Genomic DNA, 57,671 nt, shown 5'->3' on the forward strand with positions numbered 1-57,671 from the left:
CCTGTCGCCCTCGGCCGGGTGGTGCTGCACGCCGGGGGGCGGGAGTGGACCCCGCCCCCGCGGGCGGCGCCGGGCCGGGCGCCGGCGGCCCGCACGGGCTCGGCGAACACGGCGAGCACCGCGCGGTCCGGCGGCAGGCGCGGCGCGGGCGATCAGGTCGCCGGGGCGGCGGCGCGCAGCACCTTCATGAACTCCCGCATCCACGCCGGGTGGTCGGGCCAGGCCCGCCCGGTCACGAGGTTCTGGTCGACGTGCGCCTCGCTGTCGACCCACGTGCCGCCGCCGTTCTCGACGTCGAGCGCGCAGGCGGGGTACGCGCTGCTCTCGCGGCCCTTCAGCACCCCGGCGGCGGCGAGCACCAGCGGCCCGTGGCAGAGCGCGGCGATCGGCTTGCCGGCGTCCGCGAAGTGGCGGACGATCTCCTGGACGTCCCGGTCGCCGCGGATGTACTCGGGGGCACGACCGCCGGGGATCACCAGCGCGGCGTACTCGTCCGGGTTCACGTCGGAGAAAGCGACGTCGGCCGCCCAGGTGTGGCCCGGCTTCTCGGTGTAGGTGTCGAAGCCCTCGACGAAGTCGTGCACCACGAACTGCAGCTTCTTGGCGGACGGCGCCGCGATGTGCGCCTCGTAGCCCTCCTCGAGAAGCCGCTGGTACGGGTACATCACCTCCAGGTCCTCGGCCGCGTCGCCGGTGATGATGAGCACCTTCGCCATCGCGTAACCCCCTCCTGCGTACCGTTGCCGCCTCATCCTGCGCGCGGCCTCCCCCGCAGGTCAACGTCTCGCCCCGCTTCGGTCACGTGCCGCGTGGGCGCCTGGGGATTGGAGGCAGTTGGCACCGGCACCCTCCGGGATCCGCTAGAGTTGTTCACACGTCGCCGGGAAAAACCCCGAGCGATGGCTGCGGAAGTGGCTCAGTGGTAGAGCATCACCTTGCCAAGGTGAGGGTCGCGGGTTCGAATCCCGTCTTCCGCTCGGAGCCCGGACGAGATCCGGGCACGGACGATTAGCTCAGCGGGAGAGCGCTTCCCTGACACGGAAGAGGTCACTGGTTCAATCCCAGTATCGTCCACCAGCCACCGAAACCCCGGCCGCGGCCGGGGTTTCGTCGTTTCCTCACCCGTCCGGCGTGGGGGCGGCACCCGCCGGATCGTCATTGCGCCGGTCGCCTTGCGATCGCTCGACTGGATCATCGCCCAGGACGGCCCGCTCTCCGTCCCACGCGCCGCGTCCACCACGCGGAAACTCGTACGACTCGGGCAGCGCCCAGTTCCGCCATTCGCAAGCCGATATGAAGGAGAACTCGGGCGGCCGCGTTCTCGGATCCCGCGGCCCACCCGCCTGACGTCCGCGGACGGACGCGCTCGGGCCTGCGCGGATCTCCAGCCGATCCGCGGCGGCGCCGGCCGCCGAATGCGGCCGACGCCACCGAGAAATCGCGGCACGGCGCTCGCCTTTTCCGGCGAGCCATTCCCGTCACCACCGGTACGCCCCCGCCGTGAGCACCGGTATCAGGATGGGCACGGCCGATCCCTGCCGGTCGCCGGCGCCGAGATAATCTTCTATCAATTATCCCCGCGCCGGCACAATCCATTTCACCGGAAATCATACGACGCTTGTCTAGATTTCCTCTTAATGACGGACTTTGTCGCCATTTTGTGAACCCACGAGGAACTACCAGGACGGGACGACGAGAACCTGCGGCGCGGCCTGGCGCATCCGGGTTCGCAGCCAGAGCAGCTGGATGGCCGTCTCCGGGGCGCAGCGGCGGGCGAGGCCGAGCAGGTCGTCGTCCCTGAGCCCGCGGGCGGCCTGCGCGACCACGCTCCACGACAGGTCGCACTCGGTGGCGAGGAGATACAGCCCGTGCAGGTCCCGCAGCAGCGCGAGGCCGCCGCCGTCCCCGCCGCCCCGCCCCGGCGTCACGCGGGGGCGCCGTGCGGCCCCGGCGTCCGCGCCCTCGGCGCCCGCCCGATCCCGTTCCACGGCCCCGCGAACCACCCGCTGGAGGTCCGCCGTCTCCAGGCCCGCCGCGTTGAAACCCCCGCCGTCGATACTCGCGGCGTCGAAACCACCGCCATCGAAACCACCGGTGTCGAAACCACCGGCAGCGTACCCCGCTGCGTCGATCCCCCCGGCGTCGAACCCTCCGTCGAAACTGGACGTCTCCAGGCGCGGCACCTCCAGGCCCGGCGGCTTGACTCGATCGCGGGCGCCCCCGGAGCGGTACCGCCGCAGGAAGGGCCCCAGCCGCTCGGCGTGGTCGCGGCACTGCGCCGCCAGGCGCTCGCAGACGCCGCACAGGTCGGACTCGCGGGGGTGGCCGCGCCGGAGCGCGCCGAACCCGGACGACAGCTCGTGCTGCGTGCGGGCCAGCGTCTCCAGATAACGCGCCAGATGCTCGCTCACGGATCGCCCCACCCGCGGGCGGCGTCCCCCCAAGCGGTGCGTGTGCCTGCAAGGACCATGTCTCGTCGCTTCCTTCCGGTAGGCCGACCCACCTCGTTCCCGGCGATCGCGGACGTCAGACCTCCTCGTACCGCTCCGGCGCCTCCCCTCCTCCGGTCGCGGCCGTCACCTCGGGCCGCGCGCTCATCCCACGGCCGAGGCGCGTGGCGGCGGACGAGTAGAAGCCCTCCTCCGCGGCGGCGTCCCCGCGCCGCCCGGCCTTCACCAGCCGGACCGCCGCGGCCGTGCGCAGCGGCCGGCGGGACACCGGATCCCACGCGGTGAGCGTCAGCTCCCCCGCCGCCCGCGTCACCGCCTCGCCCTGCCCGTCGAGCAGCAGGACCACGGCTCCCGGGCGTACGCCCGACAGGCGCGCGACGGCCTCCAGCACGCCGAGGGGCGACTCGACCCGCACGAGGTCGCCGTTCTCGACGCCGAGCGCCGCGGCGTCGCCGGGGTGGACCTCCAGGCAGGGCTCGGCCGGGAACGGCTCGGGCACGGCGTCGCCGGCACGGGCCGGCCGGGCCGGAAAGCGCCGCTGCGCCGGGCGGGTGGTGAGGACCAGGGGGTGTTCGTCGTCGGCGACCTCGGGAGACGGCTCGAAGTCGGCGGCGTGGAGGAAGGCCCGTCCCCCGGGGTCCTCGGCGCGGTACCGCTCCTCGCCGTATTCGGCCCCTGTGGCGAGGTCGGCCCCGAACGTCTGGCAGTGCCCAGGCCCGGTGGCGAAGCGCCCCCCGGCGTACAGACGCTCGGCCCCCTGCGAGCTGGACGGCGTGCAGGGCCACTGGACGCCGCCGGCGCGCAGCCGGTCGTAGGTGATCCCGGTGTGGTCGCACGGACGGCCCTTGGAGCACGCCTTCCACGCCTCGAACGCCGACTCCGCGTCGGTCCAGCGCACGAGCGGCCGGCCGTCCCGGTCGCGCAGGTCCATCCGCCGCGCGTAGTCGATCAGGATGTCGAGGTCCGCCCTGGCCTCCCCCGGCGGCTCGGCCGCCTTCTCGCACAGGTGCACGGTGCGGTCGGCGCCGGTGACGGTGCCGGCCTTCTCGCCCCAGGCCGCCGCCGGGAGCACCACGTCGGCCAGCCGCGCGGTCTCGGTCAGGTACGGATCCTGGACGACGACGAACAGCTCCTCCCTGGCGAGGATCCGGTCGAGGCCGGGCACCGTGGTCGCCGGATCGGAGGCCGTGACCCACAGCAGCCCCAGCGAGCCCTCCTCGGCGTACCTGAGGATCTGGGTGGCGTGCGTGGCGGGCCCCCAGTGCGGGATGACGGCGGGGTCGACGTTCCACAGGTCCGCCAGCTCGCGCACGTGCCCGCTGTCGGCCCAGTTGCGCAGCCCGGGCAGGTCTCCGGCCGAGCCCGCCTCCAGCGCGTCGCACCCGGGCCCGCCGAGCTGGAACAGCCCGGCCCCCGGACGGCCGAGCATGCCGCGCAGCAGGTGGACGTTGTTGACCTGGCAGGCGGCGGCGGTCGCCTGGTTGGAGCCCAGGAAGGCCGGGCCCACGGTCGACACCAGCCGTTCTGCCGCGCCCAGGATCTCGGCGGCCTGCTCGATCTGCCCGACCGGCACCGCGCAGATCTCCGCCGCCCGCTTGGCGGGGTACGCCTCGACGACCCGCCACAGCCGTTCGAACCCGACGGTGTGCGCGGCGACGTAGGCCGCGTCGTGCCAGCCGCCCGCGATCAGCTCGTGCAGCAGCCCGTTGAGCAGGGCCACGTTGGTGCCGGGACGCACGGCGAGGTGGACGTCGGCCTCCCTGGCCGCCGCCGTCTCCTCCGGGCCCACCGCGATCATGGCGGGCGGCCTGGAACCGAGCCGGCGGTCGAGCATGCGCTCCCACAGCACGGGATGGGTGGCGGCGCAGTCGTGTCCCCACAGCGCGAGCGCGTCGCAGTGGTCCACGTCGGTGTACGAGCCGGGCTGGCCGTCGGTGCCGAAGCTCGCCGCGAGCGCGGCCGCGGCCGCCGCCGCGCCCCAGCGCGTGTCGCCGTCCATGTGCGGGGTGCCGATGCCCGCCTTGCCGATGACGGCGAGGGTGTAGTGCTCCTCCAGGAACAGCCGCGTGCCCGTGTGGAAGGCGAGGCGGCCCCAGCCGCCGGGACGGGCCAGGAGTTCCCGTGACCTCGCCACGACGCGGTCCATCGCGACGTCCCACGTCGCCTCGACCAGCCGCCCGTTCTCGCGTACCAGTGGGCGGGTGAGCCGGGCCGCGCGCCGCTGCCAGGCGTGCCACTCCCGGGGGTCGAGCCTGCCGTGGTTGACGCGGTCCCCGGCCCGGCCGCGCACGCCCACGACCCGGCCGCCGCGCACCGCCAGGTCGAGGGCGTCGCCGCCGGAACCCGCGGCGGAGACGGCGGGAACCCAGCGCTCGACGTCCGGCTCGGCGACGCCGTCCTCCAGAAACACGTCCACACGCACCGGCCAGGGGCTGCCGAGGCGGATGACCGGGGGGAGCGCGTCGCGCATGTGACTCGGCAGGGCCGCGGCCAGCCGTTCCACCGCGTCGGGAGGTCCGTACGGCGTGCGCCGCCCCCGGGGATCGGCGATCCGTTCCAGCACCTGGCACCTCCGCGGTGACGATGTGTGAACGACGCGTCCCGTACCCGGTGCCATGCACCCCTGATCCCGGAATCGCCCGAACTGACCAGTTCCTTTTCGAATACTTTCCATAGGGTGTCAATGCCGGACCGGCCCCCTGCTGGGGTCTCGTGATCTGTAAAGTGCATTTACTGGGTGTTGTCGGCGCGGCCGGCGGGGGCGGCCCGCGCGTTCGCGTGTGGGGTGCGAATGGACGGACGCACGGCCGGTCCGGTCGTCACGGGCACTTCCGCGCCACTCGTCGGACGGCAGGACGCGCTGACCGCGCTGCGGGGCGCGATGGCCGCGAGCCGCCGCGACGGGTTCCAGTTCCTCGCGCTGGCCGGCGAGCCGGGCGCGGGCAAGACGCGGCTGCTCGGCGAGCTGGCGGCGATGGCCGGCCGGGACGGCTTCACTTCGCTGTGGGGACGCGCCGCCGAGTACGAGCAGATGCTCCCCTACAGCGCCCTGGTGGACGCGCTCGACGACCATCTCGACGCACGCAGGGAGGAGGTCGTCAGGACCGTGGGGTCCGGGCAGGCCGCCCTGCTGTCCGGCGTCTTCCCCGGGCTCGCCGCCGACGAACCCCCGGCCGGTGACGAGCCCGCGCTGGCCGACGACCGCAGCGGCCTGGCCCGGTATCGGCTCTACCGGGCCGTACGGCACCTGGTGGGCGCGCTGGCCGGGGACGCCGGCCTGCTGCTGGTCCTCGACGACGTCCACTGGGCCGACGACGGCACGATGGAGTTCCTCGACCACGTCGTGCGCCACCCGCCCGCCGGCCCGGTGCTGATGGCCGTGGCCTACCGCCCGGCCCAGGCCGCCCCGCGCGTTGCCAGGCTGGCGGCGACGGCCGGCCCGCGCGGGCACGAGGTCGTGGTCGGGCCGCTCAGCGCGGCGGAGGTCCGGCAGTTCCTCGGTCCCGACGTCAGCCGGGGACGCGGCATGGCGCTGTACGAGGCCAGCGGCGGAAACCCGTTCTACCTGGAGGCGCTGGCCCGGATGGGCGGCACCGACGTGGCCGAGCTGCCGCCGACCGTGCTCGCCGCGCTCCGGGTCGAGTTGGGCGACCTGTCCCCCGGCGCGCTGCTGGTGGCCCAGGCCGCCGCGGTCGCCGCCGACGAGTTCGAGCCGGCCGTCGCCGCCGTGGCCGCCGAGGTGCCGCCGGCGGCCACGCTGGCCGCCCTGGACGAGCTGGTCGAGCGCGACATCGTCCGCAGCGCGGGCGGACGGTTCCGCTTCCGTCACCCCCTCGTGCGCCGCGCGGTCTACGAGTCGGCGGCCGCGGGCTGGCGCCTGGGCGCGCACGCCAGGATCGCGGCCCACCTGGCGAAGCTGGGCGCCCCGGCGACCGTACAGGCCCACCACGTCGAGCATTCCGGGTCGTTCGGCGACCAGCGGGCCGTGGAGGTGCTGGTGGCCGCGGCCCGCGCGGTCACCGCGCACGCGCCTGCCACCTCGGCGCACTGGCTGCAGGCGGCGCTGCGGCTGATGCCGGACGACGCCGCCACCCGCGAGGACCGTCTCTCCCTGATGATGGAGCTGAGCTGGGCCCAGGGGATCAGCGGCAGGCTGGCCGAGGGGCGCGACACCGCCCGCGAGCTGCTGCGCATGCTGCCGGAGGACGACTACCCCCGCCGGGGCCGGGCGGCCCGCGTCTGCGCGCTGATGGAGCGCCAGCTCGACCGCCCCCAGGAGGCGAGGGCGCTGCTGCTCGACGAGCTGAGCCGCATGCCCAACCCGCGGGCGGCCGCCGCCGTGCCGATGCGGATGCGCCTGGTCGCCGAGAGCATGATGCGGGTGGACTTCCGGGCCGCCCAGGCCGTGCTCGACCTGATGCCCGACAACGCCGACGACTGGGAGCCGGGGCTCGCGGTCGCGGTGGCGGCGCTGCGCCCGATGCCCGCCCTGGCCGCCCGCCGTACGGACGACGCGCTGCGCTACGCGGAGATCGCCGGCAAGCTGCTCGCCGACGCGCCGGACGAGCACCTGTCCGAGTGGCTGGACGCCATCGCGTGGCTGTGCTGGGCCGAGTCCTACCTGGGCCGGTACGGCGAGGCGCTGCGGCACTTCGACCGGGCGGCGGCCGTCGCCCGCTCGACCGGGCAGACCTACATCCTGACCAACCTGCTCGCGGGCCGGGCCAAGACGCTGGTCGCGACGGGCCGCCTGGCGGAGGCCAGGGCCACCGCGGAGGAGTCCGTCGAGGGCGCCCGGCTGCTCGACTCCGGCCAGCAGCTCGTCTTCGCGCTCACCCAGCTCTGCCTGGCCGAGTCGTGGAGCGGCGACGACGAGGCGGCCGTCCGCGCCGGCGAGGAGGCCGTGCGGTGCGGCGTCGGCGCGGGCGAGACCTGGGAGGCCACGGCCCGCTACGCGCGGGGACAGGCCCTGGTCAACGCGGGCCGGTACGCCGACGGCGTCGAGGCGGTGCTGGACGCGTGCAACCGGTTCGAGTCGCCGCGTGTGGACCCGGGGACGCTGCTCCAGGCGTGCGAGACCCTCGCCTACGCGGACGCCGCCCAGGCGAGCGACACGGCGGCAGGCACAGCGGCAGGCACAGCGGCAGGTACGGCAGCCGACATGGAGACCGACACGGAGGCGGCCGCGCGGGCGGCGCAGTGGGCGGCGCTCGCCGTGCGGCTGGAGGAACCGCGCCTGCCGGCCTACTGCGGCTTCGCCGCGCTCGCCCGCGCGCACGCGCTGTGCCGCAGGGACCCGCGCGGGGCGGCCGAGGCCGCGGAGGAGGCGGCCCGCCTGCTGGCCGCGGGCGAGCGGCGGCTCGACGCGGGCCGTGCCCTGCTCACCGCCGGTCTCGCGCATCTCGGGACGCCTGACGGCCGGAGCCGCGCCCGGGAGCACCTGCGCGCCGCGGCCGAGATCTTCGACTCCTGCGGCGCCCGCGCGCTCAAGGCGCGCACCGAACGTGAGCTGCGCCGCCTCGGCGTACGGGTGGGCGGGGGCGCGAGCACGGCCACGGGCGGGGAGGCGGCCCGGTTCGGGCTATCGCCCCGCGAACTGGAGGTGGCGTTGCTGGTCGCCGAGGGGCTGACGAACCAGCAGGTCGCCGAGCGGCTCTTCCTCAGCGTCCGTACGGTGGAGACGCACCTGTCGCGGATCTTCGCCAAGCTGGAGGTCACCTCCCGGGTCGGCGTGGCGACCGCCCTCACGCGGTGAGCGCCGGTAAGTACGGGTTTTCCACGATGCCCCCGGCACGGGTGGTCCTGGGATCGTAAAGCCCGGCAGAAAGGCGATCGGATGGAACACCGCATACCCCGGTTCACGCTCGACGGCGTGCGGGACGCCGAGGTCACGGTTCATCCGTTCGCCACGGAGGACGAGCTGGGGTTACAGCTCACCCGGTTCCGCCGCGACGACACGCCGGCGCAGGGGGCGCCGGACGACGTCGTGCTGCTCGTGCACGGCCTGACCTCGTCGAGCGACATGTTCATCATGCCGGAGCAGACGAACCTGGTCCGGTTCCTGCACGACAGCGGGTTCGGCGACGTGTGGACGCTGGACTTCCGGATGAGCAACAGGTTTCCGTACACGATGGAGACCCGCAGGCACACGCTGGACGACATCGCCCAGTACGACCACCCGGCAGCACTGCGCGAGATCCGCCGCCACGTGGGGGCGCGGCGGATCCACGTGGTGGCCCACTGCCTGGGGTCGGTGACCTTCCACATGAGCCTGTTCTCCGGGGCCGTGAGCGGGATCGCCAGCCTGGTCGCCAACAGCGTCGCGCTGACGCCCCGGGTGCACCCCTGGGCCCGCCTCAAGCTCACCCTCGGCCCCGCGCTGCTGGAGTACGGCACGGGCCTGTCGTACCTGGACCCGCGGTTCAGGGACGCGCCACCGCTGACGCGGCGGTGGCTGCTGGCCCGCGCCGTCTCCTTCTTCCATCCGGAGTGCCGGGAGGCGGCCTGCCACATGCAGAGCTTCATGTGGGGCAGCGGCAGGCCCGCGATGTACCGCCACCGCAACCTGGCGCCGAGCACGCACCTCCACGAGCGGCTCGCCGACCTCAACGGCGCGAGCGACCTGCACTACTACCGGCACGTGCGGAAGATGGTGGCCGCCGGGCGGGCGGTGAAGTACGACACCGGCGACCCGAGGTATGCCGCGCTGCCGGACGACTACCTGGTCAACGCGGCCGACGTCGACACGCCGATCCTGTTCCTGACGGGCGACCACAACGACGTCTTCACCGACTCCAACATCGTCTGCCACCGCGTCCTGTCGAAGGCGGCGCCGGGGCGGCACGAGCTGCGGACCCTTCCCGGGTACGGGCACATCGACCCCCTGATCGGGGCGAACGCGCACCGGGACGTCTTCCCGCACATCCTCGACTTCCTGAAGCGACACAGCGGTCGCTGAGGCGACACCGAAAGATCATTCATGGAACACGTCGACGCGGTCGTGGTCGGTTCGGGCTTCGGGGGCGCGGTCGCCGCCTACCGCCTCGCCGAGGCGGGGCTGTCGGTGGTCGTCCTGGAGCGGGGCAGGGCGTACGCGCCGGGGGACTTCCCGCGCGGCCCGGCCCAGCTCGGCCGCGCCTTCTGGGACCCGGACGAGGGCCTGTACGGGATGTTCGACATCTGGAGCTTCTCCGACTGCGACTCGGTGGTCGCCAGCGGCCTCGGCGGCGGCTCGCTCATCTACGCCAACGTCATGCTGCGCAAGGACGAGGACTGGTTCGTCCACGAGCAGGCGCTGCCCGACGGCGGCTACGAGTCGTGGCCGGTGACCAGGGCCGACCTCGATCCGCACTACGACGCGGTCGAGCGCATGATCGGCGTCTCGCCCTACCCGCTGAGCCATCCCGGCTTCGACGACACGCTGAAGACGCTCGCCATGCGGGACGCGGCGGCCGAGCTGGGGCTCGACTGGCGGCTTCCGCCGCTGGCCGTCAGCTTCGCGCCGTCGCCCGGCGCGGAGCCCTGCCAGGGCACGCCGCTCGCCGCCCCCGCGTACGGCAACCTGCACGGCGTGCCGCGCCGTACGTGCCGGTTGTGCGGCGAGTGCGACCTCGGCTGCAACGACGGTGCGAAGAACAGCCTCGACCACACCTACCTGTCGGCCGCCCGGCACCACGGCGCGGACCTGCGCACGCTGCACGAGGTGCGGCGCGTCAGGCCGCGCGTGGGCGGCGGCTACGACGTGGAGTACGTCGAGCACATGCCGCGCCCCGGAGAGGCGGGCGAGGACGACGACGGGCTGCCCCGGTGGACCGGGCCGCACACGATCAGCTGCGACCGGCTCGTCCTGGCCGCCGGCACGTACGGCACGTCATACCTGCTGCTGAAGAGCCGGGCGGCCTTCCCCGGCCTCAGCGGGACGCTCGGCACCCGCTTCTGCGGCAACGGGGACATGCTGGCGTTCCTGCTGCGGGCCACCGACCGGAGCAGGACCCGGCCCATCCGGGCGAGCCGCGGACCGGTCATCACCAGCGCGATCCGGCTCGACGACGGCGCGGACGGGCGCGGCGCCTACATCGAGGACGGCGGCTATCCCGAGTTCGTCGACTACCTGGTCGAGGGCGCGGACCTGGGGCCGGGCCGGATCGCCCGGTTCCTGCTGCGGCGGCTGCGCAACATCCTCACCCACGACACCAACCTGTCGGCGGAGTTCGCCGACCTGATCGGCCGGGGTGAGCTGTCGGGCACCTCGCTGCCGCTGCTCGGCATGGGCCGCGACGTCCCGGACGGGAGGCTGCGCCTGCGCGACGGCCGCCTCGACGTGGACTGGACGGCCGAGACCAGCGACGACTACTACGAGCGGCTGCGTGCGATCATGCGCAGGATCGGCGACGTGCTCGGCGCGGAGTACGCCGACAGCCCGCCGTGGTGGCGCAGGCGGGTCATGACCGTGCATCCGCTGGGCGGCGCGCCGATGGGCCGCCATCCTGGCGAGGGGGTCTGCGACGCGTACGGGGAGGTCTTCGGCTTCCCCGGGCTGTACGTCGCGGACGGCGCGGCCCTGCCGGGGCCGGTCGGCGCCAACCCGTCGCTGACGATCGCCGCGCTCGCCGACCGCATGAGCACCCGGATCCTGGAGACCCGCGCGTCCGTCGCCGCGTCCCCGGTGGAAATGAAGGCCGTGGAAATCAACGCCGTTGAAATCAACGCCGTGGAAACCAAGGCCATGGAGGTCGAGGCCATGGAGGTCGAAGCCGCGGAGTCGTCCGCCGCGCCGTCGATCGAGGTGGGGGCGGAGGCCGTACCGGTGGGGACGGCGGCGCGGCCGACGGCACAGACGGGTGCGGTACAGGCCGGCACGGCGCACGCCGGCACAGCGCAGACCGGCACAGCGCAGACCGGCACAGCGCAGACCGGCACAGCGCAGACCGGCACAGCGCAGACCGGCACCGCGCACGCCGGCGCGGTACAGGCCGCGGCACCGGAGACCCTGGAGACGGTGGGCACGCCGGAAACGCGGGCCGGTTCCGAGCCGACGGCCGCCGTCTCCGGCGGCCGTCCCTTCGCGGCCGGGCCCGCGGACGTGCCGAGCGTGTTCGAGGACCGGACCTCGCTGTGGTTCGTGGAGGAGATGCGAGGGCTCCTGATGCCCGGCGGATCCGTGCGCCGCGGGTCCATGCGCGGCGGGTCCGTCCCCGGCCGCCCGGACGCCGGGGACGGGGCCGGAGGGTTCCCGTTCGCCTTCCGCCTCACGATCACGATCGACGACGTCGACCGTTTCCTCGCCGAGCCCGGGCACGAGGCCAGGGCGGAGGGCTGGATCGAGGCCGACCTGTGCGGGGGCAGGCGGCCGATCGCCGGGGGTTCGTTCAACCTGTTCGTCCCCGGAGAGGCGGCCGGGCAGCGGCGCATGTGCTACCGCCTGCGCTTCTGGGACGCCGACGGCCGCCCCCGCACGCTGGCCGGGCACAAGGAGATCCAGCCGGGCGCGCCGACCCGCCTGTGGCTGGACACCTCCACCCTGCACGCCCGCCTGCTGGAGGGGCACGTCGAGGAGGACGGGGACGAGGACGCCGCCGTGGTCGCCGCGGGGACGCTGCGCATCCTGCCGTCCGACCTCGTGCGGATGCTCACGACCTTCCGTACGGCCGGGCCGGACGGCGCGGCGGCCGTGGCCCGCTTCTGCCGGTTCTTCCTCGGGGAGCTGTGGGAGGTCTACGGCCCGGGCTGATCTCTAGACCCAGGGATCGTAGTCGACCTCCAGCGGCTCCTGGCCGGGCCGGTCGGGCTCCGGGACGTGCCGGAGGTTGACCCTGATCCTGGTCCAGGTCGAGCTGCGCCCGCGCATCGAGTCGACCAGGACGTCGGCCGGCCGCAGGAGGCGGGCCACCTCGGGGTGGCGGGCCCGCCACCGCTCGAACCCGGCCATCGCCTCGTCCCGCGTGGCGGCCCTGGCGATCTCGACCAGCGGCATGACGGACTGCCGCCGCCCCTGCCTGGGCGCCGCCGTCGGCTTTTCCGGCCGGGGACCCTGCGCCTCGGCCAGCTCCAGCAGTGCCTCCAGGGAGCCCGCCCGCCCGTCCATCCCGGCCCACGGGTCGCCCACCTCGGCGTACCGGTCGGGCATCGACGCGAGCGTGAAGTCCTCCGGCCGGCACCCGGGCACCTCGTCCCAGCCCAGCGGGGCCGAGACCAGGCCGGTCGGCCGTACCGAGTAGGCGGAGGCGACGGTGTGGTCGCGGGCGTTCTGGTTGTAGTCCACGAAGACGCCCTGCCGCTCCTCCTTCCACCACCGGCTGGTCGCGACGTCCGGCTCCCGGCGCTCGACCTCCCTGGCCACGGCCTCGGCGGCCCGCCGTACCTCGCGGAAGGTCCAGCGCGGCTCGATGCGGGCGTAGACGTGGAAGCCGCGCGAGCCCGACGTCTTGGGCCAGGCGGTCAGGCCGTGCTCCTCCAGCACGTCCCTGGCGACCAGGGCGACCCGGACGATCTGCTCCCATCCGACGCCGGGCACGGGGTCGAGGTCGATCCGCAGCTCGTCCGGATGGTCGAGGTCATGGGCCCGTACGGGATGGGGGTTGAGGTCGACGCAGCCCAGGTTCACGGTCCACAGCAGGCAGGCGAGGTCGCGGATCACCACCTCCTCCGCCGTGCGGCCGGAGGGGTAGCTCAGCTCGACGACCTCCACCCATTCCGGGCGCTTGGCGGGCGCGCGCTTCTGGAAGAACGCCTCCCGGTCGACGCCGTGCACGAAGCGCTTGAGTATCACCGGCCGGTCGGCCACGCCGCGCACCGCCCCCTCGGCGACCAGGCGGTAGTAGGAGATCAGGTCGAGCTTCGTGTGCCCGGTCCGCGGGAAGACCACGCGGTCCGGATTCGTGATCTTCACGATCCTGCCGTCGAGTTCCAGCGTCATGCCGCCACACTACATCGCAGCTCCGCGCCCATCCGGCGGCACGCGTGGAGCCGGGACGCTGACATTCGCGGGCGGACGCTCTAAGATCGCCGCCCATACCCGACATGCGGCAGGAAAGGCAGGCGCACGCCCTTGATTTCCGACAGATGGTCCGCGTCGGCCGTGGAACAGCTCATCTCGTTGCCACTGGAATCCCTGCTCACCGGGGACTACGAAGCCGATCCCGCGCTCGTCCACGAGCGTCTGCGCGCCAGGTATGGCCCGGTGGCCCCGGTCGACCTCCTCGGCGTGCCGGTCTGGTTCGTGCTCGGCTACGACGAGGTGCTGCACGTCATGCAGAACGCGCGCGGCATCTGGAGCAAGCGCGTGGACCACTGGCGGGCGTACGCGGAAGGGCGCGTTCCCGCCGACTGGCCGCTGCTCGCCCTCCTGCGGGCCGACAACTCGGGTTTCCACGACGGGGAGAGGCACCGGGATCTGCGCGGCGCCTGGATCGCGGGGCTCCGGCCGTTCCAGGATCCCGGAAGCGAGCAGGCGCAGCGGCTGGAACGCGCCATGGTGCGCTACTGCGACGACCTCGTCGGCGTGATGACGGAAAGCGGGCCCACCGGGCAAGCCGACCTCGCCGCCCAGTACGGGCGGCCGTTCCCGTTGCTCGTCGCCAACCACCTGCTCGGCGTCACCATCGAGCGGGGCGAGGAGATGGTGGAGGACCAGTGGCGGCTGCTGGACGGCCCCGACTCCGCCGGGGCGTACCAGCGGTTGTACGCCACCCTCCTGGAACTGGCGACGATCAAACGGCAGCGGCGCGGCGGCGACCTGCCGTCGTACATGATCGAGGCGAAACCGGACCTCACCGACGAGGAACTCGCCCGCGAGTTGATGATGCTGTCCGGCTTCCTCGACTTCACCGGCAGCCTGATCTGCAACGTCATCCTCGAAGTGATCACCAGCCGACGGCTCAGGGAGACCGTGTCGGTCGGCGCGATCGAGGAGGCGGTCAACCGCGTCGCCCTGGCCAACCCGGCGCTGGCCAACCTGACCTTCCGCTACGCCAGGACGGACGTGAAGCTCGGCCGCTTCACGATCGCGGCCGGCGACCCGGTGATGCTGTCCATCGCGGGCGCGCACACCGACCCGCGCTTCGCCGCCGCGCTCACCCGCGACACCGTCCGCAGCACCCGCGCCCACCTGGCGTGGGGCGCGGGCCCGCACCGGTGCCCGAGCCAGCGGCTGGCCATCCAGATGTCCACGATCGCGGTGCGCCGCCTGCTCGACCGGTTCGCGACGCTGAAGCCGGCGCTTGCGGCCGACCGGCTTCCCTGGCGTCCCTCCCCCTTCGTACGCGCGCTGCGTTCCCTGCCCGTGCACTACGAGCTCGGCACGAGCTTCACCCCCACGCCCCGGCCCGAATCCGGTGGCGAGCCGTCGCCCCTGAAGGACGGTACGGAGGACGGCGCGGAGGACGGCGGCGACCGACGCCCGAGGTCCGGACTCGTGGCGTTCCTGCGGAAGCTGCGCCGCGCGCAGTGAGTCACGGACGGATCTGACGGGTGATCGTCGGGTCGGTGATCGCGGTGTCGGCGGCGAGCAGGAACGCCTTGGACACGATGACCGACAGCATGCCCCCGTCCTCCTCGAACGGGAGGAAGACGCGGCTGCCGGTCCCCTTCGGGACGATGCACAGGTAGGCGTCGTTGGGCTCCATCAGGATGTTGCCCGACCCCAGATGGATCTTGTACGTCCGCAGGTCACCCCGCACCACCAGGAAACGATCGGTCAGCGCGCACCGGTCGGCGATCGCCAGCCGCGGCAGCAGCCGGGCGAGCGCGTCGCGGCGCACCCGGGCGTTCTCGGTCAGGTCTGCGACGCCGTAGGAGTGCCAGTAGTCCCGCAGCCCGTCCACTCCCCGGTCGACCCACTCCGGATCGGCGCCGATCGACGCGACCGCGACGAACAGGTCCACGTCCCGCATCGCCTCGCTGAACACCAGCGGCGGCACCTCGGCGAGCCGCGCCTCACGCCAGCCGTCCTCGGCCATCCGGTGGAAGCGGACCTCGCCGGTGGTCGCGTATCCGTCCTCGTGCCAGAGGTAGTCGTGGAGGAACGTCGCCCGCCAGCCCCCTCCGCCCAGCACCCGCCGGGCCTCCCCGTCGCCTCCGCCGTCCCACGGCCCCAGATAGGGGGCCTGCCACCCACGCTGCTTGAACAGCGCGTACAGCTTGTGGTAGCCGACCACGTGCCCGGCGAACCGGTTGGAGTAGGTCGCGGTCGCCTCCTCGGCGGGCGTCAGCAGGTACACCTCGCGGAAGGCCTGCTTGAACGGCTGGCGCAGCTCCTTGTCCTGCACGATCTCGCGCCAGGCCCGCACCTCGTCGGGCGTGGCGCGGGCGGGGTGCCACAGCCGCACGGGCACGTCCGGCACGGTCAGCCCGAGCTCGCCGCGCCACACCCCGGGTGACACCTCGAATTCCCAGATCAACCGGTCCGTGACGGGGTGCCCCTCCAGCTGCCGGTAGGGCGGCGCGACCTGGTGGGCGTACCCGGCCTCCAGCGCCCTGACCAGGGTCGCCTGCTGCCGCCGGGCCTGCTTGGCCAGCTCGCGCAGCCGCTTGACCTCCTCGGGGTGCTCCCGTTTGACCGCGGCCGGGACCGTCTTGAGCTTCCTGTCCCCGTGCCACCATGACAGCTCGGCCTCGCCCTCGATCGAGATGACCGCGGTGTGCTCGCCCAGCTCCTGCCGTACGCGCCCGTCCGGCAGCCGGAAGGCGACCTCCACCCGGTCGGCCAGCGCGGGTTCGACGCGTTTGAGGATGCGGTCGAGCTGCTTGGGCACCCCCGCGTGCCGGGTCGCGTCCCTGGCGGCGCGCAGGGCCGAGACGGCCTCGGGGGTCGGGTGGTCCTCGGCCGCGCGGGCGATCTCGAACAGCACTCCCTGCGAGGGCAGGGTCCTGGCCTTGGTGGGCGCCACCGCGACACCGCGCACCAGCCGTTCCAGCGGCTCGGGGAGCCAGGGCTCGTCCCGGAGGAGCGCGATCCGTACGGCGCGGCCGATGGTCCCCTTCTCCCCCACGCCGAACGCCTTCTCCGCCCGATAGGGCAGCTCCCCGGCGTGGATCGCGGTGACCCGGGCCGCGGCCGCCTCCACGGTGGTGCGGACGAAGGCGACGTAACCGGGAAGGGCGCTCAGCCGCTCCCGGGCGTCGGGCAGCGGCGGCGGGACGTCCAGGTGCAGCGGGGCCTCCGAGATCTCCCGCACGAACTCGGCGAACAGCGCCCGCTGCGCGGGGTCCCAGCCGAGCAGCAGCTCCACCTCGGCCACGGCCAGCGGCCCGCGGCCGGCGCTGAGCCGCTCGGCCACCTCGGCGTCCAGCCCGGCGAGCCCGGCGGCCGCCAGCAGCGAGAACGGCTCGTCGAGCCGATCCTCCCGGAGCAGGCGCTCCACCACGGCGCGGGCCGGATCGGCCAGCCGGTCGAGCGGCGCGCCATCGGGACACCGGACCAGCGCGCCCGCCCCGAGCCGCACGTTCTCCCGTTCCCCGGCCATGGCGTCGAACAGGTCGGCGCACGCCTCCGGAGTGAACAGCGGCTGACGCTCCCGCACCTCCTTCTGGACCTCCCACCGTGCGTCGACGGCGTCGCCGTTCTCGATGTCGACGCGGTAGACCGCGGGGAGCAGCGCTCCCAGCTCGTACGCGCTGAGCTGCGAGGCGTCGAGCGTGGGTATGTCACTCGCGGTGGCGACACCCGCGAACAGGTCGCGCAGGTGCCGCTCCCGCTGGACCCACCTCGCGGCTCCCGTCAGCAGGTCGTGCAGGAACCGCGCCTGCGGAGACAGCCGTGTGCCGGAGACGTTCATGGGGGGATGACTCGTTTCTACGTGCGTCAGACAGTGCCGCATTCATATCAACGACCGACGACAAACTCCCCGGGCCGGCGGAACCGGCCTGACACCCCGGACCGCCGCGCATGCCCGGCCGCCGGCCGAGGAACGACTCGGGCGGCACCCGCCGCCCCCCGTTCCCGCTTCCGGCCGTTCCCTCGGAAGCTGCCGCCGATGAGCGACAGCCGGGCGGTCCCGATCACGCGAACCAGACGATCGCCTGCCCGTGCGACCGGGTCCAGGCGAGAGGTGTCCCGTCCAGCGCGAGAACGTTGCACAGCGGCCCGTCGGGAGGATCCGGCAGCGCCGGGTAGGGCAGCACATCCACGGCCTCGTTCGCGATCCAGCGACCCGGCAGCCCGCCCACCACCTCGGCGAACGCCTCGCGCCGCGACGGCGCCACCTGGTAGAGCACAGAGGTGTGGAAGATCACCAGCGTCGCACCTGCCGGCGCTCGCGCGGCCAGCGCCGGCAGGTCGTCCACCAGGTCGCCCCGCGCGAGCAGCGGCGGCTCCGCCGCGGCGACGGCCGCCGCGGCCCGTAGCCGGGCACGGCGGTGCACGTGCTCCGGCCAGACGAGTGCGTCGAGCCACGCGACGTCGGCGGGGTCGGTCACGTCGAGCGGGTTCAGATCGAGCCCGGCCCGCCATACGACGTCGGGTACGCGGGCCGGCGGCGCCATCCCGGTCGCGGCGCAGTCCAGGACCGGTTCGCCGGAGCCGACCAGGTGGTCGCCGTAGCGGTAGGCGTACCGGTCGGGGTAGAGGCACAGCCCGGCCGAGGCCCCGACCTCCAGCAGCGCGAGCGGCTGCGGCAGCGCGGCGAGCACCGGCAGCAGCACCGCGCATCGCCCGGCCTCGTTCGTCTGTGTGGTCCGGGCACGCATCTCCGCTTCGACCGCCGGCCAGTTGCCCAGGGTGTAGTCGCGGAAGGCCGCGGGGTCCTCGACCGGGCCGCCGAGGAACCGTACGGCGCCGAACAGCAGGTTCGGCTGCCGCTTCGCCGGCGGGAGCGTGCCGAGCAGCGCGAGCATCTCACGGTCGCGGGAGACCGCACGCGCCAGGCGCTCGTACGCCGGGGACACGGCGTGCGCCTCTCGTGCGGCGAACTCGGCGTAATCCGCGGCGGTCGTCACACCTCCATAGTCGTCGGACGCCGCCCGGGTCGCATCAGGCGAGGCCGGCGGCGCGCAGGGCCGTGCCGAACGTGGCGCGGTTGGCCCGCTGGTCGGCGACGGCCCGCGCCAGGGCCTCGGCGTCCGAGGCGCGGAAGGCCGGGACGTCCTGCTCGATCACGATCCAGCCCTCGTAGCCCGACCGCCGCAGCTCGGCCAGCACGGCGGGCAGGTCCAGGTCGCCCTGCCCGAGCGGCGGGAAGCCGCCCGCCGCGACCAGGTCCCACAGGTCGCCGCCGCTCGCGCGGATCCGGGCGAGGACGTCCCGGGAGGCGTCCTTGACGTGCACCTGCCGGATGCGCGACGACCAGTCGCGGATGGCCGCCACCGGGTTGCCCCCGGCCAGCCACAGGTGCCCGGTGTCCAGGCACAGCGAGACGTCGGTCAGGTCGAGCAGCCGCTCGACCTCCTCCGGGGTCTCCACGTCGGTGCCCAGGTGGTGGTGGAAGACGGGTTCCAGCCCGCGGTCGCGGCAGCGGGCCGCCGCCTGCCCGATCCGCCCGGCGTAGGCGGGCCAGTCGCCGTCGGGCAGGGAGAGCCGGGCGTCGGCCGGCATGCCGGGACGGGCGAACCGCTCGGGCCGGTCCGGGCAAGCGAGCGTCGGCCGCGGCGCGAACCGCGGATCGGCCGCCCAGGCCGCCGCCCGGGCCGCCCGCCGGTCCGGTTCGCCCCGCGAGCCACCCGGACCTTCGCCGTCCCATGCCGCACCGGCGGTGTCCCCACCGGCCACACGCTCTCCGGCTTCTTCGCGGACCGCTTCGGAACCGGCGCCGAGCGCGGCGTCGCGGACGGCGGTGAACACGTCGAGGGCGGCGTCGAGCGTGGCCAGGTCCTCGCGGAAGCCGTCCGGGTCGTCGTAGCGGAGGTCCACCCAGCCGCCGGCGAGCCCGAGCCCGTGCTCCGCGAGCCGGCCGGGAAGGGTCCGCGCCGTGCCCAGGTAGGGGATCGGCCCGGAGTCCGTGCCGTCGTACCCGGCCTCGCGCATCGTCGCGAGCAACTCCTGCGGCCCCAGCGGCGCGCTGTCCGCCCGATAGACGCCGAAGGTGACGGGCGCGCTCGCCACCCGCACCGCCCAGGGATCCGTGTGCCCCGTCACCCCGTCACCTCCGGGAAGCGTACGAGCCGGCCCTGCTCGCGAGCCGAGTGTGTGGCGCCGGTGGCGCCGCTCACGTGGACGAGGACACGGGTGCGGTCGCCCCGGAAGACGTCCTGGGAGAACTCGAAGGCCCGGCCCTGCTCGTCGGAGGTCGTGCGGGTGATGGCCAGGACCGGCACGCCGGGCTCCACGCCGAGCACCGCCGCCTCCTCCTCCCCCGCGGCCACCGCCTCGATGCGTTCGAGCGCGTCGGCCGGGCGCACGCCGTACCGCTCGGCGAGCAGCTCGTAGACCGACCCGCCGAGGGGCTGCTCCAGCAGTCCCGGGAAGCGCAGCGCGGGGAACCGGGCCTGCTCCAGCGAGAGCGGCACCCCGTCGGCGAACCTGATGCGGACGATCTCGGTCACCAGATCGCCCGGCTGCATGCCCAGGGCCGCGGCGGTCGCCTCGTCGGCGCCCGCGATCGTGGCCCTGACCACCCGCGACCCCGCGGTGAAGCCCTGCTCGCGCAGCAGCGCCGGCACGCCGACCACGCTCGACAGGTCGCGTTCCACCTTGCCGCCGCTGACGAACGTCCCGCCGCCCCTGCCGGGCACCCGGCGCACCGCGCCCGCCTGCTCCAGCAACCCGAGCGCCTGGCGCAGCGTCGTACGGCTGACTCCCATGCGCGTGGACAGCTCACGCTCCGAGCCGAGCCGCTGGCCCGGCCGGAGCTCGCCACTCGTGATGAGCCGAAGGACCTCCCGCCGCACCGCCTCGACCGCGCTCTCGCCATCCGGGTCGCGGGACACCTGCTCACCCTTTCCGCCTCACAGGGACGAACCATGACAGAGCATGGGTCGGCCCGATTGAATCACAACCCACTCATCGCATCCTGCGATTCCGGCAGGACCTGGCCGCCGTCCACGACCAGCGAGTGCCCGGTGATGAACGCGGCCTCGTCGGTGGCGAGGAACAGGCAGGCGTTGCCGATGTCCTCGACCGAGCCGAGGCGGCGCATCGGGATCGCGGCCTCCATCCCGCGCAGGTAGTCGTCCCCCAGGTCGGCCAGGCCCTCCGTCAGGATGTTGCCGGGCAGGACGGCGTTGACCGTGATGCCCTTGGGCGCCAGCTCGATCGCGGCGGTGCGCATGAACCCGAGCTGCCCCGCCTTGCTGGCGCCGTAGTGCGACCAGCCCGGCAGGCCGGTGAAAGGACCGGTGATGGAGGAGGTGAGGATGACCCGCCCGTGGCCGGACGCCTCCAGCGCGGGCAGGCACGCGCGGACGCAGAGCATGGTGCCCTTGAGGTTGACGCCGAAGACCTCGTCGATGTCGGCCTCGGTCATCTCGGCGAGCTTCTTGTCGGGGAAGATGCCGGCGTTGGCGCACAGCACGTCGACGCCGCCGTGCCGCTCGGCCGCCGTCTCGGCGATGCGCTCGCAGTCCGCGGCCCGTGACACGTCCGCGACCACGTAGGACGCGCCGATCTCGGCGGCGGCGGCCTTCAGCGCTCCCTCGTCGCGGCCCGCGATGAGGACGTTCGCGCCGGCGCGGGCGAAGACCCGCGCGATGCCCTTGCCGATGCCCTTGCTGCCGCCGGTCACGACGACCGACCGCCCGGCCACTGGGGTGAACACATGGACTCCTTAGAGTGATCCGCTGAGATAGCGCTCGGCCAGCTCGCAGCTGCCCTGGGTGTAGCCGGCGCCGAGTTCCCTGGCGACGTCGGCGGCCGAATGGGAGCCGATCCACGCCACGAGGAGGAGGCGGCGGAACAGGATGAACGTCCAGATCTCGGCCTCGTCCTCCTTCGGGAGGTCGAGCACGGACCGGTAGCCGCGCACCCACGACTCCGCCATGTGCGGCACCTCGGGCCGGTGCTCGATGAAGCTGACGGCGGCGCCGAGGTCGTAGAGGTACCAGCCGAGGCCGCAGTCGTCGAAGTCGATGACGCTGGTCCCCGCCTGGCCGTCCACGAGGAGGTTGGCCAGGCGCAGATCGGCGTGGATGAGCCCGTACCGGTCGGGGCCCTTGCCGAACCGCTCCAGCCTGCGGCGCAGCTCGGCCTCCAGCCGGGCGAGCACGGCGTGCGCCTCCCGGTCCACGCCGACGCCGTCCTGCCACCTGCCCCAGCGCGCCTGCGGGCCGAAGGCGGCGTCCAGGTCCCAGTGGAACCGGGTGAAGGACGCCGGCCTCGCCCAGGCGCGGGCGTGGCGGTGCATGCGGGCCGTCAGCGCGCCCAGCCGTTCGAACTCCTCCACCAGCCGGTCCTCGGCCGGCTCGGCTCCGGGAAGGAACTCGAACATCACGCAGTGGCGGGGCTCGGAGCCCGGTTCCCGCATGGTGACGACGCGCGACCCGTCGCGGGCGGGCAGCACGCGCGGCGTCACGATCCCCGCCTCGTCGCGCAGCGCGTCCAGCCAGGCGAGCTCGCTGGCGATGGCCTCCAGCGAGTGGTAGCCGAGCCGGTGGACCCGCAGGATCGCCTGCCGCCCGCCGTCGCCGACCGTGAAGGTCGCGTTCTCCGACACGTTGAGCAGCGTTACGGAGGCGTCAGGGGAAACGTCGTAGTGTCGAAGGGCGCGGCGGGCGACCCCCTCGATGCGGGCGAGGACGTCGTCGCCGCCGGACAGGTCGTGGACCTGCATGCGTTCTCCTAAAGGGTCCTGTGGAAGTGTCCGTCAGATCTTCCCCCGCGCTGTGTTTCCCGCTTCACCATCGGGGCGCTCTTATCCGCCGTCTTCCCTCGTCGCTCGGAGTCGCTCGTACCTCGCTCCCCGCTCGCTCCTCAGTCCAGACCGGCGGCGCGCCCCTCCGGCTCGCTCGGTGTAGGGCGGGCGCCGTCAGTGGTCGCGGCCCTCGACGGACTCGAGGACGCGGACGATGGCGTCCCTGGCCGTACGCACCGAGGAGGAGCGGCCGCTGATGTAGAGCCGCCCGGCCGACCCGATCATCTGCACGTCCACGAGCGTGATGTCCGGCGCCGCCGCCTCGGCCTCGTTGGCCGCCACGGTCGCGAACAGCGCCGGGGTCATCTCGCAGACCAGCAGCGTCTCCCCCGGCAGGACCATCGAGGCCTGCCGGTTGCGGTTGATGAGCACCGCGTGCTGGTCCGTGATGTCCTCGATGACGTCGGTGTAGAGGATCCGGGGCCGCAACTGGTCGCCCGCCGAGGCGCCGATGCCGTCGAGGATCGCCTGCCCGGCCCGCCGTACGTCGTCCAGTGAGGAGCCGTGCACCTCCAGCACGCCGAACTGCCGCTCGACGAACAGGATGCCAGGCTCGACGGACGGCACGGCGCGCAGGGCGAGGTCGATGACCCGCTCGATCGCGAGGCCGGGGGCGACCTCCACGATCAGCGCGTGCTGCCCCTCGTACGGCGGGTAGCCCCGGGCCCGGGTGGGCGCGGCCATCGCCGCGGTGAACTGCCGCCGCAGGTTCTCCACCAGCAGGTAGACCCGCAGCTCCGCCGTACGCCGTTCCGTGGGAGCCGCCGCCTTGGCGGCGGCACGCGCACGGGAACGGGGGGCAGGGGCGGCGCTACTCACCGGTCGAGAGGTTGAACGCGCGGGCGAGGTCGGCGTGCGGGCGCGGGATGACGTGCACGGAGACCAGCTCGCCGACGTTGGAGGCGGTCTCCGCCCCTGCCTCGGTGGCGGCCTTGACCGCGCCGACGTCGCCGATGACCGTGACGGCCACCAGTCCCGACCCGACCTGCTCGCGTCCGACGATCGTGACGTTGGCCGCCTTGACCATGGCGTCGGCGGCGGCGAGCGCAGCCACGTAGCCCTTGGTCTCGATCAGGCCGATCGCGTTGTTGGCCATGTGCCTCTCCTTCGGTTAGACGGTTTCGTCGATGGAGCCGATGATCAGTGCGTCGATCGGCGGGGACTTCTGGGCGGGGAACCAGGAGGCGGCCACGGAGCCCTGCACGATCAGGACCCGCTCGCCGATGCCGCTGCCGAGCACGTCGAAGGCGATCAGCCGGGCTCCCCCGTCGAGTTCGACTTCGAGGAACGCGCCGGCCGGGATGCCCTCGACCCGCTTGGTGGACCACACGCTCGACGTGACGGTGCCGCGCAGCATCAGTCCTCCCTCTCCACGGTGAGCCCGCAGGCGTGGGCCCGCTCCCTGGCGAGCGGCGTGAGCACCGCGCGGCGGCCGAGGACCAGCCGGGCGCCCGCGGCGGCCGCCGCCGCGACGTGCCGCTCGGTCACGGCCCCCTTCTCGTGCCGCACCACCTCCTGCCGTACGGCCTGCTGGGCGGGCTGTGCGGACTGTGCGGACTGGGCGGCAGGCGCGGGGGCGGGGGCGGGTGCAAGTGCGGGTGCGGGGGCGGGTGCGGCCAGGCGGAACCGCAGCCGCCCCGACCGCAGGGCGGCGGCGCGGGCAGGGTCCGCCGCGAGGTCGAGGACCCGCAGCGCGAACGCGTTGAGGTCGTCGTCGCCTCCGATCACGACGGGTTCGGCCACCGGCGCTCGCGCGGGGGTCTCGGCGGATGCCCCGGGCACGTGTCCGGCCGGCGCGGTGGCCATGGACACGTGCCCGGTCCGCCCGCCGCTCGCGGACGCGTTTCCGGGTGTCCCCGGCGTGGCCGACCCGGTCCCGATCGGCCCGGTCGCGGTCGGCCCGGTCGCGGTCGGCCCGGTCGCGGTCGGCCCGGTCGCGGTCGGCCCGGTCGCAGTCGGCCCGGTCGCGGCGGAGATCGCGGGGAGGAGGTCGCGCAGCACCTCGCGGACCAGCAGCCGCAGCTCGTCGGCCGGGAGCGCGGTCATCGCACGGCTCCCGCCCGGTCGCCCAGCACCTGGCGAGCGGCGTCGGCGGCCTGGCGCACGTCGGACTCACGGCCGGACAGGTACACCCGGCCGGTCGCGCCCATCATGCGGTAGTCCACGACCTTGACCTCGGCGGCCTTCTCGGCCTCGTTCACCGCGAGGATCGCGTACGACGCGGGCTGGCACTCCAGGACGAACAGCGACTCGCCCGGCAGGGCCAGCGAGCCGACGCGGTTGCGGTTGATGAGGAAGGCGTGCTGCCCGTCCAGGCTGGAGACGATCTCCGAGGCCAGGATGCGGGGCGGCACGGCGTCGGCGGCGCTCGCGCCGAGCGCGTCGAGCACGGCGTCGGCCGCCGCGCGCACCTCCCCGATCTGCCCGTGGAACTCCAGGTAGCCGAACTGCCGCTCGACCACCAGCACGCCGGCCTTCACGTCGGCGTGCTTGAGCGCCACGTCGGTCAGCGGCTCGATGTCGAGCCCGGGGGCGATCTCGATGATCTGCGCGGCCTGGTTCAGCCGGGGCAGCGCGCCGCGCATCCAGGTGCCGAGGTAGCACATGGTCTGCGGCTGCAGCTGGTCGATGAAGATGAAGGAACGCAGCTCGGCCATCTCACGACCTCACCAGCGACGCGAGCTCTTCGAGGATGAGCCGCCTGATCTCCTCGCGCAGCACGTCGGCCTGTGGCGCCGGGGCCGCCGGGGAGGCGGGAGCCGTACGCGCGTTGGACGGCTCGGGGTAGCGCGGCACCGGGCCGTCGGGCGGCGACCACGGATCGAGCCCGGTGAAGTCGCCGAACGGCGCGTCCACGTGGTAGGCGAGCCTCGTCCAGTTCACCAGGTTGCCCGGCTGGAGGTTCTCGCCCGCCGACGAGCCGCCGACGTAGCCGGTGCCGATCGTCATGGAGATCGGCAGGTTCGTGTGGACGCCGGAGCCGCCGAGGCTGTTGCCGGAGTTGACCGAGACGCGCAGCACCGGCACGGCCGCGCCGTACTCCATGATCGTGCGCGAGTCGGTGCTGTGGATCGCGGCCGAGTGGCCGGCGCCGCTGATGCGCAGCACGGCCCTGGCCGCGTCGATCCCGGCTCGCGTGGACGGCACGCGCAGCAGGGCGAGCACCGGGCAGAGCTTCTCGTGCGCCAGCGGCTCCTCCGGCATGGGCCGGTCGATCGGCGCGAGCAGCACGCGGGTGCCGGGAGGCACCCGTACGCCGGCCTGCTGGGCGATCCAGGTCGCGTCCTTGCCGACGAACCGGGTGTCGAACCGGCCGCCGGGGAAGACGGCCTCGCGCACCCGGTCGCGGTCGGCGGGCGACAGCAGGTGAGCGCCGCGCATCAGCGAGACCAGCCGGTCGGCGATCGCGTCCTCCGCGATGAGCACCGACTCGTTGGTGCACAGGATCGAGTTGTCGAACGCCTTGCTGTCCACGATCAGCCGCGCGGCCGACTCCAGGTCGGCGGTGCGGTCCACGAACACCGGGACGTTGCCCGGGCCGACGCCGAGCGCGGGGTTGCCCGATCGGTAGGCGGCCCGCACGACCGGGGTGCCGCCGGTGGCGACGATCACGTCGACTCTGGGGTCGGCCATCATCGACTCGATCAGCGGCAGCTTCGGCTCCTCGATCACCTGGATCACGCCGTCCGGCGCGCCCGCCTCGACCGCAGCCGCGGCGAGCGTCCTCGCGGCGTCGGCGCAGCACTCCTTCGCCATGGGGTGGGGGCTGATGACGATCGCGTTCCTGGTCATGAGCGCCAGCAGGATCTTGAAGTAGACGGTGGCGACCGGGTTCGTCGAAGGGGTGAGCGCGAACACCACCCCGGCGGGCCGCGGGACCGAGACGATCTTCTGGGCCGCGTCGGTTCGCGGGGACACGTAGTCGTGGCCGGCGTACTCCTCGACCAGGCCGGTGGAGCAGGCCACGTTCTTGAGCGCCTTGTGCTCGGCGACGCCGAAGCCCGTCTCGCGCACAGCCCACTCGGCGTACCGGGTCGCGTTGTCGGCGCCGGCCCGCGCCACCGCGGCGACGACGCGGTCCACGCTCGCCTTGTCGTACCGGGCGAAGGCCCGGGCGGCCCAGCGTGCCCGTTCCAGCATCCCGGACATCCCGGACATCCCGGACGTCACTTTCCAGCCTCCTTCGCGGCCCGTGCGATCGCGACGGCCGTACGGTCGAGCAACTCCTCGGTGAGCACGGGATCGATGAGGATGCCCGGCTTGTACTGCAGGACCCGGGGGTCGAGGGTGGAGAAGATGGCCCATACGCCGTTGTCGTAGAGCTGCCGCATGACGAACTTGGCGCCCTCGGGGTGGTCGAACTCCAGGCCGAAGATCAGGCCGTTCTGCCTGATGCCGGTGAACCAGCCCGGGTTGTCGTCCCTGATCCGCTCCAGTCCGCGGCCGATGACGTCGGACGCGTGGTGGACGATCGAGCGGGTCTCGGGCCGGTTGCAGATCTCCAGCGTCTTCATGGCGGCGAAGCAGCCGAGCTCGCCGCCGCCGAACGTCGCCATGTGGGCGAAGCCGTCCTCGGTCAGCCAGCCGGCGCAGCGCTCGCTGACCAGGACCGCCGCGATCGGGTAGAGGCCGCCGGAGATGCCCTTGCCGGTGACGAGGATGTCGGGCCTGATGCCGTGCTTGGTGATGCCCCACAGCTCACCGGTGCGCATCAGGCCGGTCTGCACCTCGTCGGCGATGTAGAGCGCGTCGTACGTCTCGCAGAGCCGCTTGACGCTCTCCAGGTAGCCGGGGTCGGGCAGCGGGAAGCCGTACGTCGCGGGGATCGTCTCCATGATGACGGCGGCCACGTCCCGGCCCCGCAGGGCCTCCTCCATGCCGGCCAGGTCGTTGAACGGCACGTGGACGAACTCCTCCGGCCGCTCCGACAGGAACAGCCGGGAGAAGCGCTCGTCGCCGGTGCCGACAGCGAGGCCGGTGTGGCCGTGGTACGCCTTGACGATGGAGACGATCTTGCGCTTGCCGGTCGCGTGCCGGGCCGTCTTGAGCGCGATGTCGATGGCCTCGCCGCCGCCGCTGGCGTAGATGACCTTGCTCAGCCCCTCGGGCCCGGTCGTGATCAGCGCCTCGGCCAGCGCGGTGCGGGCGAGCGAGGGGAAGTGGTGGTTGCCGATGTCGAAGTGGTCCATCGCCTGCTTCAGCGCGGCCACGACCTCCGGGTTGCGGTGCCCCAGGTTGTAGGTGCCCCCGTTGAGGTGGACGTCGATCAGGCGCTTACCGGAGACGTCGTAAAGGAAGTAGCCCTCTCTGCGGTCGATGACCAGCGGAACACCGGAGTCGATCCAGAACTGGGTCTTCCCCGGGTTCCAGTACGCCGAGGACTTCTCGAGAACCTCGTCCTTGTCCGCATAGGTGAACAGCCCGTAGTCCAGCATCCCGGTCCCATCGGTCCGTGAATCGGTAGGACCAAATAAGACACCGGTCACTCCGTATACGTCAACGGTTCTCGTTGTGAGGACTACGAAACACCAAGGGTCTTGCCTGGGCAAACCATCGGGTGGCACGATTTGCGCACCTTGTGTGATGTGCCACACATCTCCCCCACCCCCACCATGGTCTCCCGGAGGCACTGCTTTGAGCACCTTTGAGACACAGGCGGTGACGACATCCGCCGAGACCCCGGGCGTCAGCCGGTTGCGCAAGGACGCCGTCGGACTGGTCGGCGTCATCTTCATGGCGGTCGCCACCGCCGCCCCCATCACCGCCATGACGGGCAACGTGCCCATCGCGCTCGGCTTCGGCAACGGCCTGGGAGCGCCGGCGGGCTACCTGTTCGCGACGATCGTGCTGACCGTCTTCTCGGTGGGCTACACCGCGATGGCCAAGCACATCACCGCGGCCGGGGCCTTCTACGGCTACATCTCCCACGGCCTCGGCCAGGTCGCCGGAATGGTCGCGGGGATGCTCGCGACGATGGCGTACGTGGTGTTCGAGGCCTCCATCATCGGGTTCTTCGCCTACTCGGCCAACGACACCTTCAAGACCATGGCGGGCGTCGACATCCACTGGCTGTGGTTCGCCTTCCTCGGCCTGGCGCTCAACGCGGTCCTCACGTACTTCGACATCAACCTGACCGCCAAGGTCCTCGGCGTCTTCCTGGTCACCGAGATCTTCATGCTCGGCCTGACCGCGGTCGTGACGCTGTTCCACGGCGGCGGCCCCGACGGGCTCATGGCCTCCTCCATCAACCCTGTCAACGCGTTCGCGACCAACGGCCTGGCGGCCGGTGCGGTCGGTCTCGGCCTGTTCATGTGCTTCTGGTCGTGGGTCGGCTTCGAGTCCACCGCCATGTACGGCGAGGAGTCGCGCGACCCCAAGCGCATCGTCCCCCGGGCCACGCTCGTCTCCGTCGTCGGCATCGGCCTGTTCTACACGTTCGTGTCGTGGATGGCGGTCGCGGCCAACGGCGTGAAGGCCCCGGAGATCGCCGCCAAGGAGTTCGCCGGCATCTTCTTCAACCCCACCCAGGAGATGGTCGGCACCTGGGCCGTCGACCTGTTCAAGATCCTCATCCTGACCGGGTCGTTCGCCTGCTCGATGGCGTTCCACAACTGCGCCTCGCGCTACCTCTACGCGCTCGGCCGGGAGAACCTGTTCCCCGGCACCGCGAAGACCATCGGCGCCACCCACCCCAAGCACGGCTCGCCGCACATCGCCGGCTTCGTGCAGACCGGCATCTCGGTCGTGATCGTGCTGGCGTTCTTCTTCGCCGGGATGGACCCCTACATCCACATTTACACGCTGCTCGCCGTGCTCGGCACGCTGGCGATCCTCATCGTGCAGTCGCTGTGCTCGTTCTCCGTCATCGGCTACTTCCACGTCAGGAAGAAGCACCCGGAGACGAAGAGCTTCTGGCGCACGCTGCTCGCCCCGCTGGTCGGCGGCCTGGCCATGCTGTACGTCGTCTTCCTGCTGTTCCAGAACCAGGAGGCGGCGGCGGGCGACGCGTCCAAGACCCTGTTCTTCAAGCTGATCCCCTACATCGTGCTCGCCGTCGCGGTGGTCGGCGGCGGCTTCGCCCTCTATCTCAAGGCCCGCAACCCGGTGAAGTACGAGATCATCGGCCGGATCGTCCTCGAGGACACGGTCGAGCGCGACTGAGGAGCACATGATGATGGTGTCGTACGACCTCGATCCGGACGCGGACCCGGCGGGCCTGACCTACACCTTCGGCGGCGCCGCGCCCGTGCTGTCGATCAAACCGGGCACGGCCTTGTCGACCTGGACGCGCGACTGCTTCGCCGGCCGGGTCAGGTCGGCGAGCGACCGGGTCTCGGAGGTCTGCGACCCGCGGTTCATCAACCCCCAGACCGGCCCCTTCTACATCGAAGGGGCCGAGCCCGGGGACACCCTCGCCGTCCACTTCGTGTCCATCGAGCCGAGGGAGGCGCGCGGCGTCAGCACGACCGTGCCCTTCTTCGGCGCGCTCACCGGCACCGGCACCACCGCGCTGCTGCACGAGGCGCTGCCGGAGCGCACCTGGATCTACGAGATCGACCGGGAGGCCCGCCTCGTCCGCTACAGCGCCCTGGATTCGCCGTACGAGGTGGACCTGCCGCTCGACCCGATGCACGGCACGGTCGGCGTGGCGCCGGCCCTGGGCGAGGTGCGCAGTTCGCTCGCGCCGGGCGACTGGGGCGGGAACATGGACAGCCCGGAGATGCGCGCGGGGACCACCTGCTACCTGGGCGTCAACGTCGAGGGCGCGCTGTTCTCCTTCGGCGACGGCCACGCGCGTCAGGGCGAGGGCGAGACCTGCGGGGTCGCGGTCGAGACCGCCATGGACACCGTCGTGATCGTGGATCTGATCAAGGGGACGCCCTGTCCCTGGCCACGGCTGGAGAACGACGACTTCATCATCACCACCGGCTCAGCGAAACCACTTGAGGACGCGTTCCGCATCGCCCACGCGGAGCTGACGAAGTGGCTGGCCGCCGAGACCGGGCTGTCCACGCTCGACGCGTACCAGTTGGTGTCGCAGGCGGCGCTCACCCCGGTCGCCAACGTGGTGGACACGGTCTACACGATGACCGCCAAGCTGCCGAAGGCCGTGCTGAAGGGCGCCGCCCCCATGGGCGGGGCGCACGCCCGGCTGCGCGCGAGGGCGGCGGCCCTGTGACCGATCCCCATGAGGAGCGGCCCGTCGGGCGGGTCAGGTTCATGGACGCCCAGCGGGTCAACCTCGACGGGTTCGCCGTCGAGAACCCCGAGCTGGGCCTGGTCGCGCTGGCCTCGCCGTACGATCCCGAGCCCGGCCTGGTCGTCGAGGACGGCGCGGTCGTGGAGATGGACGGCGTCCGGGCGGACGAGTTCGACTCCGTCGACGCGTTCATCGCCGCGCACGGCCTCGACCTCGCGGTGGCCGCCGAGGCGATGGCGCTGTCCGACGTCGCGCTGACCCGCATGATGGTCGACCCGGGCGTGCCCCGCGCCGAGGTCGTACGGCTGTGCGCCGGGACGACCCCGGCCAAGCTGGCCCGGGTCCTGGCGCTGCTGCGGCCCGCCGAGCTGGTGATGGCGATGACCAAGCTGCGGGCCCGGCGCACCCCCTCGAACCAGGCGCACGTCACCAACCGGCTCGACGACCCGCTGCTGCTCGCGGCCGACGCGGCGACCGCCGCCGCCTTCGGCTTCCGCGAGCTGGAGACCACCGTGCCCGTGCTGGCCGACGCGCCGTCCAACGCGGTCGCCGTCTCCATCGGGGCGGCGGTCGGCTCGCCGGGCGTGCTCGTGCAGTGCTCGGTCGAGGAGGCGCTCGAACTGGAGCTCGGCCTGCGCGGGTTCGTGTCGTACGCCGAGACGGTCTCGCTCTACGGCACCGAGCAGGTCTTCACCGACGGCGACGACACGCCGTGGTCGAAGGCCTTCCTGACCAGTGCGTACGCCTCCCGGGGCATCAAGATGCGGGTCTCGTCCGGGGCCGGGGCCGAGGTGCTGATGGGCGGGGCAGAACGCCGGTCGATGCTCTACCTGGAGTCGCGCTGCGTGTCGCTCGCCCGAGCGATGGGCGCGCAGGGCGTGCAGAACGGCGGCATCGACGGCGCCAGCGTCGCGGGCGCCGTGCCGCGCGGCGTGCGCGAACTGATGGCCGAGAACGTCATGGTGATGGCGAGGAACCTGGAGTCCTGTTCCGGCAACGACGCGCTGATGTCGGAGTCGGACGTGCGCAGGACCTCCCGCACGCTGCCCATCTTCCTGGCGGGCTCCGACTTCATCTGCAGCGGATTCGGCTCGATCCAGCGGTACGACAACATGTTCGGCCCGTCCAACTGGAACGCCGAGGACGTCGACGACTACCTCGCCATGCAGCGTGACTGGGGGGTGGACGGCGGGCTGCGCACGGCCGACCCCACGGACGTCGCGGCGCTGCGCGAACGCGCCGCGCTGGCCGTGCGCGCCGTGTACGAGTGGTTCGGCCTGGCCGACTTCACCGACGAGCAGGTGGCCGCCGCCGTGGACGCGGCCGGCTCGAAGGACCTCGCCCCCGGCGACCCGGTCGCCGTCACCCACGCCGCCCGGACCATCCGCGAGACCGGCCTCACCATGGCCGACGTGGTGACGGCGTTGTACGAGACGGGCTTCGAGCCGGAGGCCGAGCGGCTGCTCGACATGCTCAAGGTGCGCGTCGCGGGCGACTGCCTGCAGACGGCGGCCATCCTCACGCCGGACATGCGCGTGCTGTCGCTGGTCACCGACCCCAACGACTACTCCGGGCCGGGCACGGGATACGAGCCCTCGCCGGAGCGGCAGGCGGAGATCGACGCGATCCGGCAGCAGCGCTCGGTCGAGGACCTTCGCCGCGAGCAGGCCGCCCACGCCCGCGACGCGCTGCGCCCGGCGGGCCCGGCCGCGCAGGGCGGGGACCCGCGGGAGGTCGTCATCGGCGTCTCCCCCGCGACCGGCCGCGACATCTGGGTCACGCTCTCGGGGCTGCCCGTGGTGGACGTCCTGCGCGAACTGCTCGCCGGGCTGGAGGAGGAGGGCTGCACGGCCCGGATCGTCCGCTTCGGCGACACCATCGACCTCGGCATGATCGGCCTGTCGGCGGCCCGGCTCGCGGGCTCGGGCATCGGCATCGGCCTTCAGGCCAAGGGCACCGCGCTCATCCACCGCCGTGACCTCGCGCCGCTGGCCAACCTGGAGCTGTACAGCATCGCCCCGGTGCTGTCGGCCGCCGACTATCGGCTCATGGGCGTGAACGCGGGCCGCCACGCCAAGGGCGGCGCCCCCGAGCCCGCCCGCAACCCTTATACGGACGAGGCGATCGAGGCCCGCTACCACACGAAGGTCGTCTCGCTCGTCGCCATCGAACGCGCCCGCTGCCGGCCCGGCGCCCTGCCCGAGGAGTTGGTTCTTTGACGTACGCTCACGCGGGCGCTCGCACGGGCCGTCCGGTCGCCGGGAACGGCGGAGGAGGCGGCCGATGACCGGCACGGACCCGCGCCTGCGCGCCTACTCCGGGCGGCCGGTCGAGGCGGTGACGCTGGAGGCCGTGCGGCGGGGCGAGGTGTCGGCCGACGACCTGCGCATCCACCCCGAGACGCTGGAGACGCAGGCCGTGGCCGCCGAGCGGCACGGCAACCCCCAGCTCGCCGCCAACCTGCGCCGCGCCGCCGAACTGGCCCGCATCTCCGACGAGGACGTGATGCGTGTCTACGAGGCGCTGCGCCCGCGCCGCGCCACGGCCGGGGAGCTGTCCGCGCTGGCCGGCTGGCTGGAGGAGCGCGGCTGCCCGCGCAACGCCGCGCTCGTCCGGCAGGCCCGCGACGTGTACGTGCGGCGGGGCCTGACACGGTGAGCGTGCTCGTCGCGGGCGTGGACGTCGGCAACGCGACCACGGAGGTCGTGATCGTCCGCGACGGCGTCCCGGTGGCCTGGGACAGGGTCGTCACGCGCGGCCCGAAGGGCTCGCCGTCGTCGCTGGCCGGGGCGGCGGCCCTGCTGCGCCGCCTGGAGCGGGGGCTGGGCGAGGCCGCGGCCGAGGTCGTCATGGCCCCCATGCGCCCGGTGCGCACGACGACCGTGGAGGTGCCCGTCGTCGCGGCCGGAACCGGGCGCCTCCGGATCGTCGCCGCGGGCAGCCCCACCCCCGGAGGGGAGGGCGTCGCGGTCGGCCGTCCCCTGCTCCTGACGCCCGGTGACCTGCCTCATGGTGAGGACGTGATCGCGCTCGTGCCGCGCGACCTGGGATACGCCGAGGCCGCCCGGCTCGTCCGGGCGGCGCTGGACGCCGGGATTCCGCTGCTGGGCGTGCTGGCCGAGGGCGACGAGGGCCGCCTGATCGCGAACCGGATCGGGAGGCCGCTGCCCGTCGCCGACCAGGTCGACGTCACGGCGGTCGCCGCCGCGAAACGGGTCGCCGTGGAGGTGCGCCCGCCCGGGCGTCCGCTGCGCCACCTGTCCGACGCGCTGTTCGTCGCCGCGCGCCTCGGCGAGCGGGACGACGCGCCCGCGATCTGCGCGGAGTTGTACGACGTCTCCTGCGCCGTCGTCGCCCGGTTCACGCATCGCCAGGCCGATTCGGTTGGACCAAACGCTCCGGAGGCGTCGGTCGAGCGGGCGGTGGCCGACCTGAGCCGGGTGGCCGCGACGGCCGGTGCTCGGGCGGGGACGAGCCGGTCCAGGTCCCTGCTGGTGGCCGAGATGTCGGCCTCCGCCCCCGCCGCGCCGCCCGCACGCCTCGACCTGGGCACGGCCGCCCCGACGGGACACGCCCGCACGCCGGCGGATCGGCTCGCGGGCAGCGGGACGGTTCCCGTACGGCGGGCCCCGAGCGAGGCGGCGGCGGCCCGCGCGGGAGCCCTCACCACCCCCGGCGCGGATCGGAACTCCCTGGTCGTGGACCTGGGCGGCGGCACGGTCGACGTCGTAGGCCCGCCGGGCGAGGTCGTGGCCGCGGGCGCCGGTGACCTGCTCACGGCGGCCGTGGCCACGGTGCTCGGCATCCCCCGGGGCGCGGCCGACTGGGTGAAGCGCGGGCCCTGCGTACGGCTCGAGACGCCGCACGTCTCACTCGGCGAGGACGGCTCGCGGGTGTTCCTCGACTCGCCCGCCCCGCCCGGCTCGGTCGGCTGGCTCGCCGTCCCGGGCCCGGCCGGGCCGCTGCCGTTCTCCAGCGCCATGAGCCCGGCCGAATGGCGCACCCTCCGTCTCGCGGTCAAGCGCGAGGTCATCGGCGCCACCGTACGCCGCGCGCTGGACGCCCTGAACTCTCTGGGCGGGCGTGGCGGAGGGAGCGTCGTGGTCGTGGGCGGTCCGGCCGGAGACGACGAGGTGCTCGGCGTGCTGGCCCGCGAGCTTCCCCCCGGCACCGTCGTCGGCCGGGGGAACGTCGCGGGCGTCCTCGGCCACCGCTACGCCGTCGCCTACGGCCTGGCCACCGGCGCGTACCCGCGGGAGTAGGGCCGCGTGTTCGTCGGGGCGGAAAACCGTTTTCCGCCCCGGGGCGGTTTCCGTACACTCGCCACTGATCACGCGCGCCGCCACGCGGCGGCGCGCGCCCTGACCGAGAGAGAGGAGTTGACCGTGCGCCAGCGCATCGCGGTCGTCGTCCTCCGGTCACGGCACGAGGTGATCCTGGTGTCTACGTCGCTCCCCGGTGGCGGCCGCGCGGCCGCCACCGGACGTTCCTGACGAACCCCGCACCCCTGCTCAGGACTGCGCGAGCACTGTGCCCGCCCGTGTGCCCGCACTGTGCCCGCCCGTGTGCCCACACTGTGCCCGCCCGTGTGCCGGCACTGTGCCCGCCCTGAGGCCGCCCTGGGACGCATGTAGGCCCGCGCCCCGATTCCGCGTGCCCCGTGCGTGATCGTCCGCCGGTCTCCCCGGCGGTCCTGCCATGGTGTCCGCCCCAGGGGTCGCGTCCGGCCCGAATCCGGCCGGTCCGTCTCGTCAGGCCAATCGCGCCCGCCACCGCAGGAACCTTCCCGAAAGGCATGGCCATGCGCGCCGACCTGAACCGCGATCACCTCGTCCCGCTGACCGGCATCCGCAACCTGGGCATCCTCGCCCACGTCGACGCGGGCAAGACCACCGTCACCGAACGGATCCTCTACCTCACCGGCGCCGTCCACCGGCGCGGCGAGGTGCACGAGGGCACCACCGTCACCGATTTCGACCCCCTGGAGCGCGACCGCGGGATCACCATCTTCGCCGCGGCCGTGAGCTGCCTGTGGGACGGCCACCGGATCAACCTGATCGACACCCCGGGCCACGTGGACTTCTCCGACGAGGTGGAGCGGTCGCTGCGGGTGCTCGACGGCGCGGTCGCGGTGTTCGACGCCGTCGCCGGCGTGGAGCCGCAGAGCGAGTCGGTGTGGCGGCAGGCCGACCGGTACGGCGTGCCGCGCATCGCGTTCGTCAACAAGATGGACCGCGCCGGGGCCGACCTCGACACGGCGGTCGACTCGATCCGCGAGCGCCTGCGGGTCACCCCGCTGGTCGTCCAGCTGCCCATCGGGCGGGAGGACGGGTTCACCGGCGTGGTGGACCTGCTGCGGATGCGGTCGCTGGTGTGGGACGCCGGCCGTGACACGGTCACGGAGGGGCCGGTGCCGGAGGACCTCGTGGACGAGGCCCGCCGGCGCCGCCGCCTGCTGGAGGAGACGGTGGCCGAGCTCCATCCGGCGGCGCTGGAGGAGTTCTGCGCCCGGCCGGAGATCTCGGCGGCGACCCTGACCGCCGCCCTGCGCGACCTGACCCTGCGGGGTGAGGCCGTGGTGGTGCTGTGCGGGTCGGCGTACCGCAACCGGGGCGTCGAGCCGCTGCTGGACGCCGTCGTGGCCTACCTGCCCGCACCGCCCGACGTGCCGCCCGTACGCGCCGCGTGGGACGGGCCCGAACAGGAGCAGCACGAGCAGGAGCGGCCCGCCGACCCGGCGGCGCCGTTCGCCGCACTGGTCTTCAAGGTGCACGCCGCCCCCACCGGGCGGCTGACCTACCTGCGGGTGTACTCGGGGACGATCAGGAGAGGAGACGTCGTGCTGGACGCCGGCGCCCGGCGCACCGAGCGGATCGGACGCATCCTCCGGGTGCAGGCCGACCGGCACACCGAGACGGACCGCGCGACGGCCGGGGACATCGTCGCGGTGGCCGGGGTCAAGGCGGCCCGCGCCGGAGCCACCCTCTGCGCTCCCGGGGCCCCGCTGGTCATCGAGCCGCCGGTCACGGCCTCGCCGGTGGTCTCCGTGGCCGTCGAGCCGCGCGGGAGCGGCGACGCCGACCGGCTCGCGACCGCGCTGGCCCGGATGTCCGACGAGGACCCCTCGCTGTCGGTCCGCACCGACCCCGAGACCGGTCAGACGCTGCTGTCGGGCATGGGCGAGTTGCACCTGGAGGTCGCGGTGGAGAAACTCCGCCGCACCCACGGGCTCGGCGTCGCCGTCGGACGGCCCCGGGTCGCCTACCGGGAGACGGTCGTCCGCGGCGTGTCCGGGCTGCTGTACCGGCACGTCAAGCAGGACGGCGGCGCGGGGCAGTTCGCCCACGTCGTGCTGGACGTGGAACCGCTGGATCACGACGCCGGCTTCGTGTTCCGGTCCACGGTCACCGGAGGCCGGGTGCCACGCGAGTACGTCGGGGCGGTGGAGGCCGGCTGCCGGGACGCTCTCGCCGGGGGCCCGCTCGGAGGTCATCCGGTGACTGGCCTGCGGGTCACGCTGACCGACGGTGCGACCCACCCGAAGGACTCCTCGGAGATGGCGTTCCGCACGGCCGGGCGGCTCGCGCTGCGGGAGGCGCTGCGTGCCGGTGAGATGGCCCTGCTGGAACCGCTCGCCGAGGTCACTGTCACCGTGCCCGACGACGCCGTCGGCGGGGTGCTGGGCGATCTCGCGGCCAGGCGCGGCCGGGTCACCGGGTCGGCGGCGCGGGCGGGCACCGTCGTGGTCACCGCGACCGTGCCGCTGGCCGAGCTGTTCGGGTACGCGACCCGGCTGCGCGGCCGCACCCAGGGCAGGGGCGCCTTCACCAGCCGCCCCGCCGGCTACGCCCAGGTGACCGGCACGGCCCCGGGGTTCCGGGCCGGGCGCGGCCCGGTAGGCAGGGCCTTGTAGGCGCGGCGGGAGGCATCCCGTCCGGGCCCTGACCGCGGATGCGCGGTCAGGGCCCGGACGGAGCCCCTGCGATGCCCGGGGTGCGGACACCGGCAGGCAACGGCGATCCTCACGTGGTGACCCCTGCGAAGACGGTTTCCGGGCGGCCTCTACCCTCGGATGACGTCAACCCGTTTCATTGACAGTGGGAGCCGGATGAGCCTCGACACACCTGCCGCCAACGCCGCCGTGACGTTCGACAGCGGCGGCGAGACCCTGCTGGGCGTCCTTCACCTGCCGGCCGGGCCGGGACCGCATCCGGTCGTCGTGCTGCTGCACGGCTTCCCCGGGCACGAGCGCAACTTCGACCTGGCCCAGCATCTGCGCCGGGCTGGGTACGCCGCCCTCGTCTTCCACTACCGCGGTTCCTGGGGCGTCGGCGGCTCCTGGTCGTGGGCCGGCGCGCTGGAGGACGCCGCCCGCGTCGCGGCGGCCGTACGTGGGCCGGAGTTCGCCGCCGCGCACCGACTCGACCCGGACCGGCTGGCGCTGGCGGGGCACAGCTTCGGCGGCTTCGCCGCGCTGACGACCGCGGCGGCCGACCCGGGCGTCAGCGCCGTCGCGTCGGTGTCGGCGTTCGACTTCGGCTCTGTCGCGGTCGCCTGCCGGGAGGACGCGGCGCTGCGGGCGGCGTACGTCGAGGGGTTCGGCGACGACCTGCTTCCCCTGAAGGGGACCAGCGGCGCGGCGCTCGTGGACGAGATGATCGCGGCGGGCGAGGCGTGGAGCCTGTCCGCGCTCGCCCCCAAGCTCGCGGACCGGCCGGTCCTGCTCGTCGGCACGGCCGGGCGCGACACCGTCACCCCCGCCGCCGAGCACCACGATCCCGTGGTGGCCGCCTACACCGCTTATCCGGTGCCGCGCCTGGAACACCGCGTGTTCGTCACCGACCACGCCCTCTCCGACCACCGCCTCGAACTCGCCGAGACCGTGCGCGACTTCCTCGACCGGCACCTCGGTCGCTGAACGCCGGCAGAAGACGATCGCCGCGCCCGTCACGATGGAGTGCCGGGCGGCGGCCATCACCCGCAGGCAGGTGAACGGCTCGATCCCGTACCGCCACCAGTCCCCCGTGCCCTCCCTGTCGCCCCGCACCCCCGCGCCCACTTCGGCACTACGGGGGGCGAGATCTTCCGGCAGCCCGAGCCGCGCGGCGATGCGCCGGCGCTCCTACGGCAGCCGTTGCGACGAGCCGGCGCACAGAGCCTGCGGTAGCCCTTCCGACTCGCTCTCGTGGCCTCCGGGTAAGCGTGGATCGCGGGTCTGGCTGGTTATCGTGAACCATGTCCGGACGTCGCGACCAGCGGCCCATGCCTCGGTCGATGGCCCTGTGGTACCTGATCCCCGTCGTCTTCTTCCTGGGCGCCGCGGTCTTCTGGGTGCTCGCTCTCGTGGCGTGGGTGGAACCGAAGCCGCTGTACGCCGTCTCCACGCCCGAAGGGGTGGAGCCTGCACCCGAGTGGTATCTGCCCGGGCAGAGGTTCTGGGCGGGCGTGGCCTGTTTCCTGGCCGGGCTCGTCCTGGCCGTCATCCTGGCCGTCGTCCTGGCCGCCGTACGCCGGCGCGGCGAGGCGCGGAGCGGCCCCCCGAGTCCGCCCTCAGGGCGGGGGCGATGAGGACAGGAGCCTCGAACAGGCCGCCCACGTGCCGTGCGGTCACTGCTCGCGCATGCCCCACGGGGCGCCGTACGCGGTGAGCAGGTCGAGGAACGGCCGGGGCGGCAGGGCTTCCGGGCCCAGGACGCCGGTGCCGGACCAGACGCCGGCGGCCATCAGTTCGAGGGCCACGACCGGATTGACGGCGGTCTGCCACACCACTGCCTGGGAGCCGTACTCGCGCATGGACCACTGGTTGTCGACCACGTGGTAGAGGTAGACCTCACGCGGGCCGCCGTCCTTGGTGCCCTTGACCCAGGTGCCCGCGCACGTCTTGCCGCGCATGCGATCCCCGAGGGTCGCCGGGTCGGGCAGGCACGCCGCGACCACGTCGCGCGGGGAGACCTTGACCGCGACGCCGCCTTCGGCGGCGACCTGGACGGGCTCGGTGCGGTCCAGCCCCAGCAGATGCAGGGTCCGCAGCGTGTCGATGAACTTCGCGCCCAGCCCGTACTTGAAGGTCACCCGCTCGGCGTCGATCCAGCGGGGCACGAGCAGGACCTCCTCGTGCTCGACGTTGACGCACTCGACCGGGCCGATGCCCTCGGGGAAGTCGAACACCTCCGGCTCGCTGAAGGGCGGAGTGGTGAACCAGCCCCGGCCGGCCTCGTAGACGACCGGCGGGTTGAGGCACTCCTCGATGGTGGTCCAGATGCTGAACGAGGGCGCGAAGTCGTACCCCTCGACGGTGAGGTCGGCGCCGTCGCGGACGCCGATCTCCTCGATGTGGTCGAACAGTTCGTCGGCGGCGTACCGGGCGAAGACGTCCGACAGCCCCGGCTCCACTCCGATGCCGACCAGCGCGAGCCTGCCCGCCCTCTCCCACTCGGCGGCCATCGCGAACTGGGCGTCCCCCAGCTTGACCCCGCACGCCTCGTGCGGGCGCTCCGGATGCGGCCGCGACAGCGACATCGCCATGTCCAGGTAGTGCGCGCCGGCCGACAGCGCCGCCCGGAACAGCGGCATCACGAACCGCGGATCGGTGGCGTTGAGCAGCACGTCGCAGCGGTGCTCGGCCAGCAGTGCCGCCACCGCGGCCTCGTCGCTCGCGTCCACCCGCAGGGCGCCGAACCGCGTTCCCGCCTCCCCCAGCGCGGCGACGGCCGCCTCCGCACGAGACAGGTCGTAGTCGGCGACGACCATGTGCTCGAAGAAGGACCGGCGGGCCGCGATCCGGGTGATCGCCGTGCCCACCCCACCGGCGCCGACGAGCAGAACACGCATGACAAACACTCCCTTTTCAGGACAAAGATTCCTTCGGTGCACACGATCCAACGCCACCTGCGCTCACAACGTCAATGGTGTTGGCATAAGGTGCGGAGCAGGCGGAGAGGAGAGCACATGCCCAAGCCGGTGGTCTCGGAGTCGGCGCGCCGGCGGCGCCGCCCGACGAAGAACGGGATGGTCCTGTCGGAGGACCTGATCGTGCGGACCGCGCTGCGCATGCTGCGCGAGCACGGTTCCGCCGGGCTGACCGTACGGCGGCTCGGCATCGCCCTGGGCGCCGACCCCAGCACGCTCTACCGCTACTTCGCCGGCATCGACGATCTGACCCTGGCCATCGGCGACATGCTCATCGGCCGGGCCATGGCCGGCTGGCACGCCACCGGCGACTGGCGCGCCGATCTTCGCGAACTGGGCCTGCGCATCCATGCCGCCTACCTGGAACACCCCCAGGCCGCGGTGCTGACCGCCAGCCGCGTCAGCGGCAAGTCCCACGAGATCGCGGCCGACGAGGCGATCCTCGGTCTGCTGCGCGGCGCCGGTTTCCCCGACCGTGAGGCGGTCCGCGTCTACCACGCCTTCATCGACATGACACTGGCGTTCGCCGCGCTGGACGCGGCGTCCCTCGCACTGCCGGAGGAAACACGCAGGGCGGACGAGGAGATGTGGCAGGCGACCTACGCCCGCCTGTCCCCCGCCACCCACCCCAACATCGCGGCGGTCGCGCCCCTGCTGGTGGCCGACATGAACGACAGCGCCTACCCCGCCGCCCTGGACATGCTGCTCGCCAGCGCCGCACGGGACTCCAATCGGTTTGCGCCGTGAGGCGCTGTGGTTCGAGCGGAGGTGAGAGACCACCGCCTTTCGCCTGTCGCAGCAGGCGAACGGAGCTGAGGCAGGGAGCGCGGCGGATGCTGGCCGCTGCGCCCGGTTCTCGGCCCGCACTCGGTGGACCTACTGGAGCGCTTCCTTCCACCCCCGCGTCACGGCCGCCCTCACGGCCGCTCGTGACTTCGCGCGGACCGGGGCGGTGCGCAGTCGGGCAGGTTTGACCGGTGTCAGTCGCCGTCGAGGATGAAATCGGCTATAGCGGCAGCGACGGCTTCGGGCTGCTCATCGGGGATGAAGTGCCCAGCGTCGGGCACGACGACTCCGGTGGCGTCGTCGGCCCATGGGCTGATGGAGGCCGCCATGTCCGGGATGGAGCCATGGCTGCTGGAGATTCCGAGGATGGGCACAGTCAGGTGCTGCCGCTTGAGCGCCTCGTGGTTCTTGCGCGCCGACTCGGCGGCGTCTCGGTAGTAGGCGAGGGAAGCGCGGAGGCCACCGTCGACGGCGACGGCCGCTGCGTAGTGGTCGAGCTCGGTGTCGTCGAACGTGTCGGGAGAGAGGGCCTTCATTTTCAGGAACCAGCCGACGTAGTCCCGTTCGCGGCCGGCAAGCAGCGTCTCGGGCAGGTCGGGCACAAGGTGGAACGCGAAATGCCAGGTCTTCCACGCCCGATCCGGGTCGGTGGGAATCGCTTCGGGGAGGGTGATGCCGGGAATTCCGGCGTCGAGCAGAGCGACCCCGCGCAGTTGGCTCTCGAATTTGAGCGCGAGGGAGAAAGCGACCCAGGCGCCGATGTCGTGGGCGACCAGCCAGTAAGCCGGCACTCCGAGAGCCTTCACGGCGGCGTGGACGTGCGCGGCGACCGTGTGCGTGTCATAGCTGCGCTCCGGACGCTCGGAGTGGCCCTGCCCTGGCAGGTCGATCGCGATGACGTGGAACAGGCCGGCGAGGCTGGGCATCACCTTTCGCCAAGCCCACCAGGTTTGCGGGAACCCGGCGAGCAGGACAACGGCCGGGCCGGTCGGCCGGCCGCCTTCGACGGCATGAAGGCGGACGCCGTCCGCGTCGACCCAGCGGTGAGTGAATCCCGCCAGGTCGTGCAGGGGCAGGTCGGGGACAGGGTTGCTTTCGGAGACATGCCAAGCGCTGGTCGCAGGGTCAGTCACGGGGATCCTCCATCGGTGTCAGGTGTGCTGGTTCGGTGCTTCGCCCGAGGGTTAGGCCCGCGAGCGCGGTACGGATGACGAGAGCGGCCGGCGTGGTGCTCGACATCCGGGTCCCGACGGTTTGATCGATGAGGCCCAGTAGCAGGACGGGGACGACGAGCCCGGAATAGACGAACAGGAAATACGTCGCGCTGAGCTCAGCCCGGTTGCCGGTATCGCACAGCGCGTCTGTGACGCCCAGGCCATGTCGGAACAGAATCCCGACAGCTGCCCCGGCGAAGACGGTGCCGACCATGAAGACAGGAGCGGAGCGGATCCAGAGCGCGCCTCGATGACGATCATTCCGATGGCCGGCAGGGCCGTCCCGGTGCTACGTCGCAGGATGGCCGGTGGTGCGATGACCTGAGCCGGCAGTGCGCTGACGAACAGGGCTCCGACGCCCACGCCGATGACGGCCAGGTTCGATATGCCCAGGTCGTCACGTAGGAACGCTGGGGCCGGAGACGAGAAGAAGCCGTTCACGCCGGAGGACGCGGCGACGAGCACACCGCCGGCGAGAAACGAGCGAGCCCGGCTCGCGCCGGGGGGCGCCAGCGCGAGGACAGGACGGCGACCGATCGCGTCGGACAGTGAACCGGCCACGAGCAACGTGCCGACGACTGCGATGACGTAGGTGACGAAGACGAGGGTGGTGGTGACGGGCCCGAAGCCGAACTTCGACGCCCACAGGACGTAGAGCGGGATGGTCAGCGTCCCGCCGGCCATGACGACGGTGTAGATGAGGACGACGGCGGCGGCTGGGACCACCTGGTGCGCTTGTCGCGCTGTCGCGAAGTGTGGGGGACGCCCGGCCATGACCATGCTTGGACGCTAGCACATCTTGAACTGATTGGTTCAAGATAGGATGGTGCGCAGCGCGGCCCGAGACAACGACACACCGGCAAGGAAGTGCCACGTGGCAGGCAAGAAGCAATTCGACATGGACACGGCACTTGACGCCGCGATGATCCAGTTTTGGCGCGCCGGCTACGCCAACACGTCAGTGGACGATCTGTCCCGGGCAACCGGACTGAACCGCAGCTCCATCTACTCCTCGCTCGGCGACAAGGACACGCTCTTCCTACGCTGCTTGGATCGCTATGCCGCGCGCTACGGCGAAAAGTACGACGCCGCCCTGTCGTGTGCGGCCTCGGAGCCCCTTACAGCCGTTCGTGCGTTCTTCGACGTCACCCTCGGACGCATCGCCGATCCCGAACTGCCGGATGGATGCCTGGTCGCCCAATCGGCCATGGCAATCCCGGTGCTGAGCCCGAGCGTCGCGGCACACGTGAAGGAGGCGCTGGGCTTCCAGCGCTCGCGTCTACGCGCCGCACTGAAGGCCGGCCGATTGACCGACCAGGACGCCGAGGCCTTCGCTGAACACGTGGCGGCCGTGAACCAGTCTCTCGCCGTCATGAGCAGAGCTGGGGCGAGCCCGGCGCAGCTCCTGGCCATTGTCGGCGTAACCGTCGACGCGCTCTCACAGGCGTTGCGCACGCGCGACCAGCACCCCAGGGCGACATCAGCCGAACCGACCACCCGCTGATCCAGGGCAGGGCCGGTTCATCGAGCGGCGTCACTCACCGGCCAGTCCTTTGATGATCAGGTTCAGGCCGTGGGCGAAGTGGCCGACGAAGTCGGTGCTGGTCAGCGTGGCCTCGGCGGCTGCCAGGTTGGGGTAGGTACCCGGGTCGAGGGCCGCGTGCAGCAGGGTCAGCGCGGCGGGCAACTCGGTCTCGGCGAGAGCCTGGGCGGCCTGTTCCTCCAGCGTGTGGCCGACGATGAAGTGGACGATTGCGAGTGCCGTACGGGTGGCCGCCTCAGGGCTCGGGCATGTCTCACGCAGCACGCCCACGAGGGTGTCGGTGTAGCTCAGCGTGTTGGGGCCGACGGAGTGGGTGCCCGCGTAGACCCATGCGCCGTCGCGGTGACGCAGCAACGCCATACGCAGCCGCCCGGCCAGTTCGGTGATCTGTTCGCGCCAGGTGAGCCCGTCGGGCAGCGGGCCGGCGCAGCCCGCGAGCATCTCCTCGGCCATGGCGGCGAGCAGCGTCTGCTTGGTGGCGAAGTGCCGGTAGAGCGTGCCCACCTGGACGTCGAGGGCCGCGGCCAGGCGGCGCATGGTCAGCGAGTCGAGCCCGTCCTCGTCCACCAGGCGCAGGGCGGTGGCGACCGCCTCCGGCACGGCCATCTTGCGGGGGCGGCCTCGGGAGCGCTGGGCGGACGGGGAGGTTGACGTGGGTCCCATGCCCAGTGATACTAGTGACCTCGATTTTATGAACGATGTTCATTTAATAGGAGGGACACGAACCGTGCACACCGACGTGATCGTGGTGGGAGCCGGCCCCACCGGGCTGCTGCTGGCCGCGGAGCTGGCCCTGGCGGGCGTGGGGGTCCGCGTGCTCGAACGAAACGACGCGCCCACCAGCCAGTCGCGGGCGCTCACGCTGCACCCGCGCAGCATCGAGGTGATGGACCTGCGCGGCATCGCCGACCGTTTCCTGGCCCGCGGTCACACCCTGCCCGGGTGGCACTTCGCGGGCCTGAACACCCGCCTCGACTTCACCGCCCTGGACACCCGGCACGGCTGCACCCTGTTCCTGGAGCAGGCCCGTACCGAGGAACTACTCGACGCCCGCGCCCGTGAGCTGGGCGCCGAGATCGTCCGCGGCTGTCAGGTCACCGCCGTGCGGCAGGAGCCGGACGGCGTCGTCGTCGAAACAGCCCGAGGAGAGACGCTACGCGCCTCGTACGTCGTGGGCTGTGACGGTGGACGCAGTATCGTCCGGCAGGCGGCGGGCATCCCCTTCGACGGCACCGACGAGACGCTGTCCGGTATGCTCGGCGACTTCGCCGTCACCGGTCCGGACGCCGTGCACTCGGCCGAGGCCCACGGCGTGCTGGCCGTGCCGCTGGAGGGCGGGCTGACCCGGTTCGTGGTCGTCGATCCCGAACGCATGCGGGTGCCGTCTGACCGGCCCCTGACGTACGAGGAGTTCCGGCAAGCTCTGACGAACATCGCCGGCACGGACTTCGACGTCGCCGAGCCGCACTGGTTGTCGCGGTTCGGCAACGCGACCCGCCTGGCCGGGCGGTACCGGCAGGGCCGGCTCCTGGTGGCGGGCGACGCGGCCCACATCCACTTCCCGGCGGCGGGACAGGGCCTCAACACCGGTCTGCAGGACGCCATGAACCTGGGCTGGAAGCTCGCCGCCCAGGTCAAAGGCTGGGCCCCGGAAGGGCTGTTGGACTCCTACGACGCCGAGCGCCGGCCGGTCGGCGCGGCCGTCACCGCCAACACCGAGGTGCAGACGCTGCTGATGGAACTGACGCTGGTGCCGCAGTATCACCGGCCGGTCATGGCGCTGCGCGGCATGCTCGACGGCCTCCTGCGCATCGGGGAGGTCAACCGCAACCTGGCCGCGTCGGTCTCGGCGATCGGCACCCACTACGGCGACGGCTCCCCGGCCGGGGCCCGGGTACCCGACCTGCCGATCAGCGTGGCGGAGCGGCCCGGGGTCGAGCGCCTGTACCAACTGCTGCACGACGGGCGGTTCCTGCTCGTCCATACGAGGAAACAGGCTGGCGCGTCCGGCCGGGACGACCGCGTGGAGACGGTCACCGCGACGGCCTGGCAGCCCTCGCCCGACCTGGAGGAGGCCGAGGCGCTACTCGTCCGGCCGGACGGGCACCTCGCCTGGGCAGGGCCGATCGAGGCCGAGCAGCAGGCGCTGCTGGACTGGACTGGAGCGGCGGCGGTAGCGCCGTGACGACGCTCCGCCGGCTCAGCGGCCGCCGGCTGTATCACCGTTACCGCACCCGGCGCTACCGGCTGCCCGACGACGTGCCGTGGACCGACACCCCAGTAGTAAATCCGGTATTTACTGCGGCACCACACTTCTCGTTAGCCGCGTCGGGCGATCGTGTAGCGCTGGTGACGCCCGGGGCCGAAGAGATCGCCGTTGGCTCCGTGCAGCGGCGTCATGCCGGGTGGATGAGGCGGCTTTCGTAGGCGAAGATCACTGCCTGTATCCGGTCGCGGAGTTCGAGCTTTTGCAGGATTCGCCCCAGATGGGACTTCACGGTCGCCTCCGCGAGGTACAGGGTGGCCGCGATCTCGGTGTTGGACAGGCCGCTGCCCACCTGGATGAGCACCTCGCGCTCACGGGCGCTGAGCCGGCTCAGTCGCTCGTCGCGGTTGGCGCTGCTGCCGTCGGGGATGTGGGGGCGGAGGTGCTCCAGCAGCCGGCGGGTGATCCGCGGGGAGACCACCGCGTCGCCCGCGGCCACGCTGCGTATCGCGGTGAGCAATTCCTCGGGCCTGATGTTCTTCAGCAGGAAACCCGAGGCTCCGGCGTGGAGTCCGGCGAAGGCGTATTCATCCAGGTCGAAGGTGGTGAGGATCAGCACCCTGCTCTGCGGGGAGATCCGGATGACCTGCCGGGTCGCCTCGATCCCGTCGATCCCGGGCATCCGGACGTCCATGAGGACGACGTCGGGGCGCAACTCCCGGGCGAGGCGTATGGCCTGGGCGCCGTCCGCGGCTTCGCCGACCGGCGCCATGTCGGGCTGGGCCTCCAGGACTGTGCTGAAGGCCATACGGAGCAGCGCTTCGTCGTCGGCGATCAGGATGCGGATCGTCATGCGGACGCCGCTCCGCTGCTGCCGAGGAAGAGGCGGGTATGGACTCCCCAGCCGCCGCCCGGAAGCGGCCCGGCCTGCAACTTCCCCCCGTAGGCGGCCGCGCGCTCGCGCATGCCGGGGATGCCGTGGCCGGACGGTGTCGCGGCAGGAAGTGGCGGGCAGGGGCCGCTGTCGGTGACGTCCACGGTGACGGTCTCGGTTGAGCACCGTATCCGGACCTTCGCGTGTGTGCCGGTGGGTGTGTGTTTGAGGGTGTTGGTCAAGGCTTCCTGTACCAGGCGGTAGACGGTCAGTTGCGCCGTGGCGGGGATGTGGGTGTGGCCGCCCTGGACCTCGAGGCGGGTCGGCAGCCCGGCGGCGCACATCTGGTCGGCGAGGGTCTCCAGTTGTGCGATGCCGGGCGGCGGGTGGCGCTCCGCGTCCGGTTCGTCGGTCCGCAAGATACCCAACGAGCGCCGCATGTCGGTCAGGGCCTGCCGGCCCGTCTCGGAGATCTGGAGCATCGCGGTGGTGGCCTTGTCGGGCGACCGGTGCTGCGCGTAGACGGCGGCGTCGGTGAGCGCAACCATGACGGACAGGTTGTGGGTGACGATGTCGTGCATCTCCCGGGTGATACGTGTCCTCTCCTCGGCGACGGCCAGTCGCGCCTGCTGGTCCTGTTGTTGCTCCAGGCGGGCGGCCCGTTCCTCCAGGGCCGCGAGGTAGGCGCGCGTGGTCCGCACATTCACACCCAGGACGGCGGCGGCGACGACCATGGCGGTCACCGCGACGAAAAGGGTCAGAAATGCGCCTTCCGCCGCCCAGCGCAGGCAGGCCAGCAGTGCCCCGCCCTCCACGACGGCACCGGCGACAAGCGTGCCGCGCCAGCCCGAGTTCGCGGTCGCCGTGTAGAGAGCCACCAGCAAGGCAATGTCCGCCGGCAGCTGGATGTCCATCAGCCACTGGACGAAGGCCACGGCTGCCACGGCGCCGAACACCGTGAGTGGGGCCCGGCGCCGCCACACCAGGGGCAGCGCAAGGGCGGCGGTGAGGGCCACGGCCACCGGCAGCTCTTGCGGCGCGCGCGTGGTCATGATGTTGAGCAGGAGCAGCGCCGGCAACAGCGAGTCCCACACCACGGGCGGCAGCCGGAGGCCCCAGCGCCGGGCGGCTCCCACCACTCGCGCCGCTCGCACGGAGGTCAGGTCGGCGTACCTCGTCAGCCCTGCGGCTGTCCTCGTCCGCCGCACGCAGTCCCGGTAGCGCACCGGGTGGGCATTGCCCGGCTCTGCGTCCGCCTCGGTCATCACACGTCCCTGTCGACCAGCATCATGGTGGCCCCGGCCGGGGCCACCACCGCGTACAGCCGGAGCCGGTCGGGTACAGGAAGCGAAGCGCACACCCCGAGCTGTCCGGCGTGTACCGCGGCCCTGTCATGGTAGGCCGCGGGCCCTGGAAGCACATGAGTCCACCGCATGATGGCGCCGCGCCGACGTACGACCGCAGGAGGAGTCCCGCGACCTTCCGCGGTCGCAAAGCGGCCGGTAACCAGGCGTGATCGATTGCGACTCCGGTTGCACAGTGTGAGATGCCTGGATCCGACTCCGGATGCATGCGACGGCGACCCTGGATCGATGTGGGATCGCGTGCCCCGCCCTGACGATGGCCGGGTGACCGAGATCATCACGGGGCTGTACATGTCCCCCCTGGAATTCCTTGCCTTGGTGGGTGCCGTCGCGCTGGTGGTGGCGCGCTGGCTTCCCCCCTCCGCCCGCCCACGCGTCACGATTGCGGCGGGGGCGGTTCTCGTGCTGTCTGTGATCGTGCTGACTGTGGTGGGGATCCGCTGGCAGATGCTGCCGGTACTGGCAGGCTCTGCCGTCGCGTCGCCGTTCGCTCTCGCTCCCCTGCTGCGACGCCGTACCGGCCAGCCGGCGTGGCGGGCCCGATGGTGGCTGGCGTCGCCGGGGTCGGTGGCCTGCGTCGGCCTGATTGCCACGGGTCCGGTGGCCGCCTGGGCCTTTCCTGTACCCGTGTTCCCCGAGCCGTCGGGCCGTTTCGCGGTCGGCACTCGCGTGGTGCAGTGGACCGACCCACGCCGCCCCGAGACCTTCACCGCCGATCCGCACGACCGGCGCACGATCGTGGTCCAGCTCTGGTACCCCGCGCAGAAGAGCCCCGCTGGCACGCAGCGGGCCCAGTACCTCGGACGTACGGAGTCCGAGGCGCGCACCGTTTCCGACGCCCTCGCCCGCGTGGTCGGCCTGCCTGGCTTCCTGGTCGACGGCGTCCCACATGCCCACACTCATTCGGTCTTCAACGCCCCGGTGGCCGACAGAGGCGGACGGTTCCCGGTCGTGCTGTTCTCTCCCGGATCGGGCGGAGTGCGCACCCAGAACACCGCCTGGGCGGAGGAACTGGCCAGCCACGGCTATGTCGTTGCCGCCCTCGACCACCCGTACGACTCCGCCGCCGTCGTCCTGACCGACGGTCGAACGATTCACGCCAAGATCGCCTCCACTGGCGACCGGGTCAAGGATGACGAGCTGGCGGTTGGCTGGACGGCTGTTCGGGCCGCCGACCTCAGCTTCGTCCTCACCCAGCTGGACCGTCTAGGCCGAGGTGAGATCGCCGGCCCGCTGACCGGACGCCTGGACACCAGCCGAGTCGCGGTCACCGGCCACTCCATGGGTGGTGCCGCCGCCCTGCAGACAGCCCGGCAGGACCACCGGTTCGACGCCGTCATCGATCTCGACGGCTACCCCCACGGCCCCACCTCACCCTCCCTCCACCAGCCGACGCTGGCGCTCACCCAGGCCATCACCCCCGGAACCGACCCACGCTACATACCCCGCCTCACCAAGGCCCTCAGGCTCAACACCACGATGAGCTACCGGCTCACCATCCCCGGCGCCGCACACCTCACCTTCATGGACGGCCCCCTGTACCTGCCGCCCGTGCCCTCGATAGTCGGCTCCCTGGGCCGCACCGAGAGCCCGCACGTCGTCGCCGCAACCACGCTCGCCTTCCTGGACACCACCCTGCGGTACAAACCCGGCGACCTGGCTGACGTTCTCTCGGCTTACGGCGACCTCAGCGTCTACCCACCGGGCGACAGCCGCTGATCAGCTTGCCGTGGCAGCCGACGGCACGGCCGTACCTCTGGGCCTGTCCAGCGAGCAAGAATCTGCGACAGAGCCCTTTTCTTGACACTCCCCGCTGGGGTCAGGCGACGGAGTGGGTGACGATACCGGTGTAGGCGCCGGAGGAGGCTCCCGCGAAGGGGACGGACAGGACGAGGGTGGGATTCCAGGAGGCGCTGTTGACCCCTGCCTCCGCCGTGTGGGAGAACGCCGTCCTGGGGACGGCGAGGGTAACTCTGCTCGCGGCCGTGGGCTGGCCGGGAACGAAGGTGCCGCCGCCCTGGGCGTCGGTGACCGGGCCTGACCAGTAGCTCATGTTGGCCCGGCCGATGGTCACGACGGGGGCGGTGGTCCGGGTGTAGTCGGTCGAGGAGACCGTGGCGGTCCACGCGCCGGCGTCTGGGTCGCGGTGGTCGGTCACCGTCACCGTCCCCAGAGGCGCGCTGCGCCGGCCCCCGGGCACCACGCTGCCGAGGGACACCGCGACGGGGGCGGTGATCGTCAGTGATCCCTCCCTGGTCAGGGTGTAGGTGGCGGGCGAGAGAGCCGCGGCGGCCGGCGGGCCGGGCAGTGCGCCCTGGAGAGCCGAGATCGCCAGTACGGTCGCAGTGGTGAGGGGTGTGGGTCGTCGGAGCATTCATGCCCTTCGGGAGTCATGGGGGGAGACGGCTCTGCGGCGCCGGGCGACGAGGCCGGTGGCGGCGAGTCCGAGCACGCCGGCGATGAGTGCGACGAGGGCGACGAGCGGCAACGGCGCGGCGGACATGGTGATCGGCCGGCCGGCCCCCGCCCGGGGGAAGACGACGGTGGCCGACACCGTGCGCTTGACGAGACCGCTCTGGACGACGAGGTCGGCCTTCCAGGGGCCGTCGGGCAGCCGGGGGTCCATCACGACCGCCAGCCGTCCGGTGTCGCCAGGCCGCAATGTGACGCCCAGCTCCGCGGGGTAGGGCCCGGCGCGCAGCCCGCCCGGCCCCTCCGACAGGGACAGCGACCCGGACAGGTCCAGGGCGCGGCCGCCGGTGTTGCGCACCTGGGCGACCAGGGTCGGCCGCCCGCCGGCGTCCCGCTCCGGGGTGAGACGGTCGATGCTCATGTCGGACGGGGGCTCGCCGCCGGGGCCGATGTCCAGGTAGGCCCGGATTCCCGCACGGCTGGCGAGGCCGACGTTGTGCGTCGCGTCCGGCTCGGCGATCGTCTGCGCCCAGATCACCGCATACCGCTCACCACGCCAGGCGTCCCGGGGCACGCGGATGGTGAACCAGGCCATGCGGCTGCGACCGGGTGCCAGATCGATCTCGGACGGCGTGACCGTGGTCCAGCTCGACAGCTCGTTGGGCGTGCGGTCCGGCGCGAAGACGAACGCCCGGTTGCGGATGTCGGCCGCCGCCGCGTACAGCGAGACGTGCATGGGGTGCCCGCTGCTGTTGGAGACCTCCAGGCGGCGCTTGATGGTGGTGCCGGGGCTGAGGTGGTCGACCACTCCCTTGCGGGCGCGGGGGTCGTCGCGGCGGGCGACGGGCGCGTCGACCAGCCGGATGCCGAGCCCTTCGCCGGGGCCGTCCCCGCCGGCGGCGACCATGGCGCCGGCCGCGGCGGCCGCGGACGGCGCGCCGGCTGTGACCGCGCCTGCCGTGACCGCGCCGGAGCACAGGACGACCGGCACGGACAACACGGACAACACGGACAGCACGACGGCCGCGGCGCGACGCGCGTGTCTGTCAGGCGACGGAATGGGTCACCGTCCCCGAGTAGGTGCCGAGGTCGGCCGACAGCGGGACGGTGATACCGACGGTCGGGTGCCAGGACGCCTGGCTGTTGCCGGTGCCGCCGGTGTAGGTCATGGCGACCCTCTGCACGTCGAGGGTCCCGCCCGGCCCCGACGTCAGCGTGCCGTTGCCGACGATCAGCGTGCCCGGGCCGGGCGTGTACGTCGCCGCGGACGCCGGGATCGGGTCGGTCGGGCCCACGAAGGCCGTAGCCGAGACCCGGGCCGTCCAGTCGGAGGTCGGGACACCGCCGCGGGCGTCGGTCACCGTGACGGTGCCGATCGGCCCGCTGACGGTGCCGCCCGCCGTCGTGCTGCCCAGGCTCACCGGACCCGCGGGCGCCGTGATCGTCAACGCGCCCGAGGTGACCGTGAAGGTCACCGTCGTGTCCGCGGCGTCGGCCTGGCCGGTGAGCAAGGCCAGCGCCAGCGCGGCCCCCGACATCAACGCGAGCGGCCTGAGTCGCATACTTCATCCCCGCCTATGTGAACGCCCCAGCAGGGGCGGCAGTAACACTGATCAGCTGCAGGGCATCACGGTAGGTAGCCGGGGTGGCCGTCGCGGGGCCGACGCGCGCGTGCGTACGGGTCGGCGATCCGATCGGAACGAAAGCTTGAATCGTCACGGCAGCCGGAACCGCGACCGGGCCTCCTCAGGGGCGGCACGCGATCGCGTCCCCGCCGCCCGGTCACCCGTCCGTACGGCCGGGGCCGAAGGGGCGGTCGCCGCGGAGGGTGATGCGGTGCATCACGCGGTGCGCGTCACCGTAGTCGCGGTTGGCGTAGTGGGCGGTGCTCCGGTTGTCCCACATGGCGACGTCGCCGACCCTCCAGCGATGGCGGACGATGTGCTCGGGCTTGGTGAGGTGGGCGTACAGCAGGTCCAGGATGGCCCGGCTCTCGGCCTCGGACACGCCGACGATGTGGGAGGTGAACCCGGGATTGACGAAGATTCCCTTGCGGCCGGTCTCGGGGTGGACGCGGACCACGGGGTGCTCCACCGGCTCCAGCCGGGTGACGATCTCGCCGTCCCAGACGTTCCCCCTGCCGCCGCGGCGCTGGGCCAGGTAGTAACCGAACTCGCGGTTGCCGTCGTGGACCGCGGTGAGCTGGTCGGCCAGCGCCTTCACAGGGGCGGACAGGGAGTCGTAGGCCAGCTGGCTGTCGGCCCAGCTCGTGTCGCCGCCGGTGGGCGGGAGGATCACGGCGCGCAGGATGGAGCCGAGCGGCGGGCGGGGCATGAACGTGACGTCGGTGTGCCAGACGTCGGCGAAGCCGTTGTCGGCGCTGTCGAGGGCGTAGATCTCGGGATGCGCCTCGTCGACGCCCCCGACGACCGGGTGGGACGCGGTCAGCTCGCCGAGGCGGCGGCCGAGCGCCACCTGCCCGTCGTCGTCAAGGCTCTGCCCGCGGAAGAACAGCACCTTCCGGTCGACGAGGGCGGCACGCACCGCGGCCAGCTCCTCGTCGGTGGCGGTCGCCAGGTCCAGTCCCTCGACCTCGGCGCCGAAGTGGGGCCCGAGGGGCCGCAGGTCCAGCTTCACGGCGGTCGGTGTGGTCATCTCACTCTCCTCGTGGTTGGTGCGGTGCTTCACACGGCTGCGGCGCGTACGGCGTGGCCGACCTCGGCGCGGAGCGCGGCGTACTCGGGAAGGGCGCGCAACTCGTCCGGTTCCACCCCGGCGCGCGGGAGGCCGACGTCGAGGTCGAGCGAGATCCGGCCCGGCCGGCGGGTGAGCACGACGACCCGGCTGCCGAGGAACACGGCCTCCTCGACGCTGTGGGTGACGAACACCGACGTGCGGCCGGTCTGCGCGCTCACCCGGCGCAGGTCCTCCTGCAGGCGCTCACGGGTGAGCGCGTCCAGGGCGGCGAACGGCTCGTCGAGCAGCAGCAGCGGGTCGTCGCCGGCCAGCGCCCTGGCGATCGCCACGCGCTGCTGCTGCCCTCCCGAGATCTGCCAGATCCGGCGGTCCGCCACGTCGTGCAGGCCCACCCTTTCCAGCAGCTCCGGCACGCGGCGGGCGCGCTCCGCACGGGGCACTCCGGCGTAGCGCAGGGCCAGCTCGACGTTGCCGCCCACGGTCTTCCACGGGAACAGGCGGGGCTGCTGGAAGACGATCCCGGCGCCCCTGCCCGGGACGGGCTCGGCACCGCCGGTCCGCACGGTGCCGGAGGTGGGCCTCTCGAAGCCCGCGACGAGGCGCAGCAGCGTGCTCTTGCCGCATCCGGACGCCCCGACGAGCACGAGGAAGGTGCCGGGAGGGACGGTCAGGGAGATCGGCCCCAGGGCGGTGACCGGTCCTCCCGCGCCGCCGTAGACGTGTTCGACCTCGTGCAGGTGGACGGCGGGGACGTCCTCGCCCGCCCCGGCCGGGGCGGTGGCCGTCTCAGGACGCGAGGGCACCGGGGAGCCCCTTGGTGTAGATCGCCCGCTCCACCGTGGCGAGGTCGGGCACCGCGTCGATCTTCTGCTGGTCCTTGAGGAACTGCGCCGCGCTCACCAGGTTCCGCGCCAGGCCGCCGACCTTGTCGGGGGTGCCGAGCCACTCGGGTGAGGCCAGATCGGCCGGCTTGAGGAAGACGCCCTGGCTGAGCTGCGCCTTGGCCTCGTCCTTGCCGAGGTTGAGCTCCGCGCCCACCGCCTGGGCCGCGGCGTCGGGATCGTCCGCGATGAGGTCGAGAGCCCTGGCTTCGGCCTTGCGCCAGGCGTCGACCGCCTCGGGGTGCGCCTGGACGAACGCGGTGGACACCACGCCCAGGTCGAGGGTCGGCTTGCCCGCGGTCGCCAGCTCGCGGCTGCTGATGAGCGTCTTGCCGGTCTTCTTGATCTCGTCAAGCGCGGGCAGCCAGACGTAGGCGGCGTCGATGTCGCCGCGGGTCCAGGACGCCAGGATGTCCTGCGGTTCCAGGTCGACGAGGTTCACCGCGGACTCCGGCACCCCCGCCTTGTCGAGCGCGGCGAGCAGGCTGTAGTGGGACGTCGAGGCGAACGGTGTCGCCACCTTCTTGCCGCGCAGGTCGGCCACGGAGGAGACGCCGGTGCCGTCGCGGGCGACCAGGGCCTCGTTGTCGCCGGCCACGTCCAGCACGAACGCCACCTGATAGGGGATGTTCAGCGGCGCGGACAGCCCCCGCGCGACCGGGCTCGACCCGATGGCGGCGATGTCCACGCTCTTGGCCACGAAGGCGGTGTTGATGCTGGCGCCGGAGTCGAACTTGGTCCACTTGATCGTGTAGCCGGGCAGCGCCTGCTCCAGCCACCCCTTGTTCTTCACGATGAGGTCCCCGCTGGGGAACGCCTGGTAGGCGATGCGGATCGTACGGTCCGCCGCACCGCCCCCACCGCCTGCGCCGGAGGCGGTGCCGTTGCCGCACGCGGCCAGGACGGCGGCCGTCGCGGCGGCCAGGGCGGCGGAAAGCAGGCGCGTGAGGCGTGGTCGTGACATCGCGGAGAGTTCCTTTTGCAGTGGGAGGGGGACTGACGAGGCTTGACAGGGGCTCAGACGCGGCCGCGCCAGGGGATGAGCCGGTTCTCCGCGGCGCGTAGCAGGCCGTCGATCAGCAGTCCGGACAGGCCGATGGCGAGCAGCCCGAGCACCACGACGTCGGTCTGCAGGTAACGCTGCGCGTCGCGGACCACCCCCCCGATGCCGGGCACCCCGTTGACGGTCTCCGCCGCCACGACCGAGGAGTACGCGACCCCGACGGCCAGCCGGACACCGGTGAAGATCTCCGGCAGCGCGGCGGGCAGCACCACGTCCTTGATCACGTCCCAGCGTGACGCGCCCAGTGCCCGGGCCGCCTCCACCAGGCCGGTCGGCGCGCCGTGGACGGCCGCGGCGGTGGCCACGGCCACCGGCGGGAGCGCGGCGATGGCGAGCAGCCACAGCTTGGGCGTCTCGTCGATGCCGAACCAGATGATGAGCAGGCTGAAGTACGCCAGCGGAGGCAGGGCCCGTACGAAGGTCACGACCGGCTCGGCCACGAGGCGGATCCACGGCACGGTGCCCAGGACGACGCCGAGGACGAGCCCCGCCGCCACGCCGAGCGCCGAACCGATGAGGATGCGGCGCAGGCTGATTCCCAGGTGCTCGACGAGCAGGTGACCGCCGTAGCCGCGGACGCCGTCGTGCGTGGTGGACAGCAGGACGAGCTGGTCCCACACGGCCCGGGGCGCGGGCACGAACGACGGATTGCCCGCCGCGGCGGCCGCCAGCTGCCACAGCGCGAGCAGGGCGAGCAGCGACAGCACCCGCACGCCGATCCGGCGGGCCCCGCGCCCTCGCCGGGCCGGCGTCGAGGCGGCGGGCGCCCCTTCGGCGGGCTGCGGGCCGGCGGTCTCGGGCACATCGTCCGGCGAGAGCGGGCGGGGTCCCGCGGAGACGGATCTGGAGGGGGATGACGTCACAGTGGTCGCTCCGGAGGCGAGGGCGCCGGGCCACGCCGCTCCAACGCGGACACGGCGGGACAACGGAAGGAGGACGGCCGGCGAAGGTGACCGCGCAGGCCGGGAGGTCGAGGTTCAGGAGCGACAGGCCGAGCCGTTCAGACGGCACAGGTCGACGTGCCGACGCCGGACCAACCACGATGCCGAATACACAGGTATTTCCTACCAAATTTGTAGGGTGATGGCAATCGGGCATCGGGCCCCACACGCCCGCCCCGCCGCCGAGCAGGCACCCCCTCGGCCGGCTTCGTCTCCCGACGAGATCGGCCCGGCGTCCGCGCATGCGGACGGGCCACGCCAAGCTCAGCGAGCTTGACGTGGCCCGTTCGGTAGCGCTCGTGTCTACTGAGCCGGAGCGGTGTCGAGGGCTTGGGCGATCTTGCGGGCCATCTCCGCCATGACGGGTCCGGGCTCCCCCTGGTGGGCCCGGGCGGCTGCTTCGACGGCGACGTTGACGGTGCTGCGGAAGTTGTCGGCCTCGGCCGGATCCTGCTTCCCGAGCAGATTCATGGCCGCCGTCAGGGCCGGCAGCACCTGGTCGGCGAGTTCGGCGACGGACTTGCCGTACAGGTTCACGCCCGTCGACTTGTCGGCGAGCACGTGCCCGACCACGCCGGTCGCGGAGGCCAAGGCGATGGAGCCCTCGGTGGCGACCTTGTGGGGCTTGCCGGCGGCGTCGGCGGCGGCCAGCAGCGAGACGGCGCCGTAGGCGGCGGTCCGCAGGGTGATCTTGTCCTGGTCGGTAAGGGTGACGGACATGGTGTGGTCCTTTGCAACTGTTCCGAGGGTCGGGTGATGGGCGAATGGCGGAACGCCCCGCCTGGGCAGAGAGCGGGCCTACCGGGACGCGGGCCCGATGTCAGGCGTCGATCGCCTGGTAGAGCGTGGTCCAGAAGTCGTGGATGAGCCGCATCGAGTCCGGGGTGGACGCCCCGACCTGGGTGAGCAGGATTCCGGTGAGCCGGTTGGCCGGGTCGGCGTAGGTCGCGGTGCCGCTTCCGCCGTCCCAGCCGAACTGGCCGATCGGCGCGTAGTCCCCGCGGTAGGTGCGCACCGCCATACCGAAGCCCCAGCCACCGTGCTGTCCCTGGCCGTGGGAGATGTGGACGTTGTCGACGGCCATGGCGTGCCGGGCGGCCTGCTGCTCGGGCGTGAGGCGGTTGGTGGTCATCAACTCGACGGCGGGCCGCGACAGGATTCGCTCGCCCTTGTGCACCCCGCCGTTGAGCAGCATCCGGAAGTAGGCGTGGTAGTCGTCGGCGGTGGAGTTCAGCCCGCCGCCGCCGCCCTGGAACGCCGGAGGCTCGCTGTGGCGTCCGCCTTCGGCCTCGTCCCAGACGAGGAACTCGCCGGTCTGCGGGTCGGGGGCGTACAGGGGCGGCAGCCGGTGGA

The 57,671-nt window shown here is 72.7% G+C and carries 49 protein-coding genes and 2 tRNA genes (1 of these 51 running past the window's edge); 18 read left to right on the forward strand and 33 right to left on the reverse strand.

The window, feature by feature from the left end:
* Positions 1-152 precede the first annotated feature (152 nt).
* The gene (locus ABZ857_RS34925) at positions 153-716 is read right to left on the reverse strand and encodes a DJ-1/PfpI family protein (protein WP_357051990.1); all 564 of its coding nucleotides are present in this window, start codon (positions 714-716) and stop codon (positions 153-155) included.
* Between the two features lie 189 nt (positions 717-905).
* On the opposite strand from ABZ857_RS34925, the gene ABZ857_RS34930 reads away from it, so the two are divergent.
* A tRNA-Gly gene (locus ABZ857_RS34930) sits at positions 906-977 on the forward strand.
* Positions 978-1,002: 25 nt separating this feature from the next.
* A tRNA-Val gene (locus ABZ857_RS34935) sits at positions 1,003-1,077 on the forward strand.
* A 599-nt stretch (positions 1,078-1,676) separates the two neighbouring features.
* Here the strand turns inward: ABZ857_RS34935 and ABZ857_RS34940 are convergent.
* Both ABZ857_RS34940 and ABZ857_RS34945 read right to left on the reverse strand, forming a co-directional pair.
* The gene (locus ABZ857_RS34940) at positions 1,677-2,411 is read right to left on the reverse strand and encodes a hypothetical protein (protein WP_357051992.1); all 735 of its coding nucleotides are present in this window, start codon (positions 2,409-2,411) and stop codon (positions 1,677-1,679) included.
* A 115-nt stretch (positions 2,412-2,526) separates the two neighbouring features.
* Complete coding sequence (locus ABZ857_RS34945; RefSeq protein ID WP_357051995.1) at positions 2,527-5,013, reverse strand: molybdopterin-dependent oxidoreductase; 2,487 nt, start codon at positions 5,011-5,013, stop codon at positions 2,527-2,529.
* Positions 5,014-5,241: 228 nt separating this feature from the next.
* Here ABZ857_RS34945 and ABZ857_RS34950 point away from each other — a divergent pair, with 228 nt between their 5' ends.
* The 3 genes from ABZ857_RS34950 (at position 5,242) to ABZ857_RS34960 (ending at position 12,180) form a co-directional block, all read left to right on the forward strand.
* Positions 5,242-8,205 (forward strand): AAA family ATPase, encoded by a 2,964-nt coding sequence (locus ABZ857_RS34950; RefSeq protein WP_357051998.1) that lies wholly within the window; start codon positions 5,242-5,244, stop codon positions 8,203-8,205.
* Between the two features lie 81 nt (positions 8,206-8,286).
* A complete protein-coding gene (locus tag ABZ857_RS34955) occupies positions 8,287-9,408 on the forward strand; it encodes an alpha/beta fold hydrolase (RefSeq protein WP_357052001.1) in 1,122 nt (373 codons plus the stop codon).
* Between the two features lie 21 nt (positions 9,409-9,429).
* Positions 9,430-12,180 carry a GMC oxidoreductase gene (locus ABZ857_RS34960; RefSeq protein ID WP_357052004.1) on the forward strand — a complete coding sequence of 917 codons (2,751 nt, stop codon included), beginning with the start codon at positions 9,430-9,432 and terminating at the stop codon, positions 12,178-12,180.
* A gap of 3 nt (positions 12,181-12,183) precedes the next feature.
* Here ABZ857_RS34960 and ligD read toward each other — a convergent pair whose 3' ends face one another.
* Complete coding sequence (gene ligD, locus ABZ857_RS34965) at positions 12,184-13,365, reverse strand: non-homologous end-joining DNA ligase (RefSeq protein ID WP_357052007.1); 1,182 nt, start codon at positions 13,363-13,365, stop codon at positions 12,184-12,186.
* A 162-nt stretch (positions 13,366-13,527) separates the two neighbouring features.
* Between ligD and ABZ857_RS34970 the strand changes: the two genes are divergently transcribed.
* Complete coding sequence (locus ABZ857_RS34970; RefSeq protein ID WP_357052009.1) at positions 13,528-14,898, forward strand: cytochrome P450; 1,371 nt, start codon at positions 13,528-13,530, stop codon at positions 14,896-14,898.
* A 1-nt stretch (position 14,899) separates the two neighbouring features.
* On the opposite strand, the gene ABZ857_RS34975 is transcribed toward ABZ857_RS34970, so the two are convergent.
* The 13 genes from ABZ857_RS34975 to ABZ857_RS35035 form a co-directional block, all read right to left on the reverse strand.
* The gene (locus ABZ857_RS34975) at positions 14,900-17,224 is read right to left on the reverse strand and encodes a DUF4132 domain-containing protein (protein ID WP_357052012.1); all 2,325 of its coding nucleotides are present in this window, start codon (positions 17,222-17,224) and stop codon (positions 14,900-14,902) included.
* Positions 17,225-17,447: 223 nt separating this feature from the next.
* Positions 17,448-18,383, reverse strand: coding sequence for a DUF2332 domain-containing protein (locus ABZ857_RS34980; RefSeq protein WP_357052015.1), 936 nt, complete (start codon positions 18,381-18,383; stop codon positions 17,448-17,450).
* A gap of 34 nt (positions 18,384-18,417) precedes the next feature.
* Positions 18,418-19,518, reverse strand: a complete 1,101-nt coding sequence (locus ABZ857_RS34985; RefSeq protein WP_357052018.1) for a sugar phosphate isomerase/epimerase — start codon at positions 19,516-19,518, stop codon at positions 18,418-18,420.
* The gene (locus ABZ857_RS34990) at positions 19,515-20,309 is read right to left on the reverse strand and encodes a GntR family transcriptional regulator (RefSeq protein ID WP_357052021.1); all 795 of its coding nucleotides are present in this window, start codon (positions 20,307-20,309) and stop codon (positions 19,515-19,517) included. The genes ABZ857_RS34985 and ABZ857_RS34990 overlap by 4 nt, the downstream gene beginning before the upstream one ends.
* A gap of 62 nt (positions 20,310-20,371) precedes the next feature.
* Positions 20,372-21,136 (reverse strand): 3-oxoacyl-ACP reductase FabG, encoded by a 765-nt coding sequence (gene fabG, locus ABZ857_RS34995; protein WP_357052024.1) that lies wholly within the window; start codon positions 21,134-21,136, stop codon positions 20,372-20,374.
* A gap of 9 nt (positions 21,137-21,145) precedes the next feature.
* A complete protein-coding gene (locus ABZ857_RS35000) occupies positions 21,146-22,147 on the reverse strand; it encodes a phosphotransferase (RefSeq protein ID WP_357052027.1) in 1,002 nt (333 codons plus the stop codon).
* A 195-nt stretch (positions 22,148-22,342) separates the two neighbouring features.
* Positions 22,343-23,047 (reverse strand): microcompartment protein, encoded by a 705-nt coding sequence (locus tag ABZ857_RS35005; RefSeq protein WP_357052030.1) that lies wholly within the window; start codon positions 23,045-23,047, stop codon positions 22,343-22,345.
* Positions 23,040-23,324: a BMC domain-containing protein gene (locus ABZ857_RS35010; RefSeq protein WP_079317476.1), complete on the reverse strand. Its 285-nt coding sequence runs from the start codon at positions 23,322-23,324 to the stop codon at positions 23,040-23,042. Before ABZ857_RS35010 ends, ABZ857_RS35005 begins: the two co-directional genes overlap by 8 nt.
* 15 nt (positions 23,325-23,339) lie before the next feature.
* The gene (locus ABZ857_RS35015; RefSeq protein WP_079317478.1) at positions 23,340-23,585 is read right to left on the reverse strand and encodes a EutN/CcmL family microcompartment protein; all 246 of its coding nucleotides are present in this window, start codon (positions 23,583-23,585) and stop codon (positions 23,340-23,342) included.
* Positions 23,585-24,274, reverse strand: coding sequence for a hypothetical protein (locus ABZ857_RS35020; protein ID WP_357052033.1), 690 nt, complete (start codon positions 24,272-24,274; stop codon positions 23,585-23,587). Before ABZ857_RS35020 ends, ABZ857_RS35015 begins: the two co-directional genes overlap by 1 nt.
* On the reverse strand, positions 24,271-24,885 hold the full coding sequence (locus ABZ857_RS35025) for a BMC domain-containing protein (protein WP_357052036.1): 615 nt from the start codon (positions 24,883-24,885) through the stop codon (positions 24,271-24,273). Before ABZ857_RS35025 ends, ABZ857_RS35020 begins: the two co-directional genes overlap by 4 nt.
* Position 24,886: 1 nt before the next feature.
* On the reverse strand, positions 24,887-26,398 hold the full coding sequence (locus ABZ857_RS35030) for an aldehyde dehydrogenase family protein (protein ID WP_357052039.1): 1,512 nt from the start codon (positions 26,396-26,398) through the stop codon (positions 24,887-24,889).
* A complete protein-coding gene (locus ABZ857_RS35035; protein ID WP_139575270.1) occupies positions 26,395-27,663 on the reverse strand; it encodes an aminotransferase class III-fold pyridoxal phosphate-dependent enzyme in 1,269 nt (422 codons plus the stop codon). Before ABZ857_RS35035 ends, ABZ857_RS35030 begins: the two co-directional genes overlap by 4 nt.
* 223 nt (positions 27,664-27,886) lie before the next feature.
* Here ABZ857_RS35035 and ABZ857_RS35040 point away from each other — a divergent pair, with 223 nt between their 5' ends.
* From ABZ857_RS35040 to ABZ857_RS35075, 8 genes are all read left to right on the forward strand, one after another.
* Positions 27,887-29,389 carry an APC family permease gene (locus ABZ857_RS35040; protein WP_357052042.1) on the forward strand — a complete coding sequence of 501 codons (1,503 nt, stop codon included), beginning with the start codon at positions 27,887-27,889 and terminating at the stop codon, positions 29,387-29,389.
* A 7-nt stretch (positions 29,390-29,396) separates the two neighbouring features.
* Positions 29,397-30,407 (forward strand): acetamidase/formamidase family protein, encoded by a 1,011-nt coding sequence (locus ABZ857_RS35045; protein WP_357052045.1) that lies wholly within the window; start codon positions 29,397-29,399, stop codon positions 30,405-30,407.
* Entirely contained in the window at positions 30,404-32,647 is a 2,244-nt protein-coding gene (locus ABZ857_RS35050) for a propanediol/glycerol family dehydratase large subunit (protein WP_357052048.1), read from the forward strand. The genes ABZ857_RS35045 and ABZ857_RS35050 overlap by 4 nt, the downstream gene beginning before the upstream one ends.
* A gap of 64 nt (positions 32,648-32,711) precedes the next feature.
* Positions 32,712-33,086, forward strand: coding sequence for a diol dehydratase small subunit (locus ABZ857_RS35055; RefSeq protein WP_357052051.1), 375 nt, complete (start codon positions 32,712-32,714; stop codon positions 33,084-33,086).
* On the forward strand, positions 33,083-34,690 hold the full coding sequence (locus tag ABZ857_RS35060) for a diol dehydratase reactivase ATPase-like domain-containing protein (protein ID WP_357052054.1): 1,608 nt from the start codon (positions 33,083-33,085) through the stop codon (positions 34,688-34,690). Before ABZ857_RS35055 ends, ABZ857_RS35060 begins: the two co-directional genes overlap by 4 nt.
* Positions 34,691-35,229: 539 nt before the next feature.
* Positions 35,230-37,341: an elongation factor G gene (gene fusA / locus ABZ857_RS35065; protein WP_357052057.1), complete on the forward strand. Its 2,112-nt coding sequence runs from the start codon at positions 35,230-35,232 to the stop codon at positions 37,339-37,341.
* Positions 37,342-37,536: 195 nt separating this feature from the next.
* The gene (locus tag ABZ857_RS35070) at positions 37,537-38,346 is read left to right on the forward strand and encodes an alpha/beta fold hydrolase (RefSeq protein ID WP_357052060.1); all 810 of its coding nucleotides are present in this window, start codon (positions 37,537-37,539) and stop codon (positions 38,344-38,346) included.
* A 317-nt stretch (positions 38,347-38,663) separates the two neighbouring features.
* Positions 38,664-38,996: a hypothetical protein gene (locus tag ABZ857_RS35075; RefSeq protein WP_357052063.1), complete on the forward strand. Its 333-nt coding sequence runs from the start codon at positions 38,664-38,666 to the stop codon at positions 38,994-38,996.
* Positions 38,997-39,035: 39 nt separating this feature from the next.
* Here the strand turns inward: ABZ857_RS35075 and ABZ857_RS35080 are convergent, their stop codons facing one another.
* Positions 39,036-40,259, reverse strand: a complete 1,224-nt coding sequence (locus ABZ857_RS35080) for a saccharopine dehydrogenase C-terminal domain-containing protein (RefSeq protein ID WP_357052066.1) — start codon at positions 40,257-40,259, stop codon at positions 39,036-39,038.
* Between the two features lie 117 nt (positions 40,260-40,376).
* On the opposite strand from ABZ857_RS35080, the gene ABZ857_RS35085 reads away from it, so the two are divergent.
* Positions 40,377-41,084 carry a TetR/AcrR family transcriptional regulator gene (locus ABZ857_RS35085; RefSeq protein WP_357052068.1) on the forward strand — a complete coding sequence of 236 codons (708 nt, stop codon included), beginning with the start codon at positions 40,377-40,379 and terminating at the stop codon, positions 41,082-41,084.
* A 233-nt stretch (positions 41,085-41,317) separates the two neighbouring features.
* On the opposite strand, the gene ABZ857_RS35090 is transcribed toward ABZ857_RS35085, so the two are convergent.
* Together ABZ857_RS35090 and ABZ857_RS35095 are read right to left on the reverse strand one after the other, a co-directional pair.
* Positions 41,318-42,256, reverse strand: coding sequence for an alpha/beta hydrolase (locus ABZ857_RS35090; RefSeq protein ID WP_357052071.1), 939 nt, complete (start codon positions 42,254-42,256; stop codon positions 41,318-41,320).
* Positions 42,257-42,307: 51 nt separating this feature from the next.
* Positions 42,308-43,117 carry a hypothetical protein gene (locus tag ABZ857_RS35095; protein WP_357052074.1) on the reverse strand — a complete coding sequence of 270 codons (810 nt, stop codon included), beginning with the start codon at positions 43,115-43,117 and terminating at the stop codon, positions 42,308-42,310.
* 94 nt (positions 43,118-43,211) lie between these two features.
* Here ABZ857_RS35095 and ABZ857_RS35100 point away from each other — a divergent pair, with 94 nt between their 5' ends.
* Complete coding sequence (locus ABZ857_RS35100) at positions 43,212-43,841, forward strand: TetR/AcrR family transcriptional regulator (protein WP_357052077.1); 630 nt, start codon at positions 43,212-43,214, stop codon at positions 43,839-43,841.
* A 30-nt stretch (positions 43,842-43,871) separates the two neighbouring features.
* Here ABZ857_RS35100 and ABZ857_RS35105 read toward each other — a convergent pair whose 3' ends face one another.
* Positions 43,872-44,543, reverse strand: coding sequence for a TetR/AcrR family transcriptional regulator (locus ABZ857_RS35105; protein ID WP_357052080.1), 672 nt, complete (start codon positions 44,541-44,543; stop codon positions 43,872-43,874).
* 64 nt (positions 44,544-44,607) lie between these two features.
* Here ABZ857_RS35105 and ABZ857_RS35110 point away from each other — a divergent pair, with 64 nt between their 5' ends.
* Entirely contained in the window at positions 44,608-46,065 is a 1,458-nt protein-coding gene (locus ABZ857_RS35110) for an FAD-dependent monooxygenase (protein WP_357052083.1), read from the forward strand.
* 211 nt (positions 46,066-46,276) lie between these two features.
* On the opposite strand, the gene ABZ857_RS35115 is transcribed toward ABZ857_RS35110, so the two are convergent.
* Complete coding sequence (locus tag ABZ857_RS35115; protein WP_357052086.1) at positions 46,277-46,939, reverse strand: response regulator transcription factor; 663 nt, start codon at positions 46,937-46,939, stop codon at positions 46,277-46,279.
* On the reverse strand, positions 46,936-48,225 hold the full coding sequence (locus ABZ857_RS35120) for a histidine kinase (protein ID WP_357052089.1): 1,290 nt from the start codon (positions 48,223-48,225) through the stop codon (positions 46,936-46,938). The genes ABZ857_RS35115 and ABZ857_RS35120 overlap by 4 nt, the downstream gene beginning before the upstream one ends.
* A gap of 363 nt (positions 48,226-48,588) precedes the next feature.
* Here ABZ857_RS35120 and ABZ857_RS35125 point away from each other — a divergent pair, with 363 nt between their 5' ends.
* On the forward strand, positions 48,589-50,043 hold the full coding sequence (locus ABZ857_RS35125) for a dienelactone hydrolase family protein (RefSeq protein WP_357052092.1): 1,455 nt from the start codon (positions 48,589-48,591) through the stop codon (positions 50,041-50,043).
* Between the two features lie 100 nt (positions 50,044-50,143).
* Here the strand turns inward: ABZ857_RS35125 and ABZ857_RS35130 are convergent, their stop codons facing one another.
* From ABZ857_RS35130 to ABZ857_RS35175, 10 genes are all read right to left on the reverse strand, one after another.
* Positions 50,144-50,698 (reverse strand): hypothetical protein, encoded by a 555-nt coding sequence (locus ABZ857_RS35130; protein WP_357052095.1) that lies wholly within the window; start codon positions 50,696-50,698, stop codon positions 50,144-50,146.
* On the reverse strand, positions 50,699-51,745 hold the full coding sequence (locus tag ABZ857_RS35135; protein WP_357052098.1) for a hypothetical protein: 1,047 nt from the start codon (positions 51,743-51,745) through the stop codon (positions 50,699-50,701).
* A gap of 37 nt (positions 51,746-51,782) precedes the next feature.
* On the reverse strand, positions 51,783-52,298 hold the full coding sequence (locus tag ABZ857_RS35140) for a hypothetical protein (protein ID WP_357052101.1): 516 nt from the start codon (positions 52,296-52,298) through the stop codon (positions 51,783-51,785).
* A 220-nt stretch (positions 52,299-52,518) separates the two neighbouring features.
* Positions 52,519-53,391 carry a TauD/TfdA family dioxygenase gene (locus ABZ857_RS35145; RefSeq protein WP_357052104.1) on the reverse strand — a complete coding sequence of 291 codons (873 nt, stop codon included), beginning with the start codon at positions 53,389-53,391 and terminating at the stop codon, positions 52,519-52,521.
* A gap of 29 nt (positions 53,392-53,420) precedes the next feature.
* Complete coding sequence (locus tag ABZ857_RS35150; protein ID WP_357052107.1) at positions 53,421-54,236, reverse strand: ABC transporter ATP-binding protein; 816 nt, start codon at positions 54,234-54,236, stop codon at positions 53,421-53,423.
* Positions 54,220-55,278, reverse strand: a complete 1,059-nt coding sequence (locus ABZ857_RS35155; RefSeq protein WP_357052110.1) for an ABC transporter substrate-binding protein — start codon at positions 55,276-55,278, stop codon at positions 54,220-54,222. Before ABZ857_RS35155 ends, ABZ857_RS35150 begins: the two co-directional genes overlap by 17 nt.
* A gap of 53 nt (positions 55,279-55,331) precedes the next feature.
* Positions 55,332-56,180 (reverse strand): ABC transporter permease, encoded by an 849-nt coding sequence (locus tag ABZ857_RS35160; protein WP_357052113.1) that lies wholly within the window; start codon positions 56,178-56,180, stop codon positions 55,332-55,334.
* A 174-nt stretch (positions 56,181-56,354) separates the two neighbouring features.
* Positions 56,355-56,432 carry a putative leader peptide gene (locus tag ABZ857_RS35165; protein WP_357052223.1) on the reverse strand — a complete coding sequence of 26 codons (78 nt, stop codon included), beginning with the start codon at positions 56,430-56,432 and terminating at the stop codon, positions 56,355-56,357.
* Positions 56,433-56,621: 189 nt separating this feature from the next.
* Positions 56,622-57,038, reverse strand: coding sequence for a hypothetical protein (locus tag ABZ857_RS35170; protein WP_357052116.1), 417 nt, complete (start codon positions 57,036-57,038; stop codon positions 56,622-56,624).
* A 100-nt stretch (positions 57,039-57,138) separates the two neighbouring features.
* Positions 57,139-57,671, reverse strand: partial view of a serine hydrolase domain-containing protein gene (locus ABZ857_RS35175; RefSeq protein ID WP_357052226.1) — the end only. The gene runs 694 nt beyond the window's last position; 533 of the gene's 1,227 nt are visible here — the last part of the coding sequence; its start codon lies off the right edge, out of view; the stop codon is at positions 57,139-57,141.

Origin of the sequence: Microbispora sp. NPDC046933 (genome assembly GCF_040644635.1) — a bacterium.
In the GTDB taxonomy this organism is placed as follows: Bacteria; Actinomycetota; Actinomycetes; order Streptosporangiales; family Streptosporangiaceae; genus Microbispora.

Excerpts from the sequence above, each read along its gene's own strand:
- fusA (WP_357052057.1), top strand. The coding sequence starts at position 35,230 with ATGCGCGCCGACCTGAACCGCGATCACCTCGTCCCGCTGACCGGCATC.
- ABZ857_RS35105 (WP_357052080.1), bottom strand. The coding sequence starts at position 44,543 with ATGGGACCCACGTCAACCTCCCCGTCCGCCCAGCGCTCCCGAGGCCGC.
- ABZ857_RS34955 (WP_357052001.1), top strand. The coding sequence starts at position 8,287 with ATGGAACACCGCATACCCCGGTTCACGCTCGACGGCGTGCGGGACGCC.
- ABZ857_RS35140 (WP_357052101.1), bottom strand. The coding sequence starts at position 52,298 with ATGCGACTCAGGCCGCTCGCGTTGATGTCGGGGGCCGCGCTGGCGCTG.
- ABZ857_RS35010 (WP_079317476.1), bottom strand. The coding sequence starts at position 23,324 with ATGGCCAACAACGCGATCGGCCTGATCGAGACCAAGGGCTACGTGGCT.
- ABZ857_RS35020 (WP_357052033.1), bottom strand. The coding sequence starts at position 24,274 with ATGACCGCGCTCCCGGCCGACGAGCTGCGGCTGCTGGTCCGCGAGGTG.
- ABZ857_RS35095 (WP_357052074.1), bottom strand. The coding sequence starts at position 43,117 with ATGGTCATGGCCGGGCGTCCCCCACACTTCGCGACAGCGCGACAAGCG.
- ABZ857_RS35075 (WP_357052063.1), top strand. The coding sequence starts at position 38,664 with ATGTCCGGACGTCGCGACCAGCGGCCCATGCCTCGGTCGATGGCCCTG.
- ABZ857_RS35080 (WP_357052066.1), bottom strand. The coding sequence starts at position 40,259 with ATGCGTGTTCTGCTCGTCGGCGCCGGTGGGGTGGGCACGGCGATCACC.
- ABZ857_RS35085 (WP_357052068.1), top strand. The coding sequence starts at position 40,377 with ATGCCCAAGCCGGTGGTCTCGGAGTCGGCGCGCCGGCGGCGCCGCCCG.
- ABZ857_RS35115 (WP_357052086.1), bottom strand. The coding sequence starts at position 46,939 with ATGACGATCCGCATCCTGATCGCCGACGACGAAGCGCTGCTCCGTATG.
- ABZ857_RS35120 (WP_357052089.1), bottom strand. The coding sequence starts at position 48,225 with ATGACCGAGGCGGACGCAGAGCCGGGCAATGCCCACCCGGTGCGCTAC.
- ABZ857_RS34925 (WP_357051990.1), bottom strand. The coding sequence starts at position 716 with ATGGCGAAGGTGCTCATCATCACCGGCGACGCGGCCGAGGACCTGGAG.
- ligD (WP_357052007.1), bottom strand. The coding sequence starts at position 13,365 with ATGACGCTGGAACTCGACGGCAGGATCGTGAAGATCACGAATCCGGAC.
- ABZ857_RS35035 (WP_139575270.1), bottom strand. The coding sequence starts at position 27,663 with ATGCTGGACTACGGGCTGTTCACCTATGCGGACAAGGACGAGGTTCTC.
- ABZ857_RS35025 (WP_357052036.1), bottom strand. The coding sequence starts at position 24,885 with ATGGCCGAGCTGCGTTCCTTCATCTTCATCGACCAGCTGCAGCCGCAG.
- ABZ857_RS34960 (WP_357052004.1), top strand. The coding sequence starts at position 9,430 with ATGGAACACGTCGACGCGGTCGTGGTCGGTTCGGGCTTCGGGGGCGCG.
- ABZ857_RS35145 (WP_357052104.1), bottom strand. The coding sequence starts at position 53,391 with ATGACCACACCGACCGCCGTGAAGCTGGACCTGCGGCCCCTCGGGCCC.
- ABZ857_RS35070 (WP_357052060.1), top strand. The coding sequence starts at position 37,537 with ATGAGCCTCGACACACCTGCCGCCAACGCCGCCGTGACGTTCGACAGC.
- ABZ857_RS35155 (WP_357052110.1), bottom strand. The coding sequence starts at position 55,278 with ATGTCACGACCACGCCTCACGCGCCTGCTTTCCGCCGCCCTGGCCGCC.
- ABZ857_RS35000 (WP_357052027.1), bottom strand. The coding sequence starts at position 22,147 with ATGCAGGTCCACGACCTGTCCGGCGGCGACGACGTCCTCGCCCGCATC.
- ABZ857_RS35015 (WP_079317478.1), bottom strand. The coding sequence starts at position 23,585 with ATGCTGCGCGGCACCGTCACGTCGAGCGTGTGGTCCACCAAGCGGGTC.
- ABZ857_RS35045 (WP_357052045.1), top strand. The coding sequence starts at position 29,397 with ATGATGATGGTGTCGTACGACCTCGATCCGGACGCGGACCCGGCGGGC.
- ABZ857_RS35130 (WP_357052095.1), bottom strand. The coding sequence starts at position 50,698 with ATGCTCCGACGACCCACACCCCTCACCACTGCGACCGTACTGGCGATC.
- ABZ857_RS34975 (WP_357052012.1), bottom strand. The coding sequence starts at position 17,224 with ATGAACGTCTCCGGCACACGGCTGTCTCCGCAGGCGCGGTTCCTGCAC.
- ABZ857_RS35170 (WP_357052116.1), bottom strand. The coding sequence starts at position 57,038 with ATGTCCGTCACCCTTACCGACCAGGACAAGATCACCCTGCGGACCGCC.
- ABZ857_RS34950 (WP_357051998.1), top strand. The coding sequence starts at position 5,242 with ATGGACGGACGCACGGCCGGTCCGGTCGTCACGGGCACTTCCGCGCCA.
- ABZ857_RS35055 (WP_357052051.1), top strand. The coding sequence starts at position 32,712 with ATGACCGGCACGGACCCGCGCCTGCGCGCCTACTCCGGGCGGCCGGTC.